The following is a 57,671-nucleotide window of genomic DNA, read 5'->3' as shown; positions in this document are numbered from 1 at the left end:
AACAGGCGATCTCCAGTGTACCCGGATATTCGGCGGAGCAGAATTCACTGATGATGATGATTGTGTTCCTGTTTGTCATAGCAGGCGTTGTACTGGCGGTATTCTTCTATGTGATCACGATCCAGAAGACTAGCCAGTTCGGTATCCTGAAGGCCATGGGCACCAAAATGTCTTATCTTGCCTGGAGTGTGGTAGGGCAGGTAATGATACTGTCCGTAGCCAGTCTGGCAATAAGCCTGCTGCTGACCTTTGGTATGAATAAGGGGCTGCCGGATTCGATGCCGTTTCAGTTGGAGAGCTCGACGATTATTTTAACCAGCGTGTTGTTTATAGGTATGTCTCTGCTGGGATCACTTATTTCTGTAGCAAGTGTTGCTAAGGTAGATGCATTGGAAGCGATAGGGAGGGCTGGAGCATGAGTGCCAAATTAATCATGAAGCAAGTGACCAAAACCTATGGAGACGGGGACAGCACGATGTCGGTCTTGAAGAACCTTGATCTGACGGTCAATGCCGGCGAATTTGTAGCTGTTCTGGGTCCTTCGGGCTCAGGAAAAAGCACCTTCCTCTCGGCGGCTGGAGCTCTACTGACACCAACAAGCGGGGAGATCCTTATTGACGGAGAGCCACTGGGCAATAAGGCAAAGAGCGAACTAACCGAACTGCGGCTGCAAAAAATCGGCTTTATGTTTCAAAGCGCACAGCTGTTGCCTTATTTAAAGGTTGAGGAACAGCTGCTCTATGTAGCCAAGTTGGCGAAGCTCAGCACCAAAGAAGCCAAAGTGCGGGCTGCGTATTTACTCAAACGGTTAGGCATTTGGGAGCGCCGTAACCACTATCCCGAGCAGCTGTCCGGCGGACAGAAGCAGCGGGTGGCGATTGCCAGAGCGTGGATGAACAAGCCGGCGATTTTGTTCGCAGATGAGCCTACTGCAAGCCTTGATTATGAGCGGGGCAAGGAAGTGGTGCGGATGATTGCCGACGAAGTGAAGAGTGAGGGGAAAGCGGCAGTCATGGTAACCCACGATGAACGGATGCTGGAATGGTGTGACCGCGTGCTGCATCTGGAGAATGGAGTACTGGTTGAGTCTTAAGTTTATGTATGCCTAAATGACCTGAACCCTCGAACAAGGGTTCAGGTTTTTTGCTTTCCTGAAAAAATGTTGTCTATGAGAATTAGACTGGCGGTTTACGGTCTGGATTAACCGGTGCAAGCAGCTTCTCGATAAAGACGGTTATGGCCATGGTAGCAGCGTTTTCCTTACGGCTGATGATTGAGAAATTTCTCTCCAGCAGCTGATGCCTGATCCGCAGCTCGCTGATTTCGCCCCGGGCGAGCTCTTTACGCACAATCCATCTCGAGAGCATGGCGATTCCTAATCCAGCCGAGACGGCTTCCTTAATCCCCTGACTGCTGTTGAATATATAAGACCGCTTATGGGAGATTTGGGCATGCTGCAGAAAATGATCGCTGAAGGCACGGGTGCCGGAGCCAGGCTCCCGCAGCACCCATACCTGATTCTGGAGCATGTCTTTATCAACGGCATTAGCTGCTGAGAGAGGATGACTACACGGAGCTACAATGATCATTTCATCCTTCATATAGGGAATCACGGACAGCTCATGGTCCGACGTTTCGCCTTCAATGAACCCGATATCAAGGATGTTCGATTTAATGGCGGCAATAATCTCCTCGGTATTGTGGATCGTGACCTGCAGATTCACCTGCGGGTATTGATTGGCGAACTCGGCAATTCTGCCAGGCAGGATGTACTCTCCAATCGTAAAGCTGGCCCCGATATGAATACTCCCGGTGACTTCATCGCGCAGCAGTTGGATTTCCCTGCCTGCTTCTTCATAATGCGAGAGGATCTGTTTCACATGTTTATAGAGGATAGCTCCCGCTTCTGTCAGCCGGACTTCCTTCGGGGAACGGTGAAGCAGCTTGGTTCCCAGTTCATTTTCCAGGTTGCGGATATGCAGACTCACGCCGGGCTGGGAGAGGTTTAACAGCTCTCCGGCACGGGAGAAATGGCGCTGTTCAGCAACTGTTGCAAATACACGTAATGCATCTACTAACATAATTATACCTCATTATTAGCCTTGGAATTCTTTGTACATGGCCGTTTATTATCAATTTTAACATAGTTATTACCATCAATCATAAGTATTTATAATGATAGAGATAGCAAAGACGTATTTCACTTCCCTGCTGGCTGCACTTATAGTGAGGTTACAAGTTAGCGACGTAATTGAACGTAAACAGGGAGTGGTTTGAGATGAATCATGCACATCAGCTTCAGCGCTTGAACGATAAATACAGCGGATTTATTCTAGGAATCCTGCTTACAGGACTACTGGCCATAGCAGCCAAATATTTGGCGCTGCTGCCTTACCTTGGCATCATGGGCCAGCTGGTAATTGCCATTCTGTTAGGAGTTCTGCTTCGTACAGCAGGAGGGGTACCGCAGCAGGCGGTGCCGGGCATCAGCTTTTCCAGCAAGAGATTGCTCAGAGCAGGGATCATCCTGCTCGGGATGAGATTGAACCTGTTTCAACTTGTGCAGGCCGGTCCCAAGGTGTTGGCGATTGCCGTGATTAATATTGTATTTACTTTGTTCACCGTTTATGGACTCTGCAAATGGATGAAAATTGATAGGACACTTGGACTGCTGACCGCTTGCGGAACTGCCATATGCGGAGCGGCAGCCGTCGCGGCAATCTCTCCCCAACTAAAGGCCTCGGACAATGAGACCGCAATAAGCGCGGCAACGGTAGCTGTGCTGGGGACGATATTTACGCTGGTTTATACGTTAATTTATCCGGTGTTGTCCCTTAGTCCAGAAGGGTATGGGATATTTGCCGGAGCCACTCTTCATGAAGTAGCGCATGTGATCGCCGCTGCCGCCCCCATCGGTGAAAAGGCTGCAGACCTCGCAGTGATCGTGAAGCTGACTCGGGTAGCGATGCTTGTTCCGGCAGCTCTTGCTATCGGAGTCTGGGAAGCCTATAGACAGCGTAAAGCAGAAAGGGAGTGTAGGGGGCAAGTGGCGGCTGTACAGCCTGCGCATTCCAAAATTCAGTGGAGGAAACTTCAGGTTCCCTGGTTTATCGGCGGTTTTTTGCTGATGAGCGGTGTAAATACACTGGGAATAATCCCTGAACAAGTAACGGCTGATCTGATTATCCTGGCGTATATGCTGCTGGCCATGGCGATGGCAGGACTCGGGCTTGGTGTGGATATCAAGACCTTTGCCTTAATGGGTAAAAAACCGCTGCTGGCTGGCTTAATCGGCTCGTTACTGCTCTCAGGACTTGGATTTCTGCTGGTTCATCTCCTTGGACTCGCATAGACCGGTTCTCCCATCTACCTAGTGCTGTTCCGGTAGGCAGAGGGAGATACGCCGGTAGATTTCTTGAAATATTTCGAGAAATGGGCCAGCTCCATGCCTACCTGCGCGGCGATATCGGAAATGCTGGAAGTGGAATAAGAAAGCTGCCGTTTGGCCAGCTCCATCCGCTTGAGCTGCACATAATGCATGGGCGGAACCCCCATGTATTTCTTGAAGTAGGGGATGAAATAGTTCGGATGCAGATGAACCAGCTCGGCCAGTTCTTCTACCTCCATAGGCTGCGTAAGGCGCTGTTCAATGTATTGCAGGACGTTCGCTAGCTGTTTTTGACCACTGGTATGAGCCAGCTCACCCATGAAATCGGAATATCCGCCGTCCTCCAGGCAGAGCGCTAGCATATGTAGTAGTGCGGCTTGATTCCGCATGGTGGAGAGCAGGTTCTCTTCCGGAAACCGTATTATCATCTCCGTGAAAATCTCCCGTATGGCATCAGGCTCCGCAACATCGCATATGTACAGCTTGTTGCCTGTATGAAACAAGGGCCATTCTCCGATATGGGCATCAAAATGACAAAAGTACCGCTTATAGGGATTGTCAGGGGAGGTTTCTGTAGTTTGCGTCGAGCCTGCCGGCATGATCATCAATTGGCCGGGGCGCGGATAATGGGCTTGCCCGTTCAGGATCACCTTACCCTCGCCGCCATCAATGAAATAAAGCCTGTTAAAGGATGGCGTCTCATTCAAGCGGTTCCATCCGGGGTATCTGCTGCTTAAGTGGGCATGGGTAACGGTGACAGTCAGGTTCTGCAGTAACGCTCCTGTAAGGTTGCCGGATTGATTCATCATATAACTCCTTTAATGTGTAATAAATCCAGTATACCGCTTTCATTTAACTAAAACATCTTAATTATGTACAAAAAAACCTTAATTCCGGTCATGTTCACTGTCTGGAAATAGGGTTATTCTCATATCATAACTCACATAGGAGTGATTCGTAGGATGAAGAAGGTTCGTTATGGAATTATTGGAGTTGGAAATATGGGCCGGGCCCATGCGCTCGATCTGATTCATGAAGTAAAAGGGGCTGAGCTGGCAGCTGTCTGTGATACAAGCCCCGAACGCCTGGAGTGGGCGGCAGAGCACTTGCCTGATACGGTGCTCAGGTTCAGCACACCTGCTCAATTATTTGCCTCCAAAAGTATTGATGCCGTATTAATCTCCACACCGCATTATGATCATCCGCCGCTTGCGATCGAGGCGCTGAAGCACGGCTATCATGTATTAATTGAAAAACCCGCCGGTGTATATACGAAAGCCGTGCAGGAGATGAACGAAGCCGCTGCGCAAAGTGGCCGAAAATTCGGCATTATGTACAACCAGCGGACCAACCCGCTCTATCAGAAGCTGAGAGAGCTGATTCAGTCCGGTGAGCTGGGTGAGATCCGCCGCACCAACTGGATCATTACTGACTGGTATCGTTCGCAGAGCTATTACAACTCCGGTGGCTGGCGGGCTACATGGGCTGGAGAAGGCGGCGGGGTGCTGCTGAACCAGGACCCGCATCAGCTGGATCTTTGGCAATGGACAACCGGAATGATGCCGAAACGTGTGCGTGCATTCTGCCAGTTTGGCAAGTACCGCAATATTGAGGTGGAAGATGATGTAACCGCTTATGTCGAATATGAGAACGGAGCAACAGGCCTGTTCATCACCACTACCGGGGAGGCGCCGGGAACCGACCGATTTGAAATCAATGGGGATAACGGAAAAATCGTCGTGGAGAACGGCAAGTTGACCTTCTGGCGTCTGCGCATCCCGGAGCCGAAGTTCAATGCCGAATTTGCCGAAGGCTTCGGAAGACCCGAATGCTGGAAATGTGAGATTCCGGTTCCAGAAGGCGGAGGAGAACAGCACAAGGGAATCTTGCGCAACTTCACCAATGCTATTCTGCATGACGAACCGCTGCTCGCTCCCGGGGAAGAGGGAATTCGCGGCCTGACACTTTCGAATGCAATGTACTTGTCCGCTTGGACTGACAATTGGGTTGAGCTTCCGATTGATAGTGATTTGTTTCATGAGAAGCTCATGGAACGGGTGGAGAGCTCTACCTTCCGGAAGGAAGCTGTAGAGCAGCGGGCTTTTGACGTAAAAGGTACTCATTAATGTAATTATAGGACAGACAAACTTTATAAGGAGTGAATTGCTCATATGCAACGTTCTACAATAGCTGCACAAATGTACACACTACGTGATTTTACCAAGACTGCAGAGGATTTAAGGGCTGCTTTCCAGAAGCTGAAAGTGATGGGTTATCAGGCTGTGCAAATTTCCGGAATTGGTCCGATTGATCCGCAGCTGGTCAAACAATACGCGGATGAAGCTGGGCTGACCATCTGCGCGACCCATGTGCCGTGGAACCGGCTGGTGAATGACCTGGACGCATTGGCTGCAGAACATAAGCTGTGGAATTGCAAATACATCGGTCTCGGCGGACTGCCGGGAGAATATCAGAGCAGCCAGGAGGGCTATCGGACATTTGCCAAACTTGCCTCCGGAATTGCGCGGACCCTGAAGGAGGAGCATGGCCTGCAATTCGTTTATCATAATCATGATTTTGAGTTCGAACGGATTGATGGGGTTACGGGTATGGAAGTGCTGCTGCAGGAATCCGATCCCGAGGTGTTCGGCTTTGAACTGGATATGTATTGGGTTCAAGCCGGGGGAGCCAATCCTGTGGACTGGGTTCACAAGGTAAAGGGCCGGATGCAGGTCATGCATCTGAAGGATATGGCTATCATCTCCAGGGGACAGGTTTTTGCTGAGATCGGTGAAGGAAACATGAATTATGAAGCTATTATTGAGGCCGGCCGTGAAACGGGTGTGGAATGGTTTGTTGTTGAGCAGGATGTCTGCCGCCGCGATCCTTTCGAGAGTCTGGAGATCAGCCTCAAATACCTGATTTCGAAGCTGTGACCGGGAGGGTTGAAGATGAGCAGAAAAGACGGAATGATGTATGCACCTACTCATGAAGCTAGACCGGTTGTAAAACCGGGTGAATTTATGATCGCTGCGATGGCGCTGGATCACGGTCATATCTATGGGATGTGCAATGGTCTGGTCGAAGCAGGAGCCCGGTTGAAATGGGTCTTTGATCCCGATCCAGAGAAGGTGAAAACCTTTGTCAGCACTTATCCTGGTGTTCAAGCCGCACGCTCCGCCGAAGAAATTCTTGAGGATCCCGAGGTCCGGCTCATTGCAGCGGCCGCGGTTCCTTCCGAGAGAGGGGCGCTCGGACTCAAGGTGATGGCACACGGGAAGGATTATTTCACTGACAAAACGCCGTTTACGGCAATGGAACAGCTGGAAGCAGCGCGGACTCAGACTGCATTGACGCGGCAAAAGTACATGACTTATTTCAGCGAAAGATTGCATGTGGAGAGTGCGGTGTATGCCGGACAGCTGATTCGGCAGGGAGTGATCGGCCGTGTGCTTCAGATCATCGGAATGGGCCCTCACCGCTTGAGCGCACCAAGCCGTCCGGAGTGGTTCTTCCAGCGGGACAAATATGGCGGAATCCTCTGCGACATCGGCAGTCACCAGATTGAACAATTCCTGTATTATGCGGATTGCCGCGATGCCAAGGTACTGCACAGCAAGGTTGCCAACTACAACAATTCTGCTTACCCTGAGCTGGAGGATTTCGGCGATGCAACACTTGTCGGCGACAACGGGGCGACGCAATATTTCCGTGTCGACTGGTTCACACCGGACGGACTGGGCACCTGGGGTGACGGCCGAACGATCATTATGGGAACGGAAGGGTATATCGAGCTGCGCAAATACAGCGATATTGCCCGCTCCAACACAACGGATCATGTCTATTGGGCAGACCGTCAAGGAGAGCATTATGAGCATGTTTCCGGCAAAATCGGCTTTCCGTTCTTTGGCGAGCTGATACTGGATTGCTTGCAACGGACAGAATTTGCTATGACCCAGCAGCATGTCTTCAAAGCGGCGGAGCTATGCCTGGAAGCTCAGGCCCAAGCGGTAAATCTTACGCCCGAGACACTCATAAAGGCCTGATAGGAACGGAAATAAGATTGGAAGGTGCACAAGATGACAATACTTGGAGCAGCCATAATCGGCTGCGGAGCAATAGCTCCCTTGCATGCCAAGGCGATCGCGGCACAATCAGGGGGACAACTGCTGGCAGCCGTAGATATTGATGTGGCCAAAGCGGCAGCATTTGGAGAAGAATATGGCTGCGGCGCGCTAACAGATTATAAGGAGCTTTTGAACAGATCTGATATTGATATCGTCCACCTGTGTACACCGCATGATCTGCATGCGCAGATGGCGGTCGATCTGCTGGAGGCGGGTAAACATGTCTTAACAGAAAAACCGATGGCGGTTGACCTGCCTTCTGCCCAGCGCATGCTGAAAGCTGCGGAGAACAGCAAAGGCCAGCTCGGCATCGTATTTCAGAACCGCTACAATGAACCCTCTATCAAGATTAAGGAGACCATTGAATCCGGCGTGCTGGGGCCGCTTGTATGTATGAAGGGGGTTGTCACCTGGTACAGGTCACCTGAGTACTACAAGGAGAGCAACTGGAGGGGGAAATGGACCTCAGAGGGCGGTGGGGTGTTGATCAACCAGACGATCCACACGCTGGATCTGCTGCAATGGTTCGGCGGTGAGATCTCATCAGTGCAGGGGAGCGTAAGCACAGATGTCTTGGACGGAGTTATTGAAGTGGAGGATACGGCACATGCCTGCATCAACTTCAGGAATAAGGTCAGAGGACTTTTTTACGGCAGCAATGCCTACCTTGTTAACTCACCCGTAGAGCTGGAAATAGCGTTCGAACAAGGAACGCTGCTGCTGCGGAGGGATTGCCTGTATCTGTGGAAGGACGGCCGGGAAACGCTGCTCAGTGAGCCGGGGGTGTCAGGTATTCAAGGCAAGTCGTATTGGGGAACGGGGCATCAAAGACTGATTCATGACTTTTATGACCATGTCCGCGAAGGAAGACCATTCTGGATTGACGGCTCAGAAGGACTCAAAACACTGGAACTGATCGCAGGTATATACAGCTCCTCCGGGATTGAAAAAAAGACTCATCCTTGGCAGACCGCTCCTTCAAATTGACTTTAGGCAGATTTAACCTTATCTTCTTAACATACGTTATAGTATGTAGAGATTTATAGATAGGGAGAGGGATTACAGGTATGGAACAGGCAATGTTTGCAGGAGGCTGCTTCTGGTGTATGGTTACACCCTTTGAAGAATTGCCGGGTATACACGGAATTGTATCAGGCTACGCCGGGGGGGCAGTCGAGAATCCAAGCTATGAACAGGTCAAGACAGGCACTACAGGACACTATGAGGTAGTGCAGATCAGCTTTGATCCGGCACTTTTCCCATACGATAAGCTGCTTGAATTGTTCTGGCCGCAGATTGACCCGACTGATGACGGAGGACAATTCCAGGACCGGGGAACGCAGTACCGGACTGCGGTGTTTTATTATAATGAAGAGCAAAGACTGGCAGCTTTGGCTTCCAAAGAACAGGTAGCGGCCAGCGGGCGTTTCGAGGGACCTGTCGTTACGGAAATCCTGCCCGCACCGGTCTTTTACCCGGCAGAAGACTATCATCAGGATTATCACAAGAAGAACCCGAAGCATTATAAGGAAGACCGGGAACAGTCCGGCCGTGATACTTTTATCGCGAAGCACTGGTAAGTATAGAAGAAGCTTGATCAGGATCAGCTGGACGGAGCACTTTCCGTTCAGCTTTTTTTTATTCACTTTTAGGCTGCACCAATTCCAACTTAATACTCATTCTTAAATTGTTGGAATTCCACATTCTTTCTACACATTTGATGGGTAAACTTCTAAGTATCCGTGATAGCTATGAAATGGAGGGATACACATGAAGAAAATCATACAATTAAGCGCTGTGACATTGCTGCTTGGTACGGTGCTGACCGCCTGTCAATCGGATAAGGAATCAGCAGCTCCGCAAAGTGAACAGAATCCTTCTGCCGCAATTTCTATGTCCTGGATTGCGACCAAAAACACGACCCGGATCAATACCTCGGACCCGGTTCAGGCAGCGGTACTGGTGTCCCGGTCTTTATGGACGGCAGAAACCAAAGCCAACCGGCCTGCAAGCGTAGTCCTAACCAATGCGGATAACTGGCAAATTGCTGCAGTGAGTACTGACTTAATCCACCATCCGAGTAACGGGCCGGTCTTGTTCTTGAGCAAAGACGGCGTTCCGGAGGTTACCTTGGAAGAGCTTAAACGGCTGAATCCGCTGGGTGCCGAGAGCAATGCGGGCATCCAGGTCGTACTGGTCGGACCCGTCGCGGACGGTGTGGAAGAGCAGCTTAAGGCACTGGATTTGGAGGTAGACAAGATAGAAGGCGAAGATCCTGCTGCTGTAGCTCAGGCGATTGACGCTTATTATGCCAAAGTATCCGGCGAGCTGCCGCAGAGTGTGATTATCGGCTCAATGGACAGCCCCGAATATACGCTGCCTGCAGTCAACTGGATTGCGCATATGCCTGAGCCTTTGTTATACGTAGCGCAGGATGATATCCCGGCCTCCACGGCAGAGGCGCTCAAAAAGCGCGGCGGCAATGCTGCCATTTACCTTCTAGGCCCAGCTTCTGTTGTCTCGGTAAAAGTCGAGGAGCAGCTGGGAGCATATGGTACAGTAACTCGCATCTCCGGTGATGATCCTTATGCGAATGCGATTGCTTTTGCCAAATTCAAGGATGAGGTAAGCGGCTTCGGCTGGGGTATCACGACTCCGGGCCATAACCTATCCTTATTGACGAAGGATTCCACCATGCTGGCTATCGCCGCTGCGCCATTCTCCCATTTGGGAAAACATGCACCGTTAATCTTTACGGAACAAGACGGACTACCGGATTCGGTCATGAATTATATGATGGAGCTTCAGCCCAAGTTCAAGGATTCACCGGCAGAAGGTCCCTATAACCATGCCTGGCTAACCGGCGATACCGGCACAATAACCAGCAATACACAGAGCGAAATAGATGACATGCTCGAAATCACCTCCGCCTCTGGAGACAATCCCCATTCGGGGCATTAAAGCAAGCTGGCTGGCTGCGGACATCCGTGGTCGGCTTGTTCTTTGTTTTTAGGTATAATTGAAAAAAGAATAAAGAAACTGTATAGATTGAACTTGAGAATTACAATTAGGGAAAAGTGGCGGAAGTCCAAACATTCTCTGTAGTCACGGTCGATCCCAAAATAGAAGAATTATAAGTTCAATATATATAGGCCACGAAAAGGGTGAACAGCTTGTCCAAAGCACAGGTTCTCATCGTTGACGATGAATGGAACATGCGGAATTTGCTGCGCATTTATTTGCTGCAGGAGGGTTTTGCTACTAAGGAAGCCTCCACCGGGCGCGAAGCCCTGTCCATGATAGAGAAACATAACTTCGACCTGATCCTGCTGGATGTAATGATGCCTGATATGGATGGCTGGCAGGTCTGCCGGGCGGTAAGGGAGAGCAGTCAGACGCCCATTCTGATGCTTACCGCACGGTCTGAAACGAAAGATAAAGTACATGGGCTGGGCATCGGTGCGGATGATTATTTAACCAAACCGTTTGAACCGGAAGAATTGCTTGCGCGAATCCATTCCCTCTTGCGGCGTTCGAATATGTTCCGGGTTTCCGCGTCACAGGAGCAGGTGCTGGAGTACCCGGAGTTAAGGATTTATCCGCAGGCACGAGAAGTACAGGTTCAAGGTGAGAGGATCCTTTTTACACAGAAGGAATTTGATCTGCTGCATTTGCTGGCGCGCAGCGGGCAGCGCGTGTTTACGCGGGAAGAATTGGTGGAACAGCTCTGGGGCAATGACTACGGCGGTGAGACGCGGGTTATTGATACGCATGTTAAGAATATCCGCGAGAAGCTGCTGAAGGCAGGTCTTTCCTATGTTCCGGTGCAAACCGTGTGGGGGCTCGGCTATAAATTCCAGATTCCCGGTAATGTCGAATGAAAAACAACATCATCGGCTTTAAGCTGGGTGTCGTGATTATGTCGGTGTTTCTGATTGTTCTGCTCTCACTCGGGATAGTGATAGACCGGATGTTTACAAGCTTTTATTACCAGGAAATGCAGACGGAAGCGGAGGAGCTGGCCTCCCATTTCACAGCGATGGCCGAATCCAAAGATACCACGAACGGTCAAATGATGATGTCCTTTGCGGAATTTTCCAATGTCAGCATCTTTAATATCTCCTTGGATGGCAAAGTGATGCTGCACTCCGGTGTTCATGATTCTACAGATCGCTCCTTTATCCGGGATCAGGATATGCAAGCTATTTTTACCGGACAAAGGGTGAGTTTCTTGTATAAAGACCCGTCCGGCTACCGTTATTTTGTTACGGGACAACCCATCTCAAGCGGTGACATTATTACTTCAGCACTTTATGTGATGTCTTCCACGGAGAATATGGAACATTCCCTGTCTACGGTGAGAGATATACTGCTGCTGTCTGGTCTGGGCGCCTTTTTGCTTGCTTTGGGCATCACTTGGTTCATCGCCCGCATATTATCGCGTCCGCTTGTCCAAATGCAGAAGGCTACGCGCAAGATTGCGGCTGGTGAACTGGAAACGCGGCTCACGATCAGCGGTAACGATGAGATTGGCTTTCTTGCTGGTGCCATCAACGATTTGGCTATGAATCTGCAGCACTACAGGGATACACGCCAGGAGTTTCTCGCTAATATTTCCCATGAGCTGCGAACACCGATCACCTATCTCCAGGGGTATGCCAAGGTGGTTAAGGGAGGGCTGTATGAGACGGAAGAAGAAAAAATACTCTACTTGGACATCATCGACCAAGAGGCGCACCGGATTCAACATCTGGTAGACGATTTGTTCGAATTGGCCAAAATGGAGGAGGGGAAAATACCGCTGAATCTGGAAGAGGTCGATTTGGCGCTGCTCGTCGATCAGGCGGTCCGCAAAGTCGAACTCACTGCTAAAGAAAAAGGATTGCAGCTAAATTCCAGCTGTACCGGTGAACCGTTCGGTTTGCAAGGGGATGGCAAACGGATGGAGCAAATTGTAATGAATCTGCTGGAAAACGCAATCCGTTATACCGATGCAGGAGAGGTGAGCGTCCAGCTGGATTTTCGCGTAGACTCAGCTGTATTTATCGTCGAGGACACGGGGATTGGCATTCCTGAGGAGGAGCTTCCGTATATCTTTGACCGGTTCTACAGAGTAGAGAAATCACGTTCACGGCAGTACGGAGGCACCGGTCTGGGGTTGTCCATTGTGAACAAATTGGTAGAATTGCTCGGAGGCGAGATTGAGATTACTAGCAGGGCCGGAGCCGGAACACGGTGTAGGGTTGTTTTTTATAAATAGCCGGATTTCATGGCCGTCTCAATATATGGTCACGGACCTGGACCCGGTCCGGGCCCGTGAGCATAATGTGAATTATTGAGGGGATGGTGACTGTAGATGTGTCAGCAAGCTGCGGATCGTCTGAATGACGAGATCAGGTTCGTCGTGAATAATCATATGTCCACTATGGGTTGCGACAGTCTGCTTGCTGTCTGTGGAAAGGTTCAACATTTTGCGCTGCCCCTTTTGCCAGATATCTTCCAGCTTTTTACCGGCAGCTTCGGAGAAGCCAAAGCCTGCATAATCCTGAGGAATTCCTCGTGACAGGACTCTTACCGGAAGAGAACCGAGGTCTTGACCCCGAATAGCGTCCTCTGTGGTATGTGCCAGATTTCCTTCTTGTTCTTTAGCTTTGAAGTAACTAGGCTTTGAAATGACATTTATGAACTGCCCTCTATCTTCTTTCGCAACCAGACCATCCAGCAGCACATCCTGGAATATACGCATAGCGCCTGATAGTTTCAACACTTGCAAGACTGATGCTGGGGGATTGCCCGCGAATTTTTCAGCAGTCAGGATAGGTTTGGTCTCACGCTCGTCATCTTCCGGTCTGGCATCAATCAGTACCATACCAGCAACCTCATCCCGGTAAGTATCAGCGAATAACCGGGCATACATCCCACCCAAAGAATGCCCAACTAGCAGGTAAGGCCCGTCGATTCCCTCCCGTTCTAATGCCGTGTGCAGCTCACGAACGATATTTTCTCCCGTGCGTGCTGTAGGCGCTTTTTCACTCCAAGCATATCCGGCTCGGTCGTAGCTCACAACAGTTGCGAATTCGGACAGCTTCTCAGGAATATCCCTCCAGGACAAACTGGTTTCACCGCTTCCGGATTCAAGAATAATGGTTGGGGAGCCCTGCCCCAATTTGTTAATGTGCAGCTTGTATCCGCCTGCATCAACCAGCTTGCCGGGAGGCTGGTATTTCTGTTCTGCATTTCTGGATGCCAACCATTCATAAGCAAATCCCGACCCGAGCAGTAAAATTATGCAGGTGAGCAGGGTAAGAGTTACCTTTTTCCAGATCTTTTTTTTGGATCGTTTCTTCGGTTGTTGTGGTTGAATAGTCATAAAATATTGCTCCTCTTTCGATGTTTTATTTAATACAAACGTATTATATAAAACATTATAGCACATTGTATTATAAAAAGATAAGCAGGTATAATAGAGATATGCCAAAAAAAGTTGATCATGAGAAACAAAGAAAACGGCTTGCCGACGCCGCTCTGAGAATTATACATAACTCGGGTCTTGAACAAGCCACTGTCCGTAATATCGCAAAGGAATCCGGTTTATCGGTAGGATCGATGCGTCATTATTTCTCTACGCAGGCAGAATTGTTCGCATTTTGCATGAATCTTTTTCTTGCGAGAATTGAACAGCGGGTGGAGGGATTCCAGCCGGAGGGCAACCTGCTGCAGGATATGAAACGTCTGCTGCTGCAACTGATTCCGCTGGATGAAGAGAGAATTATGGAAAGCGAGGTTTGGTTTTCTTTTAATGCCAAGGTGTTGATCTATCCAGAGTTATCGAAACTGAACGACCGTATGCAGGAAGAGGTGTACAAGGTTTCGATGTTTGTTATTACAACATTAGTGGAACAAAAGGCGGCGAAGCCGGAGCTCGATATTGATCTGGAAGCGGAGAAATTGTATGCGCTGATTGACGGGTTGGCCATGCATCAGCTCATGCAGCCCGGGAGGTTGTCCGATGAGCGCCTTGAGCAAATGCTTGAGCAGCATTTACTTATACTGTGTGATCTTAAATAGGGGCCAATCCAAAATCGGAGAGGCCCCTTCGAAGATTGATTAATGATTCATCCCGGCCATGCCGCCCATAATTTCCGGGTTAATCATGCCAAAGATCATGGCGATATGCGCCACCACCAGGAAGCCGCTGATCAGCAGGAAATGCAGCTTCAACTTGCTCTCTTCCGGATATTTGCGTCCAATCAGGCCGAGGTCAAGCAAGGCCAGCGGCAGCAGGAAGAACACGCCGCTCAGATAGAAGCCTACCGCTACTACGTCCACCCATGTATGCCACTCGCCATTTACGGTGAGCGGGACAAACGCGGTAGGGAACAAATAGAGAAAAACGCCGGTAAAGTAAAGTCCGGCAAGAATGCTGCAGATCCGGTTAAACGCTCTGAGCGGTCCGTTGAGCTTCTTCGTAAACAGGATGATAAATTCTGTAACGGTGATCGTCTCTGCAAAAATGACCGGAATCGCCATGAAAAGAATTAAGTTCCAAGGCTGGTTGTCCGCAAGCAGGGACATGTAATGCGTCATATTCATGTTAAGTCCTCCAGGAAATAAAATCACTTCACCTGTAATGTTAAAAGATAAGTATGTGGAAAGTATGGAGAAACGCAGGTATGATTGAAAAAGCTGCAGCTGATGAGGGAAAAGAAACTGCGGCAATTGAATTTGGAGGGAGCAAGGCGTACGTCATGGGAGAACTGAAGAGTATTTTATTTGATTTGGACGGTACCTTAACCGACCCCAAAGAGGGGATTACCAAAAGCGTGGAGTACGCGCTCAACAAGTTCGAAATAGAGGTAGAGCATCTCGATTTGCTTATTCCTTACATAGGGCCGCCGTTATATGAATCTTTTATCCAGATCCAGGGTTTTACCACGGATATTGCCTTGAAGGCTGTTGAATTGTACCGGGAGCGTTACCGTACATTGGGGATGTTTGAAAACAGTGTGATTTCCGGTATTCCGCAATTGCTGGAAGAGCTCCGGCTGAAAGGATACAAGCTTTATGTAGCCACCTCCAAACCGACAGTATTTGCTGAGGAAATCCTCCGGCATTACGGCTTGGATGGCTACTTTATGCACACTGTTGGCAGCAATTTGGACGGTACACGTTCCAAGAAGCAGGAGGTAATCCGGTATGTGCTGGAGCAGAACGAGATTGCCGCGGAGCAGGCACTGATGATTGGAGACCGGGAGCATGATATTATTGGGGCAAAAGGCTGCGGCGTGGCCTCGCTTGGGGTAACCTTTGGCTATGGGTCGGAGGAGGAGCTTGTGAACGCAGGGGCCGATTATATCGCACATCATGTAAAAGAGGTTGGTGAGATTATCTCACATCTCAAGCTCAATACAATGAGCAGCAGACGTTAATCTGTCGCTCAAAGCGCCATTTACCCGTTTGGTTATCTTACAAGGACAAAAAAACTATTTCTCAACTGTGTATTGACTTTTCCGTGTTTGATTGCGTATTATGTAACCAGCAACACCATAAACACCATAACCAAGGCAATGACCAAAGACATGAGTTCCTTCACGGACTGACCAGAGAGAGAAGTGCAAGGTGAGAGCTTCTTACAGAACCGGCCGGAATTTACCCCTTTGCAGCCGTGGCACTGAACCCCTCCTGCTGTTAGGAAGGCTGTAAATGTCACCGTCTTATCCCCGATATCGGATACCAATAAGGATCTTGCAGCTTTACTTCCGCCGAACAGCAGGGGGTTGCTATCGCGCAGATCAAATTAGGGTGGAACCACGAGCTAAACGCACTCGTCCCTTTCTGGGATGAGATGCGTTTTTTTGCGTTCAAACATACAAAAAAACTTGAAGAAATGGAGGCTGAATCATGGAGATCAAAGCAACACTGCCGGATGGAACAATTAGGAGGTATTCGCGTAACACCACGATTGCGCAAGTCGCAGAATCCATAAGTCCTACACTGAAGAAAAATGCAGTAGCCGGTAAACTTGACGGCAGACTCGTTGACTTTCATCAACCGATTACACAGGACAGTCTCGTTGAAATCGTAGTGCTGGACAGTGAAGATGGCCTGATGATCCACAGACATAGCACAGCGCATCTGTTGGCTCAAGCCATTAAACGTATATACGGTGATAAGAACGTCAAGCTGGGTATCGGCCCGGTCATCGAAGACGGATTCTATTACGATGTGGATATCGAGAAGCCTTTGTCTACAGAAGATCTGGCTGCGATAGAGGCGGAAATGGGCAACATTATCAAAGAGAACCTGCCCATATTCCGCCGGGAGATCAGCCGCAGCGAGGCGCTGAAGACTTTTGAGGCATTTGAAGAGCCGCTGAAGCTGGAACTGATCAGGGATCTGCCGGAGGAGGCAGTAATCAGCATTTATGATCAAGGCGAATTTTCGGATTTGTGCCGGGGGCCGCATCTGGCCTCAACAGGTGCGATCAAAGCCTTCAAGCTGCTGAGTGTAGCAGGTGCATATTGGCGTGGAGATTCCAGTAATAAGATGCTGCAGCGGATTTACGGGACTTCTTTTCCGAAGAAAGCTCAGCTGGAAGACCAGTTGTATATGCTGGAGGAAGCGAAGAAACGCGACCACCGCAAGCTGGGCAAGGAACTGGAGCTGTTTATGTTCTCCGAGGAAGCGCCGGGAATGCCATTCTATCTGCCAAAGGGAATGATCGTCCGTACAGCGTTGGAGGAATTCTCCCGGGGGATTCAGCGGGAAAGGGAGTACAGTGAAGTCCGTACACCGCTGATGATGAACAACCGGCTGTGGGAGCAATCCGGACATTATGATCATTACAAAGATGAAATGTACTTCACAGATGTCGATGAGAACAAGTTCGCACTTAAGCCGATGAATTGCCCGGGGCATATGCTGATTTATAAAAACAGCCTGCATTCCTACCGGGAGCTGCCGATCCGCATTGCGGAATACGGCCAGGTTCACCGCCATGAATTTTCCGGCGCGCTGAACGGAATGATGAGGGTCCGTACCTTTTGCCAGGATGATGCCCACTTGTTCGTTCTGCCAGAACAAATTGAGGAAGAGATCGGCCGGGTACTCGCCTTGATCGATCATATCTATAAAGTATTCGGCTTTGAGTACAAGGTAGAGCTGTCCACACGGCCGGCAGATTATATGGGGGCGGAGTCACTGTGGGATCAGGCCGAGTCGGCGCTGCAGAAGGTGCTGGAGAAACGCGGCATCCCTTATCGGGTGAATGCGGGAGACGGAGCTTTTTACGGGCCGAAGATCGACTTTCATATTCTGGATGCGCTCAAAAGAAGCTGGCAATGCGGAACAATCCAGCTGGATTTCCAGATGCCGGAGAAGTTCGACCTGTCTTATATCGGAGAAGATGGCCAGAAGCACCGGCCTGTCGTTATTCACCGTGCGGTTTATGGCTCGATCGACCGGTTCATGGGTATTCTCATTGAGCATTATAGCGGGGCATTTCCGGTATGGCTGGCCCCTGTACAGGCCAAACTGCTGCCCGTGTCCGAGCATTTTGCCGATTACGCTTATGAGGTGAAGCAAGCGCTGGAAGCGGCAGGAATCCGGGTCGAGCTTGATCACCGCAAGGAGAAGCTGGGCCTGAAGATCCGCGAAGCTCAGCTGGAAAAGGTGCCATACATGCTCGTCCTTGGAGAAAATGAGCAGAATTCCGCTACTGTCTCCGTAAGACAACGCGCAGTAGGCGATCTCGGCACTGTAAGTATTCAGGAGATCATTCAGCGTATCGTTAGCGAGATTGCCGCCCGGCAATAAGTGTTTCTATATAAGTTGAACTTTAGATTTACTGATCCGGCGTAGAACGCAACTGCGGTGAATGTTTGGACTTCCGGCCGCTGTTGTCTCCCGATTTCTTGATTTAACCCGCTATTTGCGGTTGAAATCCGGTGACTGGTTATGCTTCCGAAGAGAGCTTTCCTACGGAAAGCTTTCAGGCGGTCGCTATCGCTCCTACAGTTCCAAAATTCCCCTCCGCTGCTTTAGCCTCTAGGTAGTTCTTTAGTATATATAGATATCAATGTAACTCCAGTGACTGCTCCGTTTTCATAGACGGGGCAGTCATTTTACGTAAATAGGCAGACAAGGATGTTTCGGGTATTTTATAATGATCTCGGGCTTGATGAATAGACAATACTGGAGGCGTCCTTTGTGATTACAAACAACATCAAACAACTAAACGGCAAGTTTATCAAGCTTATTCCTATGGAAGCCGATCATAGGGCGGAGCTGCTCAAGCTCCTGCACAATCCGCAAATCTGGGAATACACCTGGCGGAAAATAACAACAATCCAACAAGTGGAACAACTAATAGAAACTGCGCTGCGCAATAAGGAGAATGGGGCGGACCTTCCTTATGTCATGATTGAACAAGCTTCTGGAAAAGTCGTCGGTACCTCGCGGATTATGCATCTGGACCGGATCCACCGCAATGCGGAGATTGGCTGTACGTGGATTTCACCGGAGTATTGGAGAACGCCAGTCAATACCGAATCCAAGTCGCTTTTGCTGCATTACTGCTTCGAAGAACTGGGGCTGATCCGGGTCAATTTTACGATAGTCGGATACAATCTGAGATCACAGAAAGCCATTGAACGTATTGGCGCTGTAAAAGAAGGCGTTTTGCGCAAGCACAGAATTACGTTGGAGGGCACCGTTCTTGATAATGTGCTCTACAGCATTATTGACGAGGAATGGCCTGCGGTCAAAGAGAATCTGCATTACCTGCTGAATGTTAAATATTCGTAGAACTATCCTCAATTCATTGGTATAATAGAAACATATATTCCCCAATAAACGTAAGTTATCAGTGGTACCCAGCCCATATTTCTCCCTTCATGGGGCAGATATGGGTTTATGTTATTTTGTGAGGGTGATCAATTGAGAGATTTAATTAAGAACGTTATAGAGAGTAAATATGGTGTGGTTCGGCAGACCAGACACAGGATTGCACTTAAAACTCTTGAGGAGTCCGTGATAAACAGCTACGAATATCGTTCTGGCTACGTTGAGGCAGGAAGCTTAACTACCTTTGCAGTTAGCATTGAGCAGCTTCAAGCTGAAGGCTATTTAGTACCTCGTTCTAAAAGTGAGAAATATAAGAACACTGCTGTTGATTCTGTTTATTGGCTGGCTGAAAGTGCTACATCTTATGAAGGCTGGAGTGAATCATCAATGCTTCGGATAAGTGATGTGAAGCAGCTGCGACTGGATTATTATAGAACTCATCCGCAAGAGCAGACGATGGAAACTTGGGGATACATAGAACGTGTGTATGATTTTTTACGTACAGCAGAGAACAGGGAAATTGTTACGAGGGAAGAACGTTCGTTAGAGCTTTTTAATCGTGAAAAGTGGCTTTCTGAGTCTGAGGGGATTCAACTACTTTCCAGGCTCGGTCTTACATTAGATTCTATTAAAGCAGTGGTTGTCCGTGAGCTATTCGAATACCATATTCAGAATCCATGGCCAGTTCGCTGCATTCTAATTTCGGAAAATCATTCTTTTTTTGATTCTGCTAAAAGATTGATGCAGAACGGAAAACAGATATGCAGTATCAAGCCGGATATGCTGATTTACGGAGAAGGCTGGAAGATCGTCAGCAGTCTACTTTTTCTGGGGGAATTGAATATAAATCCGCTTGAGGTTGAAATACACTATGTTGGGGATATGGACAAGGCAGGTTGGGATATCTACGGTAAATTGAAACTCAGCTATCCGGAATTAAATCTTAAGCTGGCACTCTCTATCTATAAACTCATGATGGAATTAACAAAGCAATCCTACAATTACGCAAAAGAGCAGAGAGCTTGTGATCCTACCCATTTGGAACTGGTTTTTCAGGAAATTTCTGCTGATCCCGAACTTAAGGTATTTATCGAAGGATTGCTGGAGTCGAACCAACGCGTTCCTCAGGAGGTCCTAAACTACGAAGTGATGGCGAGGTTGGCGCAAGGATGAACTGGTCTGATTTTGGTGAACGGAACAAACGCCTTAACCCACTGTGGACGCTGGGGGCTGGCATGAATCTTGGAGAACTGCAGCCTTATAAGGAAATGATTGCGCTGAGTGTGTTGCTGCAGGTCTATTATCTCGAGCTGGAATCCAATGAACGAAGAGCCAAAGAGGATATTATTGAGCTGGCCTGGAGTTCACTGGAGCGGTTTAATATTGCAAGGTTTGGAACCATCGAATCTGTGGAACGGCTGGTAGACGGGCTGCTGTGGAGCGGGGGCGGCGGGGATTTTGAAGCCTTTTATTATGATGATCAAACCCGGCAGATGACTCTGCAAAAGTACAAATACTTTACGGTAGACGAGGATGCGACCCGCACCAGTTGGGAAGAGAGCGGCAAGACAGTTTACCGCCTTTCCGAATATGCGATGGAGCTTATCTTCATGAGCCATGAGATTATAGAAGAGTTCCAGATTAGTATTAAACTGCTGGAGATCCAAATGCATATTAAGCATGGACGCGTCACCCGGGCGATGCAGGATGTGGGTGAACTGATCTCGCGGGTTCGGAAAATGACTCAGCAACAGCAGGAATACCGCAATGCGCTGCGGCGCAACCCGAAGCATATGTTCAGCGAATATGGGGTTATGCGGCATCAGCGGCTGGAGGAAATTCACCAGCAGTTTGATGAAGAACGCAAGCATTTTGATAATATCCACCGTTCCCTGGCCCGGTTGGCGAATGACGAGAAGGATGTTATCGACTTTAACGAGCTGCGCCTGTTATCCGAACGGGTGGAGCTGTCAAGGAAAGTGCATGACGAGCTCGCGGAGGTTGTACTTAGCATTTTTGAAGCCGAAACCAATTTAAGACTGAACTTTCCAGAGCTGTTCTGGGGAGCTGCCGGTTTTAATTTTCGCACGAATGTATGGGAGGAATGGGTGAAAGCTGAAGGCTTGCCGAGCGGGGACAGTCTGGAAACCTTGATTAGCGGACTGTTCACACCGAGCCAGGACTTTATCTACCCCCTCGCCTGGGCTTGGGAAGAACAGGATGTCGGTTTTCTGCCGGAAGAATATCTGGATGAGCCCGATGAAGAAGGGGAGGAGCAACTTGCAACTTATACGCCTAAGTCTATACCTTGGACTGAAGTTGCTGAGCTGTGGAAACCGATTTTTACCGAGCTTGCCGGCAAAGGACGTTTTACGTTCAAAGCGGATGCATTCTCTCCTGAGGAACAGTCCCGATGGGCGCGGCTCCCGGATGCCATTGACCTTTGGGTACAATTCTTTCATACCGAGGTTATCGTACAGGAGCGAAACGAAGACAACCCTGGCGGAAGTGACGAGTGCCAGAAGCTGATTCAGCGGCTGCTTACGGATTGTCCCGAGCTGGAGATGCTGCGGGGCAAAGTGCTGCGGACAACCATACTTGAACCGGATCAGGGGACAAGCGTGATTTGGCCCGGTCTGGAAATGAGCCCTTATACCATTACTATAGTAGAGAGGTGAGAGAATACAGCATGAGCTATTCATTGGAACAATTGCAGCAGGCTTCGCGGCTGTTTTTTGATCTGCTTCGGCGGAAAGTCATATCCCTGGATGATCCAGCCGCAGTGGAATGCCTGCAGGATACGGGGGCCTATGACGCCTTGCAGTATATGGCCAAAGAGGGAGGCTGCCGGATTATGAATTCCGGGCACCGCCTTCACCTGCTGGTCAATCCGCTGGGATCGGGGTTCGCGTCCAACTTCACACAGCTGCGGAATAAATACTCACGGATTGAACGTAAAACCCATTTACATATTATCAACGTCATTATCCTGGTTTTTCTGGCGGAAATGGATCAGGATGAGCAGCACTTTAAGCCCGGTCAGGACAGCATGTCCTATATCCAAATCTCTGATCAGGTGTCCTCGCTTCTACAAGCATGGATCGAGCTGGATGAGGAAGGCAGCTTCAGCAAGCAGTGGCGTCTGGATATTCAGGCAATGTATAAAGTATGGGCAAGCCTTTATATGCAGACCAAAAGCCAGGAGGAAGGCGATTCCCTGTCGAGAGGCTCCGGTTCACGGATCGGACTGATTCATGAAGGGATGAAGCTGCTGGAGGAGGAACATCTGGTGTTTATTTCTGAGAACGAGAAGCGGATTTTCCCCCGGGAAGAGTTATATGAAAGAATGCGGTATCTGTACCACGATGTAGACCGTTACAAGGAATTGAAAGCTCTGATCGGCCGGACCTTGACGGAGAAGGAGGGGGAAGGCTATGCCTCGCATTGAACGAATCCGTATTGCCGGACTGAAATACGAGAAGATGCTTAAGAAGTATGATGATATGATTCTTGATCTTTGCAATGAGGAAGGCCCGGCCAATACCCTGATTACCCTGATGAACGGCGGCGGGAAAGGGGTGCTGCTGCAGTCCATCTTCCAACTGCTCCTGCCTAAGGCGGCTTGGGGGAAAGACAACGAGAACCAGGTCGAGGCTTTTTTCCATAATCATAAAAAACAGCTCAAGCCCTATACCTTCCACGTAGCGATTGAGTGGCGGCTGGACAACAGTGAGCGTAATGAATACATGACGACCGGCATTGCCATGACTGCCCACAGCTCGATAGATCAGCTGGAGATTAAGGTTGACTATCTGCTCTACGCGCTGATGGATTATGAAGAGCAGGCTGAGCTGACCCTTTCAACGCTGCCGCTGTATGATCATGCGGAAGGCGGTCCTGTAAGTTTTGAGACGATTCAACAATTTGTACGGGAACGACGGAATGAAATTGTTGCCTTCGGCAGCCACAGCTCCGATCTGAAGAAGTACTACAGCTTCCTTGCTGAACGGGATATTCATATTGGTGAATGGCGTAACATGAAACGGATCAATGGTGAAGAGGGCGGGATCAAGGGCTATTTTCAAAAAAATGAGGCCTTTACCAACCACAATCTGTTCGAAAAGCTGATTATTCCGGAGATTGGCTCCAGTCTGAACGAGGGTGTCAAAGAAGAGGATGGCTCGCTTCAGCGGATGTTTATCGATACCGCAACCATTGCCCAGAGACTTCCGATGCTGGAGCAGAGGGAAAAGGCTTTTGCCGAATTCACTACGCTGGCTGCACCGCTGTATGAGCTGGTTGAACAGGGAACGGAAGCCGAGCGGAGCTTCAGAGAGACTGAACTGCTGGGTCGGCAGATGTCCACGGTCATTCACGAGGAGCTTAAGAACGCAGAGGCGGAACGCAGCAAAACTGCCGATGCATTGGTTCAGCATCACCAGGAGGCGCGCCAGCTGCGTTTTGAGGGCGATAATCTGAAATATCTGCGCAGCAAAGAGGAACAGGATCTTAAGCAGGATGAATTCACGAGGATTTCAGACAACCAGACACGGGCCAAGTTGCGGCTGGATGAGTCGAAGCTGAAAGAGAAGAAGCTTGAAGTAGCTTATTATCTGGCCAAACGCAGCGCGCAGCTCCGCCAGATCGAGCAATGGCAGAAAGAAATTGAAGCTATCGAAGGCTCGCTGGAAATGAAGGAACGCCAAGAGGTTATTCAGGGAGCGAAGGAAGAGCTGCGGCTGCAGTGGGACAAAGTCTTTCAGCTCTGGCAGGGACAGCTCTCGTCGTTCGTAACCCGCCAGCATTCTCTGACTGCTGAAGAAAATGGCTTACGCAAAGAAAGGGAAAGCTTGCTGCTGGAACTGGGCGGTCTGGATAACCGGATCAATGAACTTACAGGGGCCATCCGCCAATATACCGAGGAATTGGGTGTTTTTGCTTCACGCCATGGGCATGAAGCAGCCGGGGCGCCAGGAGCGGCGCTGCAGCGCACGTTAATAGCAGCTAAGAGTATCGCAGACCAAATCAGCGGCTTTAACGAGCAGCGCAAAACTGCTGAAGAGCGTAAGCTCAGTCTGCACCAAACGCAGACTGAGCTGAAGGTGAAGCTGAATGCCGGGCAAAGCCAAAGCGATGAGCTTCAGAATCTGCTGGAGTCACAGATGAACAGGGAGTCACAACTCTGGTCACAGCTGGTCGTGCTGCTGGAAATGTATGAAGAGCATCACCAACTGGGAGTTACGGCGCTATTTGAAGCGAAACCGGCCATTCAGGAGCGGTTTATCCGCAGGCTGGATGAAGCTGAGCAGCAGACGAAACGGCTGAGAAGGGATTATTACAACCAGCTGATCGATGTAGAGCTGCAGCAGGAGTCCTTCTGGCTGCCGAATGCGGATATCCTGAGAGTGAAGGACACACTGGATTCACTCAAAATCAGTTCCATGATCGGCAGCTCCTACCTGAATGACCTGCCTTACCTGAGCCGTGAAGAGGAAATGGAACGGCATCCGCTTCTTCCTTACGGAATTATTGTGACGCAGCGCGAAGCTGCCAAGCTCCAGCCGGATACGCTGAAAGAAGTCCTGCTCAAGTCAGCGGTGCCGGTTTTCATCCGGGAAGAGATGGCGGAAGCCGCATCCGCTCCTTTCCTGCTGCTAGCCAATCAAGGTCCGCAGATGGTTCTGCAGCCGGATCATTTCCAGGAATGGAAACGCGGAATATCCTCCAGTCTTAAGCAACAGGAGGAAGAGCTTAAGGATGCGGAAGCCTATCTGTCGAAGCTCAAATCGGCGCGGCAGGAATTCGAGCGCTTGTTCCAGAGTGAACATACCTTGGCTCTGAAAGCCAAACTGAATACACTTGAATTACTGCAGAATGAGCTGAATCTAAAGCTCGGGGATTTGAACACGGAGATCAGCAGGAATGAAGACAGCCTTGCGGTTATTCAGAGAGAGCTGGTACAATCTGAAGCCGATCGGACCGAGCATGAGGAAAGAGCACAGGCGCTGCGCCTGTGGGATGTACGGACAAAGAAGCAGGAACAGGATTATAAGGATAAGCAAAAAGCGGTAGAACGTAAAAAAGAATTGAGCAAAGAAATCGCCAGCAAGGATCAGGGGCTGGTTCAGGTAAAAGCCGAGCTGGGCAGTACCGCGCAGCAGCGTGAGAAGTGGATTGGAGATACCCGCTATTCGCTTTTTCCAAGGCTGCAGAACTGGTTTCCCGAAATTGCTTTCCCCGGCGAATATCCGGCTGCTCCTGCTCTGGAAGAAGAGCCCGTACTTGATCCTGCTGCTCAAGATACGCTAATGCAGCTGCTCAGCACGGTGGAAAGCCTCCAGCAGTCCTTAACCCAGAATGAACTGGAGATCCGTACGAGAGCGGGGAATATCAAACGGGCCGGTGAACAGCTGGCGGAGATCGAAGCTGCGGTGGTCCAGGTGGATCAGGATTGGCGGAATGCCCCTCTTCCAACGGATACAGCCGAGGTGATTTTGACGGCCAGAGCGAGACAGAAGAACGAGACGGTATACTTGGATGAGGACTACCAGCTTGTCCACGATTCGTTTATCCGCGCCCAGACCATCCTTGAGAATCTGCAGAAGGATCTACGGAAATCCGAAAAAGCGATCAAAGAAAAGCATGAACGTGCTGTAGAAATATGGCATGATCCGCTGGATCAGAAGGAAGAAGAGATCAGCAGGCGTTTCCGGGAGAATGAACAGCTGCTGAACAGTTGTAAACAAGCCTTGAGTGTTATGGATCAATGGATTCAAACATTGGTAAGCCAAAGCAAAATCATGGATACCCATGTTGAGGGACGGGGCCAACTGCGGGATGTTCCTGAAGAACTGCAGCAGCAGGTAAAAGGAAATTGTGAGCCGCTGGTAGCTGACTGGCTGCTGCGCAGCAAGGAAAGCCGCAGCGAGCGGTCGGAAATCTCCCGTAAGGTGAAGGAAGAGAAGACGTCTTTAAGCAGTAAATTGGCGAAAAGCGGCTGGAATGCCGAGCTGGAGACCAAAATCCAGGAACGGTTGAACACTGTACATTGGGATGACTTCTCGATAGCCCGGCAGGTGCTTGATTCCATGCTCCAAAGCTCGCGCGATCAGATTGAGAGCATCCGCAGTGACAAGGAAGGGATGGAGCTGTCCCGCAAGCTGTGGGTTGGCCGCGCCGCCAAACGTGTCGTGCAGATTGTCGATATCCTGAAGCGTATGGAACGCCGGATGATCATTCTTAATGAGAATGGACATGCCTTTCCATTGGTCCGCCTGAATTACAAGAATATTACGGTGCCGAAGACGAGCGATGATATCGAGCCGCTGGTCAGTGATTATTTCAACCTCTGCATTAGCGGGCTGTTGGAGAAATATGCCAAGATTGAGCAGGTGCCGGCAGCCGCTGTCAAAGAGATGATCAATGATGGAAAGATCGTATACGCCGCGATGCAGAACCGTTTTCCGGTGCTTCAGGTCTACAAGCCGGTGACCGAGAACTATTTCCTGTATGCGGCGCCCGAAGAGTACCATTATTCCGACTGGGAAGTTATTAACCGCGGAGCACTGGATGAGGCTGTCGGCAGCGGCGGGCAACGCCAGTCTGTGCAGCTGCTGGTTGCTATGATGATCATGACCCATAAGCGGGTCAACCGCGAGAACAAGGGCTGGACGGTTTTCCTGTACGATAATCCATTTGGTGAGATGGTTTCGAACAACGTACTTGATCCGGTATTTGAAATATCCAAAGCACTCAAATTCCAATGGCTGATCGTTACGCCGCCCGAGCTGGTTAAGAATGATGTCAGCATCCGTTTCGGCGTGTACTGGCAGCTGTATTTTGGGGGGGATAAAGGAGAAATGCTGGAATCCACGCTCATAAAAGGTGGTCGAAAGCTGATCCCTGCCTCCTTGTTCTGACCATATCATAAGTCAGTCGCGCTATCTAACGGAAGCTATAGAAATAAAGTAAGGGACCCGGCATCACGCTGAGTCTCTTTTTGTTCTACCACGCTATGTTTTGAATATACTATTTTCGTATGGAAGGAGAGATGAAGATCATGGAAATTCGGATGAGACAAAAGACGTTTATCATAGCTTTAATTGTACTGCTGCTAAGTACGCTGCTGCCCGCTTTTAGCTTGGCCCAAACTGCCGTGCCTGAGCACACGGACTCTTTTTACGTAAATGATTTCGCCAATGTGATTGATGAGAAAACCGAAAATTACATCGTCAACTATGGTATTCGTCTGCATCAGCAGAGCGGTTCACAGGTTGTGCTGGTGACAGTGGACTCTACAAATGGAGCTGCGATAGAGGAGTATGCAACCTCGCTGTTCAACGCCTGGGAAGCAGGCTCAGCTGACAACAATAAGGGTGTGCTGCTGCTCTTTTCGATCAAAGATAACGAGTACTGGGCGGTTAGGGGCAAAGGCCTGGAGGACGAGCTTAATGACGCAGTTTTATCGCAAATTCTTTCCCAGTCGCTTGAGCCGGACTTTGCCAGGAAGGAGTACAGCTTCGGGGCACGCAAAACTTACGGGTCACTGATCCAAAAGCTGGGCGGAGTCTGGAAGGAGCAGGTCGGTTCCAAAACCTACGTGTCCGATAATGCCGGAGTTCTCAAAAAGGTCAGCAAGCTTTATCTCAACCAATCCAGCAACCGTTTCAAGACAACGACCGGAAGCGGCATTTATGTGGTTACGGTTAAAAATTCCGCAGACAAAAACCTGCAGGAATATACGTATTCGAAATTCGCCTCCATTGGGGCGGGTTCCAAGGATGTAATGCTTGTGCTGGACATCGGCGGGGACAATTACCATATACTGCAAGGCAAGGATATCGACGGAATGCTGACCAATGAGGCGATGCAAGAAATTCTGGATACGGTGCTTGAACCGGAATTTGCCCGAAAAAATTACGCAAGTGGTGCGGTAGCAACAGTCAATGCTTTGCACAAATTCTTGTTGGCCAGAGCAGATATTCCCCAGAGTTCCACACTGGCAAGTTCAGAGACTATTGCCGTTTCCAGTACGGCTGCATTACAGGCTGACAAAGCAATGGTGGTGGAAAACCAGCCTGTTTCTATATCCAAAGGTATAATAGTCAGCGGTCTGTTTCTTGTGTTTATCCTGTTGTTTAGCCTTGCGATAGTATGGCGGAACAGAAAAATCGCACTATACGGTTATGGCAGCCGCAAGCAAAGACACGGATGAAATGATGGCGGAAAAGCGATATCCAATGCCCGATTGACCCTACAAGGTCAACGGGCATTATTTTTTATGTGAAGTTTAACATTACTTTGTTAGTCTAACTCTTTGATCATCTTGAAATTATGCAGGATAACGTCTTTCCGCTCCACCGCCTGCATCTGAACGGACCTATAGCCGTGATGTTCAAAAAAAGACTTTGCCGTGATGCTTGCATCGGCAGTTACTTGGACCAGTCCCAAGCTTCTGGCCTCGGCTTCAAGTACATTTATCAATTCTCAAAATCTTTAAAATTCATTGGCAATCCCCCTCCAAGCGACATTTAACCTCATTATAGTGCACGGGTCTCCTAACCTTCAGCAGCAGAATTGAAAAAAATGAAACTTTTAATCTTTCATTATCGTCTATGATGAAAGTATATGTTCTCATGCTTATTACCATTAATAGAAGTATTAGGGAGGCTTTACGAAGTGAGCTCATCATCATTACCTCAGCGCAATGCTGTAAGCAAGAAGAAAAAACCGGTCCGCAAGCGCAAGAAAAAAAGCTTTTTACGCACACTCTCCAGACTTTTTTTAATCTTGATCCTATTACTAATCGCCGGCGGGAGCTGGCTGTATTTTGCGCCTTCCGCGCATAATCTTCGCTACTTGATCGCAGATACGCTGATTACCACTCAACACCGCTATATGGCGAAATATATCATTGGTGAAGATGAACTGAAAGACCGGGTTAAGGAGTACAATGAACGCTTTGTGCATATGGGAGATGAGAAGGACACCCATACCATTGTACAGCCGCCAGTGGAGGTAGAGAAACCTCTGGTCGAGATTGAGGAAGTGTCCGGCACGGGTTATTCCGGTTATGTCATGACCGTTAATGATCCGACCAAGGTACGGCTGGGTGTTCCCGGCAAAATTGGATCGGGCGAGAAAGTGTCCAGCATGGTGTCACGAACCGGCGCGATTGCCGGTGTGAACGGTGGCGGCTTCGCCGACCCGAACTGGAAAGGCAACGGATTTAAGCCGATAGGACTCGTGATTTCGCAAGGGAAATTGTTTTACAATGGCTTGGGCGGAAAAAAATCAACACAAATCGTCGGCCTCGATAAGCAAGGCAAAATGATCGCCGGCAATTATTCGCTGAATGAGCTCAGTGATCTTGGTGTACAGGAGGCAGTGTCCTTTCAACCGAGATTGATCGTCAACGGCAAGGGCCTTATTAAGAATGCGGCCGAAGGCTGGGGGATTGCCCCAAGAACGGCGATGGGTCAACGTGATGACGGTGCCCTTCTATTTGTGGTGATCGACGGACGGCAGCCCGGATACAGCATCGGGGCCAATCTATATGATGTGCAGCAAATCATGCTGAAGCACGGAGCGGTGATCGCTGCCAATCTGGACGGAGGTTCATCCACCGTACTTGTTAAGGACAACGAGATCGTTAACAAACCTTCTTCGCAATACGGAGAACGTTATTTGCCTACGGCTTTTCTGGTGTTTGAGCACCCGGAGCAGGCGGATATTGCGAACATCTGGGAAGGCCTGGACCCTGCGAAAATTGATGCTGGAAAGAAGCGGACACATTAACTGCCGGTAGGCTAGACAGAACAGACGTGGAACCTCAGAAGGTTCTATGCTACGATATCTTCTGTGATGCTGAATTATCGCTTAAGGACCGGAGGGGGAACAGGGTTGACATTGCAGCAGCTCCGCTACGCAATTGAAATTGCCAACAGCGGCTCAATGAATGAAGCGGCCAAAAGGCTTTTTGTGTCGCAGCCCAGTCTCTCCAACGCCATTAAGGAACTGGAGAGCGAACTGGGAATTACTATATTTGAACGAAACAACAGAGGGATCAGCATCTCTGCTGAAGGGATGGAATTTCTGGGCTATGCCCGGCAGATCATTGAACAAACCGAGTTTATGGAGAACCGGTATACCGGCAAGAAACGTAGCCCGATTTATTTTTCCGTATCGACCCAGCATTATGCTTTTGTCGTTGATGCGTTTGTCAGGTTGATGAACGAGCGCAATGTGGCGGAATATAATTTCAGCCTGAGAGAAACGCAGACTTATGAAATTATTGAAGATGTCCGCACATTGCGCAGCGATCTCGGTATTCTGTATATCAACGAGAGCAACTATAAAGTGATGAACAAGCTGTTCAGCGACGGGAACCTGAAATTCACCCCGCTGTTCAATACGAACCCGCATGTTTATGTCAGAACGGGCCACGCACTGGGCGCCAAGGAACGGGTTACACAGGACGAGATTCTTCCGTATCCCTATATTACCTTTGAGCAAGGGGATAACAATTCGCTGCATTTTTCTGAAGAGATGCTGAGCTTCACGCAGATTCAGAAAAATGTTAAAGTGACAGACCGGGCCACGCTGACCCATTTGTTGCTAGGGAGTGATTCCTATACGATAGGCACGGGCATTATGGCCTCTGAGCTGAACGGCGAAGGGCTCGTAACGGTTCCTTTTGACAGCAATGAAGTGTTCACGGTTGGCTGGATTGCCCACAAGGACCGCAAGCCAAGCGAAATCATGTCCGGGTTCATTGAAATTCTGAATGATCTGGTGTCTGAACAATATTTCGACTTCAATCAATCCTTACTATAACAGCAGGAGGGACGTATGATCAGTCCAGTTATCGGCTCCAAAAGAAATGCTCCTCCCTTTCGTTACGACATCGTCGGCAGCTTCCTGCGTACAGATGAGATTAAGACCGGCCGCAATTTGTTTGAACAGGGTGAAATCACGGCAGAGCAGCTTTATGAGATAGAGAATCAAGAGATTTCCAAGCTGCTGGAGCAGGAAAAGGCGCTGGGACTTAAGGCGGTCACAGATGGTGAGTTCCGGCGTTCCTGGTGGCATCTGGATTTCTTCTTCGGGATTCAAGGCACACAGAAAATCAGCCTGAACCAAGGCGGCGGCTCGAAAGAAACTGCCCAGCGGGCGGAGAGCTTCAAGATTGTCGGTAAAATCGCCTTTACGGACCATCCCATGATCGGACAATTTATCAAGACGCAGCAGTTAGCCGGAGATACGCCGGTAAAAATGACGATTCCTTCTCCTGCCTTGTTTCATTTCGTGCAGGATTATAACGGGAATGAAATTTATCCGGAGCGTGAAATGTTGTACGCAGATATTATAGCAGTGTACCGGGCAGCGATTCAGGCTTTCTATGATGCAGGCTGCCGCTATCTGCAGCTGGACGATACGACTTGGGGAACTCTATGTAGCGGCAAACACCGTGCGCATCTGCGCAGCCGGGGAATTGATCCGGACCAGCTGGCGCAGGACTATGTGCGGCTGATTAACGAGAGCATCTCTCTACGTCCGGCGGATATGACGATTGCCCTGCATGTATGCCGGGGCAACTTCCGCTCCACCTGGTTCGCCGCTGGGGGATATGAGCCGATTGCCGAAGTGCTGTTTGCTCAGGCAGAGGTCGATGCTTTTTTCCTTGAATACGATAATGAACGGTCCGGTGATTTCGCGCCGCTGCGGTTTATCCGTGATCAATTTGTAGTACTGGGGCTGGTGACTACCAAACATGGAGGCCTTGAGAGTAAAGAGCAGCTTAAGCTCCGAATTGAAGAAGCCGCCCAATATGTGAATATTGAGCAGCTGTGTCTGAGTCCGCAATGCGGATTTGCTTCCACGGAGGAAGGCAATATGCTGACTGAGGAAGAGCAGTGGGATAAGCTGCGCCTGGTTATTGAAACCGCTAATGAAGTCTGGATCTGAACAGAATACGAGTTACCCACTAAGAGACCGCTCCTGAAATTAGGAGCGGTCTCTTAGTGCAGATTTGCGAGTCAGCAAGGAGACGGGAATCTGGCAGCTTCGAAAGAAGTCGTGACAACAAATGAAAATTGATCTATAAAGCCTGGAGTTGTGGTGGTGGCAAAGATTTCAACCCGATCGCCGCCGTTCAGTTTCAAGATCGTAGAAACACTTGTAGCGTTGCTTCTGTTTACATTGGTGCCGAAAAAATCGTTGTCTACCGGTGTATTAGGAGATTGAATACCATTCACCAGGATCACAAGTGCAATGACATAATTGACAGTAGGGTTTACCGGATTGACGGCAATCAATGAACTGATGGAATAAACGCCTGAAGTTTTTGGAATAAACACGGAGTGGAGAGGATCATATTCACCGCATAAATCGAATTGAACCACAGGAAAAGGAATTTTGGTAAGCTGATCTGCTTTAGTTATGCTGACAACGCTGTTAGGGGCACCGATTGCCCTAAAAGCCGATGGACGGATCGTGCTCCAGATATCCAGAGGTCTTATTCTTTTCGGTTCAACTCTTTTATGTTTTTGGATTTTTATGACCAAAGGTCTTCTTCTGAAATTTTTTTTGCGTATCGGTTTATACATGATATCCCTCCTAAGTGTAGGTGTTTACCTCATTCAACTTATATATATGGCACTTGCAGTTGATTGAAATGGGTAAATAACAGGGGATATCAGCACATTTATGGTGATATACCTATTCATCAAACGGATGTTATTGACAGATGTACACGAACCGGGTTACTATGGCTTACAATAACTTACATCAACAACAGCAATGAAGAGAAGAGTAATTGGAACGTATTGTTCACAGAGAGCTCCAGCCTGGTGAAATGGAGCAGCGATGATTCCAACGAATAAAGTCTCCGAGCTTCATACAGAATTGAGCCGGTTGCTCAAGGATGGTATGACGGGATCTCCCGTTACAGAGATAGGGTATAAGCGTAATGGCCGTACCCGAAGAGGTGAGCAGGGTAACCTGTTCGCAAACAGAGGTGGTACCACGACGCTAATTATAGCTCTCGTCCTCAAGATGACAATCTTGCGGACGAGAGCTTTTTTGCTTTTTCCAACTAAAAAATTAGAGGTGATTGGTTATGCATTGGGCAGAAAAAATAGCGAGTCAGTTAATTGAAATGCATCCTGAGCAGCAAGCCTTTGTGTGTGCTTCGGGGATCAGCCCGTCGGGTTCGGTACATATCGGGAATTTCCGGGAGATCGCGACGACTTATTTTGTAAGCAAAGCGCTCGAAAAAGCGGGCAAAGAAGTGAGGTTTATTTTTTCATGGGATGACTTCGACCGTTTCCGGAAGGTTCCTAATCATGTAGATCCAGGCTTTGAACGATATATTGGATTGCCTTATTCCAAGGTTCCGTGTCCTTTTGGCTGCCATTCCTCCTATGCGGAGCATTTCGAGCAAGAATTTGAACAAGCGCTGATGGCATTTGGGATTACACCCGAGTTCATCTATCAGAGCAGGGAGTATCAGTCGCGCCGCTACAATCCGGCCATCCTTCAAGCGCTGTGCCGCAGAGGGGAGATTTACGATATTCTCATGTCATTTAAAACAGGGGAAGCCAGTGCAGAAGACAGAGCCGCTTTTTATCCAGTTCATGTATATTGTGAGCAATGCGGAAAGGATAGCACTACGGTTGTGGATTTTGACGATCAGGCAGAAACACTAACCTATACATGTACATGTGGTCAGCATAACACTGTCTCTGTCCCGGAGGCTGCTATAATCAAATTGCATTGGAAAATAGACTGGCCGATGCGCTGGGGAATGGAAGGGGTAGCTTGCGAGCCCGGTGGACGCGATCATTCCTCTGAAACAGGCAGCTTCAACGTAGCCAGTGTGATTTCCGCACAAATCTTTGAGAATAAACCGCCATATTACGTGCCTTACGAATTCATCAGCATCAAAGGCAGCCACGCCAAAATGTCCAGCTCGTCGGGAAATCATTACACGCCTGCGGATCTTCTGAAAGTGTATACCCCGGAGAATTTATTGTTTCTGTTCGCAAAATATCAGCCGAATGCCGCTTTTCATATTGGGATGGATGAAGATGTGCTCCGAAATTATGCGGAATTTGAGCGTTTTCGTGAAGCCTACCCGTCTCCAGCGCTCCCTGAAGAGAAAAAAGCTGCTTTGGAGCTGTCCATGCACCATGTTACAGAGGCCAAGGCCCCAAGCTTCAGTCAGGTCTCCGGTATTTTGCCGCTTGTGGACTTCGATTTCGAACTGCTAAAGGAGATAATGGCACGTAACGGTGGAGGGCATAACGAGGAGCTGCTCCAACAAACCGCAAACCGTGCGGAGTTTTGGATCAGACAATGGGTTCCGCAGCGTATGATTACAGTGAATACTGAACCTGACATCGCCTATTATCAGACTTTAGAGCCCGGCGAACAGGAATGGATTAAAGATTTTTGCAGCTTACTGCGAAGAGAAGGAATGGATGAACAAGAGCTGATGACGGAAATTTACGCAATTTGTCACGATAAGGACAAAAAAATAATGAAAAACAATCAAAAACGTTTGTTTAAAATCATCTATCAATTCACTCTCAATCAACAGGAGGGACCGCGGATTCCCGTGTTAATTCAGGTGCTGGGAGCGGGACAATTACTGGATTTGTTAGACTTTTCCTAGCAAATGGGCTGCCCTTTACGTGATCGTTCGATCAGAGGTATAATAGAAGTCGACTGTTTATAATTAATGTTGGAAAGTGAGCGGAAACTATATGGGTCGTAAATGGAATAATATTAAAGAAAAGAAAGCATCGAAAGATGCCAATACAAGTAAGGTCTACGCCAAGTTTGGGGTAGAGATTTATGTAGCCGCGAAGAAGGGCGAACCTGATCCGGAATCAAACCGGGCGTTGAAGGTTGTTCTGGAACGCGCCAAAACGTACAATGTGCCGAAAGCCATTATCGACCGTGCTTTGGAAAAAGCCAAAGGCAGCGGTGATGAGAATTATGTTGAACTTCGTTATGAAGGCTTCGGACCAAGCGGCTCAATGATCATTATTGATGCGCTCACGAATAATGTTAACCGTACAGCCCCTCTGGTGCGTTCCGCGTTCAGTAAGAATAACGGCAACATGGGTGTCAGTGGTTCGGTAACGTATATGTTCGATCAAACAGCCGTTATCGGTCTGGAAGGCAAATCTGCCGATGAAGTGATGGAAATGCTGATCGAAGCTGACCTGGATGTTCGCGATGTTCTGGAAGAGGACGAGGCTGTCATTGTATATGCCGCACCGGACCAGTTCCATGCGGTACAGGAAGTGTTCCGCAATGCAGGCATAACCGATTTCACCGTGGCAGAACTAACCATGCTTCCACAGAATTATGTCGCGCTTGACGAAGATGCCGAGGCTCAATTTGAGAAGCTGATTGATGCTCTGGAAGAACTGGATGATGTACAGCAGGTATATCATAATGTAGATTCCGAAGAATAGCAGCACTGATTTCATCCGAAAACGGCCAGCAGATGTTTTGTCTGCTCTGGCCGTTTTTTATATGAGACAGCAATCTTTATGTGGGGTTATTTTGTTAGGGGGCGCTGGAAAGAATAATCTGGCTGTGGAAATGCCAAAATAAGCTGGAACACTAATAAGTATCCAACTTAAAGGAGGCAACACAGTGCCGCATGAAACAACGCCGGATAAAAACCTGATCAATACGGTGGAAGAACTGGAGAATGCACCCGTCAACAGCCAGGAAGCCCAGCAAAGGGAGCAGAAAAAACTCGACAACCGCAAAGAGTCGCTCCGGGATGATAGGACGACTTATAAGAAAAATGAACAAAACACGTATAAGTGATCCTTCCACTTGAGTAGCACCAAGAAAAGTGGCAGAAGATATTCTGCCGCTTTTTTTGTCATTTATACACCATTTGATCTAGCGCCTCTTAATAATCCAGAAGGCGTCCATTATCATGCCATTGACCGTACATTTTATTTTCTTTAGTGTTTAATATGAATTTGTCTAATCTACTCTTAAATAATTCAGGCTGCTTAATATTACATTGTATCGTGTCGATCCGAACTCGTTGATAAAGAGCTGGAAGTGCCAAAAAATTCTCATGCACTTGCCTTTCCTCTTTAAGCCTTTGCTCAATAACCCTATCTATTATAAAAGAATCGTGGTCCATATCAGGAAGTACCTTTCTTCCTTCATCAGTCATTAACCCCAATTTTTCGAGGCGGCGGACACGTTCTTTATTCAATTCAGTCCAAGAACTTCTTTTGCTTCTAGGAGACAGTCTCTGCACCAGATCAGTTTCAGAAATTTTCTTTTTGACTCCATCAATCCATCCAAAACATAAAGATTCTTCGACCGCGTCCAAGTATAGCAGCCTATCTGGGGTTGGCGACATACTCACTACGACCCAACAATGTTTTTCAGTCTTACCATTTTCCTGTAGCCAAACCCTTAACGCTTCTCTCGATATTGCTGTAATTAGATTTTTAATTTCCATAGATGAAAAATATTCTCCTTTCCTAGTATTCATACCTCTCCATCATAGCAAAGGCGGCTTATTTTTCGTATTAGTTTGCGGTCATGCTACAAAAAAATTTACAAGCAGTAGAAAGGTGGATTTTTCTGTTCTCAGAAATAGCGACCTTACAGTGATCATCTAAACAATCTTACAGTCTTCCGGGCTTCGGTTAAAGACGTACATCATTCCATGTATTTACATTTTATTAGTAACATTTGTAACTGACTTGATGGGCGAAAATTGATAAATATAGATTGTAAGCGTTTTTATAACATGACTGGGGGAATGGTTGTGAAAAAGGTAACAAAGTTATTGCTGGTAGCCGGTATTTCATTGGCAGTTGTAGGAGTAGGCAACAGCAACGTGCTGAATGATGTGTCTTCAGCCGCCAGTGCACCGCTCAAGGTAGGCCGGGTAGAAGCGGCAGCACATGGCACGAAATGCTTCACCGTAGCTGTTGCCGTTGTTCAAAACGGTGTAATCGTGGCTGCCTCGCTGGATGATTATCAATTCCTGAGCACAGATGTGGCCAAGGGAGTTCCTAACTCCGATGCCGATTTCGGACAAAATTATAAAGACCCTGCAATGGTTCTGGCCTCCAAGAAGGCCAATAACAAATATTACAGTGATCATATGAAAGAAGAAGCCAAATCCACAGTTGCTTATGACAAAAACTTAGCTGCTGTTGAGAAATTTGCGACAGGCAAGACGATTAAATCGCTTGAAGCCACGCTCGCCAAGAAGAGCAAAGAAGAAATGGTGGATGCCGTCAGCGGGGCTACGCTGGTGGATACCAAGGGTTACTTAACGGCTATTTTGAACGCAGCCAAAGCTGCCAAATAACACATTCGCTTCGATAGATGAATACTAGACTCCTTCACGGCTGCTGCTGTGAAGGAGTTTTTAATTCTAGGTAAAGAACACAGCCCTTATCAACTGCCAAGCCGTATCTAAGTTATAGATGAAGTAGATAAGTGGGATTATTTATGCTATATTTTTCACATGGCTTTTAACAAACGTATGTTCCTATAATATAACTAAAGAGAGAAGGTGCACCTTAGAATGTCTGAATTCCGCCTCTTAAGTGTTGTCCATGTTTTTATGATTAGAAACCAGCAGCTGCTGCTCCTCAGGCGCTTCAATACGGGACATGATGATGGATATTACGCGCTCCCGGCGGGACGTCTGGAACGTGGTGAAGGGGTAATGACCGCCGCAATTCGTGAGGTTCAGGAAGAATGCGGCGCTGTAATTGCTCACGGGGATTTAGAAATGACCGGAGTAATGCATATTAAAACTTCCAATGACGAACGGGTTGATTTTTTCTTTATCGCCAAGCAGTGGTCAGGTGAAATTAGCAACGCTGAACCCCACAAATGTGATGATCTTCGCTGGTTTCCATTAGACCGGCTGCCAGCTAATCTTCTGCCTGTTGCCGGTCAGGCGCTGGACCAATACAGGCAGGGAGTATGGTTTTCGGAACATGGGTGGAAGTAGAGATGAGAGAGGAGTGAATTAATGCTGACTATGATAAAGGGGCCTTATTTGCAGTGGCCGACCGAAGAGTCTATGACCTTCATGTGGGAAACCTCTAAGCCTGCAACATCCAGAGTGGAAGTGATGAGGGCGGAACGTATACATAGCGGTTATCAAGGAAACTACAAGCAGCCGGAACAGATCCTTGCCAGTGCTGAGAATTCAGGATATTCCCTAATCCATCAGCTTACTGTTAGCGGACTGGAGCCAGGAACGATTTATTTCTACAAGGTGTATTCTCAGAATGAGCAGGAGGCGGCAGAAGCAGGGCCATTTCCCTTTAAGACAGCTATGTTGCCAGGAGAGCCGTTTTCATTTACAGTAACCAGTGAAACCGGCGGCTACAGCGGTTTTGATATCACAGGCGGTGAGATCAACAACAGCATCTTTGCACAGATGAAAAAGTACCGTCCAGACTTCAGCCTGTTTATCGGTGACATTGTTAACGATAGAACAAATTATGCCGATTGGGATCAGTATTTTTTCAGTCCCGGAAAAGAGCTGCTGCAAGACACCCCCAGCTTTAGCTGCTTGGGCAATCATGAGAACGGAGGCTCATGGTATTATGATTTTTTTGCTTTTACCGCTCCGAAGAATTATTACTCCTTTGATTATGGAGATGCTCATTTTATTGCTCTGGACAGCACGGATTTCATAAACAATGATACTTATCCTGCTAGCTCGGGAAAATTTCAGGCAGGAAATGCGCAATATGATTTTCTGGTTCAGGATCTGCAAAACACTTCGGCCAAATGGAAAATTGTCTACTTTCACTATTCTCCTTATGTGTCCGGCGGGTATCAGGTTGAAGCACTGCGGGCGCTTTGTCCATTGCTGGAGCAGCATAGTGTGGATCTTGTACTCAGTTCCCATACGATTGTGTATGAACGTAGTTATCCGCTGCGCTCCGGCAGGCTGGATTTCAAGGACGGGATCGTATATGTCGTAGCTGGGGGAGCCGGTGCAATGCCAGAGTGGCTGCTGCCCAAGCGGGAATGGTTCACTTCACAATCGCTGGCAGTGCCGCATTTTCTGCAAGTAGCAGTAACTCCACAACAATTGGAAATTCGCGCGATCGATCATCAAGGAGCGCTATTCGATAAATTTAGTATTTTCAAGGATATGGATGGAGCGAAGAAGTATATCTGAGGCTGACAAAAGTATGCGGAGCTAAGGAAATAAGCGGTTGACTCATTAGATAGCTGAAATACATAGCAGGAGGATTTGCGCAGTATGGAGCATGCAAGCATAAGTATGATAGCTATTCTGGTCATTTGCGGATTTCTGGCCGGACTGATTGATTCTGTAGTTGGAGGCGGCGGGCTGATTGCAATTCCGGCGCTGCTGTCTGCAGGGATTCCATTACCCTTACTGCTCGGGAGCAACAAATTAGCCGGGACGTTGTGCTCCTTCACAAGTACCGCCTCCTTTATGCGTTCGGGGAAGATCAACTTTCAACTGGTCAAAGTACTCATTCCTTTTTCCATCATCGGTGCAGTGGCAGGTTCACTTACAGTCAGGCAGGTGCCCTCGGAGTTTCTGAAGCCGCTGGTTATTGTCATGCTGGTCGTGATCACAATTTATACGTTGTTCAAAAAAGCTTGGGGAGATGTATCCACATTCGCCGGCAGCAGCAAAAAATCACGTCTAATCGGTATTGCAGTCGCTCTGCTTATCGGTTTCTATGACGGATTTTTTGGTCCGGGAACCGGTTCTTTTCTGATCTTTGCCTTCTTGATGATGGGATTCGAGTTCGTGACAGCCGCAGGAAATGCTAAAGTGCTCAATTTCGCCAGCAATATTTCAAGCTTATTGACCTTTGTAGCGTTAGGCTCGGTCAGTTATTCCTACGGACTGATTATGGGAATCCCGATGGTGATCGGGGCTATTGTCGGGTCCAGAATTGCCATCCGCAAAGGTGCCGCATATATCCGTCCGTTATTTATTGCGGTGACGGTCATCTTGATCAGCAAGCAAATCTGGGATACGATGCATTAACAAGAAGAAATGGCGGAGACAGTTCTTCGATACAATCGGAGACGGAAATGGAGTGGGACACAGTTATGACTAATAAGCTTTACTACGAATCTGCCTATTTGAAGGAATGGCAAACCAAAATCAGCCGTGCGGTTGAAAAAGAAGATGGCTTGTATTTAATTTTGGAAGAAACGGCCTTTTATCCTCACGGTGGAGGGCAGCCCTGTGATACGGGGTTTATCAATGAACTTCCAGTCCTTGATGTTATTCTGGAGGATGATGAAGTACTGCACAAGGTAGAACGTTTGCCCGCAGACAACCAGCTCAGCTGCCGGATTGATTGGGACAAGCGGTTCGACCATATGCAGCAGCACAGTGGCCAACACCTGCTCTCAGCCGTATTCCTCGATCTCTGCAAGGCCCTGACATTAAGCTTTTACCTTGGCAGTGAATATGCCACGATCGACATTGAACTGCCGGAGCTGACTCCCGCTCAGCTGGCGCTTGTGGAACGGGAGGTCAACCGGCACATATACCTGAATCACAGCATTACAAGCTATTTCGTAAATGAAGCGGAATTGGCGCATCTGCCTCTTGTGAAGCAGCCCAAAGTGACGGAGAACATCCGGGTTGTCGAAATTGATAGTGTAGAATATAACGCCTGTGGAGGGACACATGTCTCTTCTACAGGAGCTATCGGCATGATCAAGCTGCTGAAAGCAGAGAAGCAGAAGGGCAATATCCGAATTACTTTCAAATGCGGAACCCGCGCACTGGAGGAATTTAATGAGAGTCTGCAAATTCTCAGCGTACTGTCCGCAAAATACAATACGGGCAAGGATGAAATCATTGACCGTATTGAGAAGTGGGAGCAGGAGCATAAGGATCTGCAGCTGGAGCTCAGGGCATTGAAGGACCAGAATGACAGCTTCACCGCCCGGGAGCTGTTATCAGCTCTGGAACCGGAATGTCATCTGGTTTCGCAAGTGTTTGAGCACAGATCACTCAAGGATTTGCAGAGTCTGGCACTTAAGCTGACTGCACAGACGGAGCTTCCGGTCTTGCTGCTCTCAGCAGAAGAGAATAAAGTGGTACTCGCCCACAGCGGCAGCTCCGAAATTTCCTGTGGAGCCTTCTTCAAAACCAGCCTGGCAGAATTCCAGGGTAAAGGCGGGGGCAGTGATAAAATGGCTCAGGCCGGTTTTCCGGCATGGGAGAATGCACTTGCTTTTTATGAATTTGCCAAAAAAGAATTTATCTAGACGAGATCCCCTGATGCCATAGATTCACGAAGCCGTACTTCGGATCACTGAAACAGAAGTATTTCTCAAAAATAAAGCATCTTTATAAAAAATGGCCGTATCGCTAAAAAGCGAAAACGGCCATTTGGCGTTGAGGGTTGCTTAAGGGTTGTATAATAACTGCCCCTTTATAATCGCAATAGAGCTTGTATAATCTAAAATGTATATCTGATTATATTTCCATGTCGGACTTCAGGAGAACTGGGATGAAAGAGCTGAACTATGAAGAGTATGAAATACTCGAATCTTTGTTTAACCAGAAAAAGCAGCATATTCCGGCGCTATCTGTGCTGCGGGGAAGTTATCCGGGGCGGGTATTTACAGATGTGACGGAGAGGCCGACTCTTGCAATAGTGTGGGCGACCGGCAGATGGATGTATGCCGCAGGCGACATCAACCCGGAGCAGAATAAAGAGGCAGTGAAGCTGTTTTTGCAGGATGTGGTACTTCCCGATTGCAAAGCTCAGAACCGCAGCTGGTTTGAAATTTATACGGACGATTCCAGGGAGTGGGAGACGTTGTTTCTGGGCGGAATGGACAAATTGAACAAATGGAACGTGGATAAACATCTCGAGTCAGTGTATGTGTTCCATCCTGAGCAATTTAATCGGAGACAACAATACGCGAAACCGGATATAACTAGTAACCTGCGGATCGAACTCTCTGAGTATCCTATTTTGCCTGATGCTTATCATCACCTGCCTTATGTACATACAAAGTTTGCGGAGCAGAGAACCTGCGGTGCGGCGGTAAAGCTTGGAGAACGTACCCTTTCGATCTGCAAAAATAACGGGTTCACAGCCGGGCGTGAATATTTTATTGACGTGGATACTTTCGAAGCAGCCGAGCGGAACAAGGGCTATGCAGAACAAGCTGCAACTGCTTTAATCGACTATTATCTGATAAGAGGGATGATTCCACTTTGGGAAACCACGCATGACAACCACCCTTCTCACAGACTAGCTTCTAAACTGGGATTTGCCCCTGTTGAGCAATACCCGGTATTTTCTTTTGTGAGACGGTAAGGTGCTACTTGTGTCTTGCACAGCGGACCGTTCATAATAGAAATGGATGGTTTGCTGTGCAAGTGTCGTTAACAATCTAATATTCCGGGAGGATATCATATGAATTACCGTAAGCTTGGAAATACAGGACTGTCAATCAGCGAAGTCAGCTTTGGCACTTGGGCCATTGGCGGCGACTGGGGAACTAGCCGGGATGAGGACGGACTGAAGGGTCTGGCGCTGGCTATTGAGCAAGGCGTGAATTTCTTCGACACCGCTGATGTATACGGTTCCGGTCATGCCGAAGAGCTGCTTGCCAAAGCCACCAAAGGCAAAGAAGATCAAATACATATTGCCACGAAATTTTGCCGTGCCGGTGACATTCATGATCCTGAGAATTATTCAGTACGGAGAGTAAGCGAATACGCGGAACAAAGCCTGCGCCGCCTACAGCGTGAAGCCATTGACCTGTATCAGATTCATTGTCCGCCAATTGAGATTTTGCGTGACGGTAGTGTATTTGCTGTTTTGGATCAATTAAAAGCAGAGGGTAAAATCCGCCATTACGGAGTCAGCGTGGAAACGATTGAAGAGGGACTTCTATGTCTCGAGTATCCTGGCGTGCAAGCGCTTCAGGTTATCTTCAATCTGTTCCGCCAGCAGCCAGAACTGGAACTGCTGCCGCGTGCCGAAGCGCAAGGTGCGGGAATACTGGTGCGGCTGCCGCTTGCCAGCGGTCTGCTCACAGGGAAGTTCAAGGAGGACAGCACCTTCCAGCCTGACGATCACCGCAGCTTCAATGCCAACGGCGAGCAGTTTAATGTGGGGGAGACCTTTGCCGGTCTGCCTTTTGTCAAAGGTGTAGAGCTGGCCCGTAAGCTGGATTGGATCAGCGAAGGCCGGGGGAACATGGCAAGAGCAGCGATGCGCTGGATTCTGGATCATCCTGCCGTCAGCTGCATCATTCCAGGATTTAAAAATGAAGCGCAGGTAGCCGATAACCTCGCGTCACGCGAAGTTCCTTCCTTTACGGCAGAAGAGATGCAGCGGTTAAGCCAGTTTTACAGCAACGATGTCGCTCCTCACATCCGTGGGGGTGTATAAGCCGACTCTATGACAAGGAACACAACCATCGGTCTGCTTGCCCATGTTGATGCCGGGAAAACGACCTTCGCCGAGCAGCTGCTCTATCATACGGAGGCCATCCGCAGCCGGGGCAGAGTGGATCATAAAGATACGTTTTTAGATACGCATGAGATTGAAAAAGCGCGTGGAATCACGGTGTTTGCCGACCAGGCGGAATTCAGTATTGGAGATTCGCGCTACTTTCTGCTGGACACGCCCGGGCATGTCGATTTCTCGCCGGAGATGGAGCGCGCGCTGCAGATTCTCGACTACGCGGTAGTCATTGTAAGTGCTGTTGAAGGTGTGGAAGGCCACACAGAGACCGTATGGCAGCTGCTGCGCCGGCATGGAATTCCGACCTTTTTCTTCATCAATAAAACCGACCGGGCCGGCGCTGACCCGCAGCGTGTATTGAAAGAAATCCGCCTACAGCTCAGCAGGGATGCCTTCATGCTGCCGGACCTTCAGGAAACCGGAGTAGACGAAGAACTCAAGTCATTTATGGCCGAACGCGATGATCAGCTGTTTGAGGCTTATCTGGACGGAAGTCTAAACGATTCTGCCTGGCTCGAAGCGCTCATCGCTTTAGTCCTTCACGGCAAAATCTTTCCGTGTATGTCTGGTTCCGCCTTGCTGGATGAGGGCATCGACAGCTTTCTCCGCAACCTGGATGCTTTGGTACATACTGAATATGATTACCAGCAGCCTTTTTCAGGAAGAGTATATAAGATACGCCATGATGATAAGGGAACACGGATCACTTACATTAAAGCACTGCAAGGCGTGCTTAAATCAAGAGAGGAGCTGGCTTACGGTCCTGCTCAGGAACGGATAGCGGAACGGATTACCGGTATCCGCAAAATTTACGGGGCTAAGACAACAGCAGCAGAATGGGGCGCTGCGGGAGAGCTGTTTGCGGTCACGGGATTAACAGCCGCTAAGCCTGGAGAAGGCGTCGGGTTGCTGCAGGCTCACCTCAGCAGCGGGCTTGTCCCGACATTGAAATCAAAGGTGCGGTTTGAACCGCCTGTGCATCTTAAGGAAGTGCATACTGCCTTCCAGCAGCTGGGTGCGGAAGACCCGTCGCTGAATGTGAGCTGGGATGAGGAATTGCAGGAACTGCATATTCAGGTAATGGGGCAAATTCAGTTGGAGATTCTGGAGCAGATTATGCGCGAACGCTTCAGTATCCCGGTGACATTTGGCGATCCGGAGATTCTGTATATGGAGACGATCCAGAACACAGTGTACGGTTGCGGCCATTTTGAACCGCTCGGCCATTACGCCGAGGTGCATCTGAAGCTTGAGCCCGGCGCGCGCGGCAGCGGTATCTCTGTTCAGAATGAGTGCCACCCCGACGATTTAGCTGCCGGCTACCAGCACCAGATTGAGCAATATTTGCTGGAAAGCCGGCATCGTGGCCTGCTTACCGGCTCACCGCTGACGGATCTGCGTATCACCTTGCTAAGTGGAAGAGCGCATAATAAGCACACCCACGGCGGGGATTTCCGGGAAGCCGCATTCCGGGCTTTGCGTCAAGGACTGGAGCAGGCGGAGAATATTTTGCTGGAGCCGGTGTATGCGCTCAAGATCAGGATAAATATCGATCATGTGGGCAAAGTAATGGCGGATATCCAGCAGGCTAGCGGGAGCTTTGCCGCACCCGAGATGACGGATCAAGTGGCAGTCGTCACGGGTACGGTGCCTGTCGCCACCTTTATGAACTATTCCGTCAGACTGGCCTCAATGACGCAGGGCAAAGGCTCATTGTCGCTAAGGGTTGCCGGTTATCAGGATTGCCATGAACCGGAAACCGTTATCCTAAATAAACAATACAATAAAAATGCCGATCCGGCTTACACCTCCATTTCGATTTTTTGCGCGAAAGGGCAAGCTTTCTCCGTACCTTGGGATGAAGCGGAGGAACATATGCATGTGAAGAGGCAATGGTAAGAACCCTCTGGCAGATTGCAATGAGGACATATGTCCTTTCCGTAGCAAGAAATTTCGCTTTTAATTAAAAGAGCAAAGGCCAAGATTTTGAGGGGGATTTACATGACAGTAACGATAGACAAGATCGCTTGGATTTACATCGTGGAAGGTAAAGTATTGGCTGCCCGTTCCCACGGAAAGGATACCTATTATTTTCCCGGCGGGAAACGGGAACCGGGTGAAACCGACAATGAGACGTTAATCCGGGAGATCGAAGAGGAATTAACGGTCCGGCTTGTGCCGGACAGTATCCGGCCTTTTGGCACTTATGAAGCAGCGGCCCATGGCAAAGAGGAAGGCGTGCTTGTCCAGATGACCTGTCTCACCGCAGATTACACAGGGCAGCTTGCTCCGGCAGCGGAAATTGCAGAATTGGCATGGCTTAGCTATAAAGACAGGGAACATGTTTCCGCTGTCAGCCAGATCATTTTTGATCAATTAAATGAAATGAAGCTACTCTCCTAATATTTTCTTTTCCAGGCCCGTTTCAGCCAATGCCATGGCTTGAAACGGGCTTTCGATTTACTGTCCTGTCACCTCCAATTCAACTCTTTCCTCCACTTAGGACATATGTCCTTCACGGATAACGCCAGATGTCATTTAATTAAAGCAGAGATCACATAGAGGAGAGAGAAGCAATGAGAGGAATTATTTTTGCATTCTTGGCCGGGGCCTGCATTACGCTGCAAGGGGTAGCCAACGCCCGCATCAGCCAGGATATAGGCACGTGGCAGGCAGCAACGATCACCCAATTAACGGGCTTTATTATGGCTTTTATCATCCTGCTGTTCGTTAGAGACGGGAAGAAACAAGGCTTCAAGCTGGTCAAACCCTTGTATTTAACAGGAGGTGCATTCGCCGCTTTTGTTATTTTTAGCGAAGTGACCGCAATTCAGAATATCGGTGTTACCTTTACCATATCGGCACTACTGATCGCGCAGCTGCTCCTTACATTTCTGATAGATAGTAACGGATGGTTCGGTGTTGCGAAGCAGAAGATGCGGCTGCCGCAATTTATCGGAATCGGCATGATGATCTTGGGTGTGGTCATTCTTAAGTTCTAGCCTTGGAGGGAAAGCCGGCCATGAAGGAAATTCAAGACCAAGGTCTGCTGCAGACCTATTTGCAGAAACATCAGCTGGAGCAGATTCTCATTGAACCGCTGAGGGCGCAGCTGTCGCTGTACAGCTTTGCGCAGGGGGAAACGATTTGCTTCAAAGGAGATCCTTCCGAGTCGCTGTACGTGCTGGTTAAAGGTAAACTCAAGATTTATACGACGACGGCCGAGGGCAAGACGCTGATTATTTCCTTCAAGACACCGCTTGAGCTAATCGGGGATGTTGAATACATTCAGGGAACAGAATTGCTGAACACGGTTGAAGCCGTATCGCCGGTTCATATGATTTGCATACCGTACAGATGGCTGAAAAAATACGGGCAGAACCATCCGCCCTTGCTGCAATTTTTGCTGGAGATTATTACTCAGAAATTCTACAGAAAATCCGATTTCCTTAGCTTGAACCTGATGCACCCCGTTGAGGTACGGCTGGCGAGTTATCTTTTATCCATTACCTATGATGAATCCGATCCTCAATTTACGGGGCAGTTAAGCACGATTAATCTGGTGGATACGGCGAATTTTATTAGCACCAGCTACAGGCATTTGAACAGGGTAATCCAGAAGTTCTGCCAGCAGGGGCTGACCGAGCGCAGCAAAGGCTACATTCTGGTGAAGGACCGGGAAGGGCTTAGCAGGCTGGCACACCGTAATATTTACGAGTAAACCACACCATACTGATGAACATAAAGAAGACAAAAAAGGAGTAATAGATAATGATACTGGGACTACTACTGGCCATGTTTGCCGGGGCGCTTGTGAGCCTGCAGAACATATTCAACAGCAAAGTAAATGAACATACTGGATCATGGTCCACAACAACATTGGTACTGGGGATGGGCTTTATTGCTTCACTGGTAATGGGGCTGATCGTGGAAGGCAAAAATATGTTTACTCTTCAGCATATGCAGCCCTGGTACTGGATCAGCGGAATGATCGGTGTCGGTGTGGTCATCTGTCTGGTGCAGGCCACCAGGCTGCTTGGAGCGACATATGCGATTTCGATTGTACTGACGTCTCAGCTCGGCTTCGCCCTGTTGTGGGATTCACTGGGCTGGCTCGGTCTGGCCAAGGTTCCGTTCACATTGAATCAGCTCATAGGTGTTCTGGTGATTGTAGGCGGGATTCTGGTCTTCAAATTAGGAGGGGACCGCGAGCGGCAAAAGTCTGCCGAACCCCGCAAGCAGCGGCAAGCACTGCATACCGATTAATAGCGGTTATTCTTAGGCTTAGGTCTTTTTTGCAGCAAAAAGCGCGCACCGTATGGTTACGGTTACGCGCTTTTTTTTGTAACAGCTCTAGTAGAGTGCTTTACTGCCGAGCAGTGCGTTTTTCCACTTGCTGTAGACCATCCAGGCGTCTCCATTGTCCAGTAAATGCTTGCAAGTATACACGCCTTCTTCTATAGAATTGACCTTTCCGGCCACATGAAGCCGGGCAGCACCGTTCAACAGCGTCTGATTGTAGAAGGCCATATGCCCGCCTCCCTGAAGCACTGCTTCAGCCGTCAGCAGCTGCCGCTGGGGAGTCCAGTCCATTTCAGGCACTACGGTTTCAAGTCCCAGGGCATCAGGATCAATGATATCCAGCTGCGCTGTGCCGTTCGCTATGGAGTATACACGGTTCGGGCGGTCGATATAGAGATCCTCGGAGCCTTCCACTCCTTGAACAACCAGCCCTTTTTGATAGCCGAGCTTCACAACCAGCCTGGAAATCCGGTCGAACACAGTATTATGATAGATCCCGAATACGATGTAAGGAGAACAAGAATAGTCGATCAATTTCTCGGCAGTATTCAGGATCGTTCTCATGCCAATGTCTTCCCGGAGGCCGCGAATAGCTCCAAGCGGAGGGCACCACTGCTCAGCCTTGGCGAAGAGGACGCCGCTTTCTTCTGCAGCTTCGATCGCGTCTGTCCGGGACAGCCTGGCAATCTCAATACCGGAGGCTTGAATAATGTCCTGCAGCGTAACCCCCCACTTGGGCGGCAAGGAAGGGGAACCATGCAGTGTCACCGGCACTCCCGCAGCAGACAGCAAGAAGGCGGTAGGGAAGGTGGCGACAAAAGAATTCGTTCTGCCGTCATAAGGCCCGGCACAATCGAGGCCCTGCTGAACCGGCTCCCGGTGGGCAGCCTTGCGGCAGACCGTTACGAAGGCTTCCAGCTCCTCGATGCTTTCCAGCTTGATGCGCTCCGCAATTAGAAAGGCGCCAATCTGCACGGGAGAGGCCGTCTGGCCCAGAATGGATTCCGCAGCATAATAAGCTTCATCATAGCTTAAATCCCGGGCACCCCGTTTGCCTCTGGCAACTTCTTTTAGAATATTGATCATATGGGATTCTCCTTAAGTTTGATCCTGCAGCAGCTGATATACTTTAACAATCGACGTGGCGACATCAACCATACGCTTGCGTTCATTCATCGCCTGCTTGCGAAGAAGGTCATAGGCTTCGGATTCACTGATGTTCTTCGCTTTGGAGAGAATGCCTTTAGCCATATCAATCCATTTGCGCTCTTCGATCCGGGACAGCAACTGCTCCCGCTCCTTCAGCCATTGATGGCGTTCGAAGCACTGCTTGGCGCTGAAATGAAGAATCCAGTGAATCTCCTGCGGGTGCATAAAGGGGGATAATATCCCGTCGACCCTAATATTGTCTTCACAAGCCGAGACAGATAATGTCGCGGTCAGGGAGGTGCACCACCAGACCATTGGCGCAATTTTGTGCTGGATCAGCGGGGTGCTCCACTCATTGATTTCGGTGATAGGCAGATGAAGAATGGAGGCATCGGCATCGCTGATCAGGGCCAAGGCCTGTTCCGGAGTATCAGCTACCTCGACCACATAACCGCAGGAGCGAAGAATGACGTCCGGGCTCCGGGACGAGAGCGTTTCTGTATCGTTCTCTGTTGTACCATTATGAATGACGAGCAGGGAATGCATAGTTTGACGCTCCTTTTACATCGTAATGATCGACGTCATAGATCTACTCTTGAACGTACTTATATAAGTTATAATGTTATATTATATAACACATATTTAGCGATGTTGTCGATAAATTAAATATATAAAAATTTATATGTCATAATTGTTGACGTATTACGAATTCATGTAGTATAGTCATTTTAACAAATTCATCAAATCTACGAATACAACGTTGTATTCGGTCGAAGCGGCAATGGCGCCTGCTCTCACATCTGTTACCTGGAAACGTAAGTTTCCGGCCGGAGTGAAGCGGGCTATTTCTGTTGTCTACATGGAGAGGAGAGAGACATATGTCAGCAATACGCAAAAAACTGATACTGGTCGGAAACGGGATGGCGGGGGTAAGGGCGATCGAACATTTGCTCAAATTGGCTCCTGAGGCTTACGAGATTACGATTTTTGGTTCCGAGCCGCATCCGAACTATAACCGGATTATGTTATCTTCTGTCCTCGCAGGCGGAGCCAGTATGGATGAGATTATTATCAATGACCTTGAATGGTACCGCAGTTTCAATATTACGCTGTATACGGGCCACACTGTCACTTCCATAGATACTGTGGAGCGTAAAGTATATACGGATAAAGGGATCGAAGCCCGCTATGATGAGCTGATTCTGGCCACCGGCTCTAACCCGTTCATGTTGCCGCTGCCCGGAGCAGAGAAGGAAGGGGTCATCGCATTCCGCGATATTAAGGACACCCGGATTATGCAGGAAACTTCGCAAAAGTATAAAAAAGCGCTGGTCATCGGCGGCGGACTGCTTGGTCTGGAGGCGGCAAGAGGACTGCTGCACCTGGGGATGGAGGTTTCGGTTGTACACATCCATGATTATATTATGGAACGCCAACTGGATGAAGCGGCTTCGGTGATGCTCCGCAAAGAGCTGGAAGAACAGGGCATGAAGTTCCTGCTGAAGAAGCAGTCAGAGGCGATTCTCGGTAAAAAAAGAGTTAAAGGTCTGCTGTTCACTGATGGTGAAGTGGCCGAAACCGATCTGATCGTGATGGCAGTCGGCATCAAGCCGAATATTGAGCTGGCACGCAAGAGCTCTATTAAGATTAACCGCGGCATCATTGTGAATGATTATCTGGAAACCAACATTCCCGGAATCTATGCGGTCGGAGAATGTGCAGAGCACCGGGGTATTGCTTACGGACTCGTAGCTCCGTTATATGAGCAGGGGGCTGTGCTCGCCAAGAGACTGGCGGGTGTTCCGACTGAAGGCTACACAGGCTCTATTACCTCGACCAAGCTGAAAGTATCCGGGGTCGATGTATTCTCCGCAGGCCAGTTCACGGAGCAGCCGGGGTCAAGAGCTTTACGCTATCAGGATGAGATCGACGGAGTCTATAAAAAGCTGGTCATTCAGGACGACAAGCTGATCGGTGCCGTCTTGTTCGGCGATACGAATGACGGGGCACAGCTATTCTCCATGATTAAGAAAAGCGAGAATATTAAGGGGAAGGAAAAAGAACTGCTGCTTGGGATTTCCGGCGATGCCCTTGCCTCGCCCAAAGGGAACCGGCTGGAGGGCATGGCTGATGACGAGATCATCTGCGGCTGCAACGGTGTGTCCAAAGGGGCGATAGCCGAGGCTATTCAATCCGGGGGCTGCACCAGCGTAGGCCAGATCAAAGCCTGCACGAAAGCTTCCGCCTCTTGCGGCGGCTGCAAACCGCTGGTAGAGGGGCTGCTGCAGCTCTATGCCGGTGATCATGTGGTCACAGTCAAGGAAGGCATCTGCGGCTGCACTACGCTTGGACGCGACGAAATTGTCGCCGAGATCAAGCGGATGGAACTGAAGACAGTCAAGGAAGTCATCAATGTACTGGATTGGAGTAATGAAGAGGGCTGTGCCAAATGCCGTCCTTCATTGAATTACTATTTGGGGATGCTCTGGCCTGAAGAATATGTGGATGAGAAGGAATCCCGGTACACGAATGAACGCTACCACGCCAATATCCAGAAAGATGGCACTTACTCGGTGGTACCGCGAATTTACGGAGGTGTGACCTCACCGGCTGAGCTGATCAAGATTGCAGAGGTTGCCGCGAAGTTCGAGGTTCCACTGGTGAAGTTCACCGGCGGGCAAAGACTTGATTTGCTCGGCGTCAAGAAGGAGGATCTGCCGAAGATGTGGGAAGAGCTGGATATGGCTTCCGGGCATGCCTACGGCAAGACACTCCGGACGGTCAAAACCTGTGTCGGCTCCACCTATTGCCGGTTCGGTACGCAAGATGCTCTTGGTATGGGCATTCGCTTAGAGAAAGCTTTCGAACGGCTGAATACGCCGGGTAAGGTGAAGCTTGCGGTCTCCGGCTGTCCGCGAAACTGTGCGGAAGCGACGATTAAGGATTTCGGCGTTGTCGCCATTGATGGCGGCTGGGAGCTGCATATCGGGGGCAACGGCGGTGTACATGTACGGGCAACAGATCTCCTCTGCGTAGTGAAGACCGATGATGAAGTGCTGGAGTGGGCCAGTGCATTTCTGCAATATTACCGGGAGAATGCCGGCTGGAACGAACGGACAGCCCAGTGGGTCGAACGTGTGGGTCTAGACAGCATTAAGCAGGCCTTAGAGCTTAAGGAAGAACGGCTGGCGCTGCAGGAAAGAATTCAGAAGACGCTCAGTCTCACCACCGATCCGTGGAAACAAATTGTTAATGAGCCGGAGCTGCGCAAAAATTTCGAAGAACTCTCACAACCCGAGACGGTATAAGGAGGCCACTGCTATGACTATGACCAAAATGCTTGTTGGTAATTTGACGGATATCGACATCAGAGGCTCGCGCAAGTTCAAGGTGGGAGACAAGGAGATAGCCTTGTTCCGTCTCTCCGGTGGTGAGGTGCTGGCTGTTGAGAATAAATGTCCGCACAAAGGCGGCGTCTTATCGGAAGGTATGGTTTGCGGTTCAAAGGTGCATTGTCCGCTCCACGACTGGCGGATTGACCTTCATAGCGGTGCGGTACAGGCACCCGATTCTGGTCATGTGACAACCTATGAGGTCGAGATAGATCCCGGCAGCGGGCATATCTATCTGACCATCTAGTACAGATAAAAATTACAGGGGGGATAATCATGGATTATGTGAAGCCTAGCGAAGTGTTGTCCTCAATGATCGAAGCCGGCAAGGCCAAAGCGGAGCTGAGCATCACGCAGCTTATTGTACGCGGCAGCCTCGGCGGAGCGATACTGGCGTGTGCGACTACCTTAGCTTTTACAGCAACAGCCCAAACTAAGATACCTATGATCGGAGCACTTTTATTCCCTGTAGGCTTTGTAATGATTATTCTGCTTGGACTGGAGCTCGTTACCGGCAGCTTTGCTTTGATTCCGCTGGCGGTGCTGGAGAAAAAGACGTCAACAGGCCGGATGCTGAACAATTTCTTCTGGGTAATTATCGGGCACTTAATCGGCTGTGCAGTATATGCAGCATTATATGGCCTCACCATTACAAAAATGGGGACCGATATGTCAAATCCGCTAATTCAGACGTTGATAACAACGAGTGAAGGCAAAACAACGGCCTATAAGAGTATGGGGGCAGAGGGGATGACGCTTGCCTTTATCAAGGCGATGCTCTGCAACTGGATGGTTACGCTCGGGGCAGTGATGGCAATGACCTCCAACTCCACAGCCGGAAAAATACTGGCGATGTGGTTGCCGATCCTAACGTTCTTCGGTCAAGGCTTTGAGCACACGGTGGTCAATATGTTCGTGATTCCTGCCGGAATGCTGCTAGGGGCAAAAGTCAGCTTTGGAGACTGGTGGATCTGGAACGGCATCCCCGTTCTGCTCGGAAATTTTCTCGGCGGGGTGCTGTTTACGGGCCTGTTGTTCTATCTTTCGCAAAAAAGCTTTAAGCCCGGAGCTTCTTCCACAGCGGAGCAGCAGTCCGGACGGAGAAATGTCGTTATCTCAAGCACAGCGGTATTGGAGAAAAGCCTATGAAACAGGGGAGTATAAGTATTGTTGGAGCAGGACCGGGGGATCCGGAGCTGATTACAGTTAAAGCGCTGCGGCGCATTCAGACTGCGGATGTTATTCTCTATGACCGGCTGGTGAATGAAGAATTGCTCGCTTATGGCAGGAAGGAGGCACTGCGCATCTATTGCGGCAAAGCGCCGGGCCAGCATTCCATGCCGCAGGAAGGTATCGAAAGGCTGATGATAAAACATGCTTCCGCCGGCAGCCATGTTGTCCGCTTAAAGGGCGGTGATCCCTTCGTCTTCGGACGGGGCGGGGAAGAAGCGCTTGCCTCTGCTGCTGCGGGAATTCCCTACGAGGTCATTCCCGGCATTACTTCGGCCATCGGCGCAGCGGCTTCCGCTGGAATTCCATTGACTCATCGCGGTCTGGCCGCTTCATTTGCCATCGTAACCGGCAGCCGCTGTCACGATCATGCTGCTCCTGTCCGCTGGGATGCACTTGCTCACAGCGTGGACACCCTTGTCATTTACATGGGGGTAAGCCATTTGGGCGGGATCCGCGAACAGCTGCTGAAGCATGGGAAGGATGCTGCAACTCCTGTAGCGCTGATCGAGAATGGGACTACAGCCCGTGAGCGGACAGTGACCGGTACGCTTGGCAACATCGACAAGCTGGCCACAGCTATGAAGATCAGCAATCCGGCACTTATTATCATCGGTGAAGCGGTGAAAGTAAGGGAACAGCTGCTGGCTCTGGAGAATGCCGCACGTTCGCAAATTGGATAATCACACGAAATATAATTTTTAGGAACTGTCAATATGTAAGTGAGTGCAGTCACAGGCCCCGGTTGAATATAAAATCTATACTTATTCCATAATCTATTTAGGAGCAACCTGCTCTAAAGGAGAGTGGAGGATATGCAAATTCAACTGGATCCCTTAACTTCCGGACGACTTGAAGAAAGTCTTAATGATAAACCCGGATCCTTCAAATTGTTCTATGACACGGAAGATTGCGGCTGCAACGGTGTTTTGGTTTTGTTGATCGTAAATGAACCTAATACAACGGATATCGTCTTCCAGCAGCAACCGTTCGTCTTTCTCTGCGACCGCCAGCAGGAATCATTATTTGATGAAGTGATGACTCTGAAAGCCGACGAACATTATCCATCCTACAAGCTGACAAGTGATTCCACTTTATTCGGAAGCAATATCAGAGTGAGAGATGCCCGGCAATAAATTTGTCAGAAGACAAGAACATAGTCCTTTAAGAATCCGCGCTCTGCGCGGTTTTTCTATTTTTGAGACTCTCTCAGAGTCCAGCTGTTTCCACTTTCTTCATATAATTTTGACTGTGTACAATAAACTCTGCGGCCACTGGAGAAACGTACTGAAAGTCACGTACGGCAAGTACGACCTCGCGAGTTATGGCTGGTCGAAGGGGAACAGCCGTCACTTTTGGCAATACCTCCGGCATGAACAGTTCGGGCAGGATGGTGACTCCGACCCTTTCCTGAACCATGGAGAGGATTGTGGCCGGATCCCTCACCTCGAAGGTGACATTCGGTACATTACCATGCTCCTGTAACAGTTTTTGGATGCCGTAGTCTTTAACCATAATAAAGCATTTGCCCCTCAGTTGGTCGAAAGTGAGAAACGGTTCATCTTTCAGCGGACTATCGTTTGAAACAAACACCTTCATTTGATCCTGAAGCAAAGGAAACGTATGAAGCTCTTTGTCAGGTGTGGTGGTAAAGCCGACATCTATTACGGAGCCGGAGATCCAGCTGTGAATCTCTTCGTAGCTCCCCTCAAACAAGACAATATCAATCTGAGGAAACTGCTCCCGGAACGAACCGATTAAGCCGGGAAGCACCTTAGCGGATACACTGGGAATGACGCCGATGCGAAGTGTTCCCGCTTCCAATCCCAAGGAAGCAGAGGATTCCTCTCTCATGCATGATGTAATACGCAAAATTTCCCGGGCATGCTGAATCATCCGTTCACCGATGTAACTCGTGGAGATGCCGCGCCGGTTGCGGTGAAACAACAAGATTCCCAATTCCTTCTCCAGGCTGTTGATCATTTGCGATACCGCCGACTGCGTAAACCCCAATGCATCTGCCGCTCTGGTGAAATTTTTGTGCTCCGATACTGCAATTAGAACTTGTAGCTGCGTAAGTGTCATGTTTCCTCCTTTGACATTAGTAAATACTTATTAACTATATAATAAAGCATAATTTCACTAATGGTATACTGCGTCGTATACTCTACCTTGTGAGCAGTGAATCAACTGTAAAAAGGGAGGAATATTTCATGCATCCTGAGTGGAAGAGCATCTGTAATGATTTTATCCAGGCAACCTCTTACGCTGTCGGCGATTTGGAAAAAGGATGGGCGGCAAAGTACGACTTTTCGAAAGCTCCGCCTACGTATTTGCGGTATGAAGAGGCTATTGTGCATATCCCATTGGGAAATCCGGACTTTCCGGAAGCTCCAGCCCTGTGGGAACTGCTGAACAACCGCCGTACCAAGCGTAATTTCACCAATGTGCCACTTTCATTGAACGAATTAAACCTATTGCTCTGGGGAACACAGGGAATCACTGCAAATATGGAGGGGTATCAACTTCGGACAACGCCTTCCGCAGGAGCACTTTATCCGATTGAAACTTATCTGCTGGTGAATAACGTGGTAGGATTGGAAAAAGGACTGTATCACCTGGATGTGGAGCGATGGACCTTGGAAGGGTTAAAACTGGAGGACGTAGCACAGGTTGCCTATCTGTTTACAGAGGAGCAGGAGATGACCCGCCGGGCAGCCGTTAACTTTGTTTGGACTGCTATGGTTGGACGCACGGAAGACAAGTACAACGAACGGGCATATCGGTACATATGGTGGGATGCAGGCCATGTCTCACAGAATCTTCATATTGTCGGGAACGGGTTGGGGTTGGGGGTAGCCACCATAGGTCACTGGTTCGACAAAAACATGAACGAGTATCTGGGCATCGACGGGAGCAGTCATCTCTCTGTTCTGATGGCATCCGTCGGCAAAACAACGGGAAAAGGCTGGAAGCATGATAGACGGCCTACTTAAGTTGCGTAAGAGAAGGAGAAGAAGAGCGGAAAGTGTCCGGGATTCGCTTGTTTCGGGGTAACGATCTCTTACTGGGAATCCTTGGAGGCCATTAAAAATTGGAAAGCAAACGAAGCACATGGATTGGCACAGGAAAAAGGGAAAACGGATTGGTACGAAAATTACATCACAAGAATTTGTAAAGTAGAAAGAGAATATTCCTTAAATGAATTGTGAAAAGATCTTTTCCTAAATCTAAATCCTCGAGCGAATGCTGAGTGAGATGGAGTGAAACATCATCTGCATGCCAAAAAACCACCTGTCTCAGCATTTCAGCATAGGTGGGTTTTTGGCATGTTCATTCGCGATGTTTAATAAGCCGTCCAGCCGCCATCTGCTACGATGACGGTTCCGTTCACGAAACTAGATTCTTCGGAAGCAAGGAACAGCGCTACTTGAGCAATTTCTTCCGGTTTGCCGACCCGGGGGTTCAGGGCCAGTCCTGGCTGGGTACGCCCCATACCAAATTGACTAATGTTTGTCATTGTAGAACCAATATTAGTCTCAACTGCGCCTGGTGCAATAGCATTGCAGCGGATTCCCTGCTGGGCATACATGAAGCCGGTATTCTTGGTGAAACCCACAACGGCATGTTTAGAAGCGGTATAGGTAGCACCGGCCCGGGCACCGTTTAATCCACCGGCTGAGGCGACGTTGATGATTACCCCTTTTTGTTT

At 49.0% G+C, this 57,671-nt stretch carries 55 protein-coding genes and 1 other annotated feature (1 of these 56 running past the window's edge); of the genes, 44 read left to right on the top strand and 11 right to left on the bottom strand.

Annotated features, from left to right (window positions below; all coding sequences use genetic code 11):
• On the top strand, positions 1-419 hold the end of the coding sequence (locus tag MHI45_RS34965; RefSeq protein WP_076109312.1) for an ABC transporter permease. The gene continues 700 nt to the left of window position 1, outside the view; only the last 419 of its 1,119 coding nucleotides appear in the window; its start codon lies beyond the left edge, outside the window; it ends in the stop codon at positions 417-419.
• Positions 416-1,093, top strand: a complete 678-nt coding sequence (locus MHI45_RS34960) for an ABC transporter ATP-binding protein (RefSeq protein WP_076109313.1) — start codon at positions 416-418, stop codon at positions 1,091-1,093. Before MHI45_RS34965 ends, MHI45_RS34960 begins: the two co-directional genes overlap by 4 nt.
• A gap of 82 nt (positions 1,094-1,175) precedes the next feature.
• On the opposite strand, the gene MHI45_RS34955 is transcribed toward MHI45_RS34960, so the two are convergent.
• On the bottom strand, positions 1,176-2,081 hold the full coding sequence (locus MHI45_RS34955; RefSeq protein WP_341118739.1) for a LysR family transcriptional regulator: 906 nt from the start codon (positions 2,079-2,081) through the stop codon (positions 1,176-1,178).
• Between the two features lie 197 nt (positions 2,082-2,278).
• Between MHI45_RS34955 and MHI45_RS34950 the strand changes: the two genes are divergently transcribed.
• On the top strand, positions 2,279-3,352 hold the full coding sequence (locus tag MHI45_RS34950) for a YeiH family protein (RefSeq protein WP_341118740.1): 1,074 nt from the start codon (positions 2,279-2,281) through the stop codon (positions 3,350-3,352).
• Positions 3,353-3,366: 14 nt separating this feature from the next.
• Here the strand turns inward: MHI45_RS34950 and MHI45_RS34945 are convergent, their stop codons facing one another.
• Complete coding sequence (locus tag MHI45_RS34945; RefSeq protein WP_076109316.1) at positions 3,367-4,194, bottom strand: helix-turn-helix domain-containing protein; 828 nt, start codon at positions 4,192-4,194, stop codon at positions 3,367-3,369.
• Between the two features lie 156 nt (positions 4,195-4,350).
• On the opposite strand from MHI45_RS34945, the gene MHI45_RS34940 reads away from it, so the two are divergent.
• The 8 genes from MHI45_RS34940 (at position 4,351) to MHI45_RS34905 (ending at position 12,775) form a co-directional block, all read left to right on the top strand.
• Positions 4,351-5,514, top strand: coding sequence for a Gfo/Idh/MocA family protein (locus MHI45_RS34940; RefSeq protein ID WP_341118741.1), 1,164 nt, complete (start codon positions 4,351-4,353; stop codon positions 5,512-5,514).
• Positions 5,515-5,559: 45 nt separating this feature from the next.
• On the top strand, positions 5,560-6,324 hold the full coding sequence (locus MHI45_RS34935) for a sugar phosphate isomerase/epimerase family protein (RefSeq protein ID WP_341118742.1): 765 nt from the start codon (positions 5,560-5,562) through the stop codon (positions 6,322-6,324).
• Between the two features lie 15 nt (positions 6,325-6,339).
• Positions 6,340-7,434, top strand: a complete 1,095-nt coding sequence (locus tag MHI45_RS34930) for a Gfo/Idh/MocA family protein (protein WP_340898465.1) — start codon at positions 6,340-6,342, stop codon at positions 7,432-7,434.
• A 33-nt stretch (positions 7,435-7,467) separates the two neighbouring features.
• Positions 7,468-8,502, top strand: coding sequence for a Gfo/Idh/MocA family protein (locus MHI45_RS34925; RefSeq protein WP_341118744.1), 1,035 nt, complete (start codon positions 7,468-7,470; stop codon positions 8,500-8,502).
• Positions 8,503-8,582: 80 nt separating this feature from the next.
• The gene (gene msrA, locus MHI45_RS34920) at positions 8,583-9,095 is read left to right on the top strand and encodes a peptide-methionine (S)-S-oxide reductase MsrA (protein WP_076109321.1); all 513 of its coding nucleotides are present in this window, start codon (positions 8,583-8,585) and stop codon (positions 9,093-9,095) included.
• A 190-nt stretch (positions 9,096-9,285) separates the two neighbouring features.
• Positions 9,286-10,476 carry a cell wall-binding repeat-containing protein gene (locus tag MHI45_RS34915; protein ID WP_341118746.1) on the top strand — a complete coding sequence of 397 codons (1,191 nt, stop codon included), beginning with the start codon at positions 9,286-9,288 and terminating at the stop codon, positions 10,474-10,476.
• A 212-nt stretch (positions 10,477-10,688) separates the two neighbouring features.
• Positions 10,689-11,396 (top strand): response regulator transcription factor, encoded by a 708-nt coding sequence (locus MHI45_RS34910; RefSeq protein ID WP_341118747.1) that lies wholly within the window; start codon positions 10,689-10,691, stop codon positions 11,394-11,396.
• Complete coding sequence (locus tag MHI45_RS34905) at positions 11,393-12,775, top strand: sensor histidine kinase (protein WP_341118748.1); 1,383 nt, start codon at positions 11,393-11,395, stop codon at positions 12,773-12,775. The genes MHI45_RS34910 and MHI45_RS34905 overlap by 4 nt, the downstream gene beginning before the upstream one ends.
• Before the next feature lie 72 nt (positions 12,776-12,847).
• Here MHI45_RS34905 and MHI45_RS34900 read toward each other — a convergent pair whose 3' ends face one another.
• Positions 12,848-13,885, bottom strand: a complete 1,038-nt coding sequence (locus MHI45_RS34900) for an alpha/beta fold hydrolase (protein ID WP_076109324.1) — start codon at positions 13,883-13,885, stop codon at positions 12,848-12,850.
• 101 nt (positions 13,886-13,986) lie between these two features.
• Here MHI45_RS34900 and MHI45_RS34895 point away from each other — a divergent pair, with 101 nt between their 5' ends.
• A complete protein-coding gene (locus MHI45_RS34895) occupies positions 13,987-14,583 on the top strand; it encodes a TetR/AcrR family transcriptional regulator (RefSeq protein WP_076109325.1) in 597 nt (198 codons plus the stop codon).
• 39 nt (positions 14,584-14,622) lie between these two features.
• Here MHI45_RS34895 and MHI45_RS34890 read toward each other — a convergent pair whose 3' ends face one another.
• Positions 14,623-15,108, bottom strand: a complete 486-nt coding sequence (locus tag MHI45_RS34890; RefSeq protein ID WP_076109326.1) for a DUF6803 family protein — start codon at positions 15,106-15,108, stop codon at positions 14,623-14,625.
• An 80-nt stretch (positions 15,109-15,188) separates the two neighbouring features.
• On the opposite strand from MHI45_RS34890, the gene MHI45_RS34885 reads away from it, so the two are divergent.
• The 8 genes from MHI45_RS34885 (at position 15,189) to MHI45_RS34850 (ending at position 28,573) form a co-directional block, all read left to right on the top strand.
• On the top strand, positions 15,189-15,944 hold the full coding sequence (locus MHI45_RS34885; protein WP_083675473.1) for an HAD family hydrolase: 756 nt from the start codon (positions 15,189-15,191) through the stop codon (positions 15,942-15,944).
• A gap of 472 nt (positions 15,945-16,416) precedes the next feature.
• Positions 16,417-18,330 (top strand): threonine--tRNA ligase, encoded by a 1,914-nt coding sequence (gene thrS / locus MHI45_RS34880; protein WP_076109327.1) that lies wholly within the window; start codon positions 16,417-16,419, stop codon positions 18,328-18,330.
• A gap of 393 nt (positions 18,331-18,723) precedes the next feature.
• Complete coding sequence (locus MHI45_RS34875) at positions 18,724-19,320, top strand: GNAT family N-acetyltransferase (RefSeq protein ID WP_256718032.1); 597 nt, start codon at positions 18,724-18,726, stop codon at positions 19,318-19,320.
• Between the two features lie 132 nt (positions 19,321-19,452).
• Positions 19,453-20,532: a hypothetical protein gene (locus tag MHI45_RS34870; RefSeq protein ID WP_144024239.1), complete on the top strand. Its 1,080-nt coding sequence runs from the start codon at positions 19,453-19,455 to the stop codon at positions 20,530-20,532.
• Positions 20,529-22,037, top strand: coding sequence for a hypothetical protein (locus tag MHI45_RS34865; protein WP_076109329.1), 1,509 nt, complete (start codon positions 20,529-20,531; stop codon positions 22,035-22,037). The genes MHI45_RS34870 and MHI45_RS34865 overlap by 4 nt, the downstream gene beginning before the upstream one ends.
• Before the next feature lie 11 nt (positions 22,038-22,048).
• Complete coding sequence (locus MHI45_RS34860) at positions 22,049-22,807, top strand: DUF6063 family protein (RefSeq protein ID WP_076109330.1); 759 nt, start codon at positions 22,049-22,051, stop codon at positions 22,805-22,807.
• A complete protein-coding gene (locus MHI45_RS34855) occupies positions 22,794-27,278 on the top strand; it encodes a hypothetical protein (RefSeq protein ID WP_076109331.1) in 4,485 nt (1,494 codons plus the stop codon). Before MHI45_RS34860 ends, MHI45_RS34855 begins: the two co-directional genes overlap by 14 nt.
• A 140-nt stretch (positions 27,279-27,418) precedes the next feature.
• The gene (locus MHI45_RS34850) at positions 27,419-28,573 is read left to right on the top strand and encodes a TPM domain-containing protein (protein WP_076109332.1); all 1,155 of its coding nucleotides are present in this window, start codon (positions 27,419-27,421) and stop codon (positions 28,571-28,573) included.
• An 89-nt stretch (positions 28,574-28,662) separates the two neighbouring features.
• On the opposite strand, the gene MHI45_RS34845 is transcribed toward MHI45_RS34850, so the two are convergent.
• Positions 28,663-28,842 (bottom strand): hypothetical protein, encoded by a 180-nt coding sequence (locus tag MHI45_RS34845; protein WP_076109333.1) that lies wholly within the window; start codon positions 28,840-28,842, stop codon positions 28,663-28,665.
• Between the two features lie 195 nt (positions 28,843-29,037).
• Between MHI45_RS34845 and MHI45_RS34840 the strand changes: the two genes are divergently transcribed.
• The 3 genes from MHI45_RS34840 (at position 29,038) to MHI45_RS34830 (ending at position 32,325) form a co-directional block, all read left to right on the top strand.
• Positions 29,038-30,156 carry a phosphodiester glycosidase family protein gene (locus tag MHI45_RS34840; protein ID WP_076109334.1) on the top strand — a complete coding sequence of 373 codons (1,119 nt, stop codon included), beginning with the start codon at positions 29,038-29,040 and terminating at the stop codon, positions 30,154-30,156.
• Between the two features lie 105 nt (positions 30,157-30,261).
• On the top strand, positions 30,262-31,194 hold the full coding sequence (locus tag MHI45_RS34835; protein ID WP_076109335.1) for a LysR family transcriptional regulator: 933 nt from the start codon (positions 30,262-30,264) through the stop codon (positions 31,192-31,194).
• A gap of 15 nt (positions 31,195-31,209) precedes the next feature.
• A complete protein-coding gene (locus tag MHI45_RS34830) occupies positions 31,210-32,325 on the top strand; it encodes a 5-methyltetrahydropteroyltriglutamate--homocysteine S-methyltransferase (RefSeq protein WP_076109336.1) in 1,116 nt (371 codons plus the stop codon).
• 71 nt (positions 32,326-32,396) lie between these two features.
• On the opposite strand, the gene MHI45_RS34825 is transcribed toward MHI45_RS34830, so the two are convergent.
• On the bottom strand, positions 32,397-32,966 hold the full coding sequence (locus MHI45_RS34825; protein ID WP_144024240.1) for an ABC transporter permease: 570 nt from the start codon (positions 32,964-32,966) through the stop codon (positions 32,397-32,399).
• 184 nt (positions 32,967-33,150) lie between these two features.
• Positions 33,151-33,414: a binding site (T-box leader), on the top strand.
• 64 nt (positions 33,415-33,478) lie between these two features.
• Here MHI45_RS34825 and lysS point away from each other — a divergent pair.
• The 3 genes from lysS (at position 33,479) to MHI45_RS34810 (ending at position 36,210) form a co-directional block, all read left to right on the top strand.
• The gene (gene lysS, locus MHI45_RS34820; protein ID WP_076109338.1) at positions 33,479-35,035 is read left to right on the top strand and encodes a lysine--tRNA ligase; all 1,557 of its coding nucleotides are present in this window, start codon (positions 33,479-33,481) and stop codon (positions 35,033-35,035) included.
• Between the two features lie 91 nt (positions 35,036-35,126).
• Positions 35,127-35,846, top strand: coding sequence for a YebC/PmpR family DNA-binding transcriptional regulator (locus MHI45_RS34815; RefSeq protein WP_076109339.1), 720 nt, complete (start codon positions 35,127-35,129; stop codon positions 35,844-35,846).
• Between the two features lie 184 nt (positions 35,847-36,030).
• A complete protein-coding gene (locus MHI45_RS34810) occupies positions 36,031-36,210 on the top strand; it encodes a hypothetical protein (RefSeq protein ID WP_038591548.1) in 180 nt (59 codons plus the stop codon).
• Positions 36,211-36,298: 88 nt separating this feature from the next.
• Here MHI45_RS34810 and MHI45_RS34805 read toward each other — a convergent pair whose 3' ends face one another.
• Entirely contained in the window at positions 36,299-36,868 is a 570-nt protein-coding gene (locus MHI45_RS34805; protein WP_076109340.1) for a YdeI/OmpD-associated family protein, read from the bottom strand.
• A gap of 312 nt (positions 36,869-37,180) precedes the next feature.
• Here MHI45_RS34805 and MHI45_RS34800 point away from each other — a divergent pair, with 312 nt between their 5' ends.
• The 12 genes from MHI45_RS34800 (at position 37,181) to MHI45_RS34745 (ending at position 48,152) form a co-directional block, all read left to right on the top strand.
• A complete protein-coding gene (locus MHI45_RS34800; RefSeq protein ID WP_076109341.1) occupies positions 37,181-37,732 on the top strand; it encodes an FMN-binding protein in 552 nt (183 codons plus the stop codon).
• Positions 37,733-37,951: 219 nt separating this feature from the next.
• Complete coding sequence (locus tag MHI45_RS34795; protein ID WP_076109342.1) at positions 37,952-38,386, top strand: NUDIX hydrolase; 435 nt, start codon at positions 37,952-37,954, stop codon at positions 38,384-38,386.
• Between the two features lie 21 nt (positions 38,387-38,407).
• Positions 38,408-39,574, top strand: a complete 1,167-nt coding sequence (locus MHI45_RS34790) for a purple acid phosphatase family protein (protein ID WP_076109343.1) — start codon at positions 38,408-38,410, stop codon at positions 39,572-39,574.
• 84 nt (positions 39,575-39,658) lie between these two features.
• Positions 39,659-40,423 (top strand): TSUP family transporter, encoded by a 765-nt coding sequence (locus MHI45_RS34785; protein ID WP_076109344.1) that lies wholly within the window; start codon positions 39,659-39,661, stop codon positions 40,421-40,423.
• Positions 40,424-40,488: 65 nt separating this feature from the next.
• Complete coding sequence (locus MHI45_RS34780) at positions 40,489-41,664, top strand: alanyl-tRNA editing protein (protein ID WP_076109345.1); 1,176 nt, start codon at positions 40,489-40,491, stop codon at positions 41,662-41,664.
• A 245-nt stretch (positions 41,665-41,909) separates the two neighbouring features.
• Positions 41,910-42,728: a GNAT family N-acetyltransferase gene (locus tag MHI45_RS34775; protein WP_076109346.1), complete on the top strand. Its 819-nt coding sequence runs from the start codon at positions 41,910-41,912 to the stop codon at positions 42,726-42,728.
• Positions 42,729-42,827: 99 nt separating this feature from the next.
• Positions 42,828-43,811 (top strand): aldo/keto reductase, encoded by a 984-nt coding sequence (locus tag MHI45_RS34770; protein WP_076109347.1) that lies wholly within the window; start codon positions 42,828-42,830, stop codon positions 43,809-43,811.
• Between the two features lie 9 nt (positions 43,812-43,820).
• Positions 43,821-45,785, top strand: coding sequence for a GTP-binding protein (locus MHI45_RS34765; RefSeq protein WP_076109348.1), 1,965 nt, complete (start codon positions 43,821-43,823; stop codon positions 45,783-45,785).
• 102 nt (positions 45,786-45,887) lie between these two features.
• Complete coding sequence (locus tag MHI45_RS34760) at positions 45,888-46,289, top strand: NUDIX hydrolase (RefSeq protein ID WP_076109349.1); 402 nt, start codon at positions 45,888-45,890, stop codon at positions 46,287-46,289.
• A gap of 173 nt (positions 46,290-46,462) precedes the next feature.
• Positions 46,463-46,888: a DMT family transporter gene (locus tag MHI45_RS34755; protein WP_038591582.1), complete on the top strand. Its 426-nt coding sequence runs from the start codon at positions 46,463-46,465 to the stop codon at positions 46,886-46,888.
• A 20-nt stretch (positions 46,889-46,908) separates the two neighbouring features.
• Positions 46,909-47,607, top strand: a complete 699-nt coding sequence (locus MHI45_RS34750; RefSeq protein ID WP_076109350.1) for a Crp/Fnr family transcriptional regulator — start codon at positions 46,909-46,911, stop codon at positions 47,605-47,607.
• A 50-nt stretch (positions 47,608-47,657) separates the two neighbouring features.
• Positions 47,658-48,152: a DMT family transporter gene (locus MHI45_RS34745; RefSeq protein ID WP_076109351.1), complete on the top strand. Its 495-nt coding sequence runs from the start codon at positions 47,658-47,660 to the stop codon at positions 48,150-48,152.
• An 87-nt stretch (positions 48,153-48,239) separates the two neighbouring features.
• On the opposite strand, the gene MHI45_RS34740 is transcribed toward MHI45_RS34745, so the two are convergent.
• Together MHI45_RS34740 and MHI45_RS34735 are read right to left on the bottom strand one after the other, a co-directional pair.
• The gene (locus tag MHI45_RS34740; RefSeq protein ID WP_076109352.1) at positions 48,240-49,274 is read right to left on the bottom strand and encodes an anthranilate phosphoribosyltransferase; all 1,035 of its coding nucleotides are present in this window, start codon (positions 49,272-49,274) and stop codon (positions 48,240-48,242) included.
• Between the two features lie 12 nt (positions 49,275-49,286).
• A complete protein-coding gene (locus MHI45_RS34735) occupies positions 49,287-49,883 on the bottom strand; it encodes an ANTAR domain-containing response regulator (RefSeq protein ID WP_076109353.1) in 597 nt (198 codons plus the stop codon).
• Between the two features lie 332 nt (positions 49,884-50,215).
• On the opposite strand from MHI45_RS34735, the gene nirB reads away from it, so the two are divergent.
• The 5 genes from nirB to MHI45_RS34710 all read left to right on the top strand — a co-directional run bounded on the left by nirB (position 50,216) and on the right by MHI45_RS34710 (position 55,095).
• On the top strand, positions 50,216-52,645 hold the full coding sequence (gene nirB, locus MHI45_RS34730; RefSeq protein ID WP_076109354.1) for a nitrite reductase large subunit NirB: 2,430 nt from the start codon (positions 50,216-50,218) through the stop codon (positions 52,643-52,645).
• A 19-nt stretch (positions 52,646-52,664) separates the two neighbouring features.
• Positions 52,665-52,976, top strand: coding sequence for a nitrite reductase small subunit NirD (nirD, locus tag MHI45_RS34725; protein WP_076109413.1), 312 nt, complete (start codon positions 52,665-52,667; stop codon positions 52,974-52,976).
• A 29-nt stretch (positions 52,977-53,005) separates the two neighbouring features.
• The gene (locus MHI45_RS34720; protein ID WP_076109355.1) at positions 53,006-53,878 is read left to right on the top strand and encodes a formate/nitrite transporter family protein; all 873 of its coding nucleotides are present in this window, start codon (positions 53,006-53,008) and stop codon (positions 53,876-53,878) included.
• Complete coding sequence (gene cobA, locus MHI45_RS34715; RefSeq protein WP_076109356.1) at positions 53,875-54,642, top strand: uroporphyrinogen-III C-methyltransferase; 768 nt, start codon at positions 53,875-53,877, stop codon at positions 54,640-54,642. Before MHI45_RS34720 ends, cobA begins: the two co-directional genes overlap by 4 nt.
• A 132-nt stretch (positions 54,643-54,774) precedes the next feature.
• Positions 54,775-55,095: an iron-sulfur cluster biosynthesis family protein gene (locus MHI45_RS34710; RefSeq protein ID WP_076109357.1), complete on the top strand. Its 321-nt coding sequence runs from the start codon at positions 54,775-54,777 to the stop codon at positions 55,093-55,095.
• 73 nt (positions 55,096-55,168) lie between these two features.
• On the opposite strand, the gene MHI45_RS34705 is transcribed toward MHI45_RS34710, so the two are convergent.
• Entirely contained in the window at positions 55,169-56,044 is an 876-nt protein-coding gene (locus MHI45_RS34705) for a LysR family transcriptional regulator (protein ID WP_076109358.1), read from the bottom strand.
• A 128-nt stretch (positions 56,045-56,172) separates the two neighbouring features.
• Between MHI45_RS34705 and MHI45_RS34700 the strand changes: the two genes are divergently transcribed.
• Positions 56,173-56,955 (top strand): SagB/ThcOx family dehydrogenase, encoded by a 783-nt coding sequence (locus MHI45_RS34700; protein ID WP_076109359.1) that lies wholly within the window; start codon positions 56,173-56,175, stop codon positions 56,953-56,955.
• 350 nt (positions 56,956-57,305) lie between these two features.
• Here the strand turns inward: MHI45_RS34700 and MHI45_RS34695 are convergent.
• Positions 57,306-57,671, bottom strand: a 366-nt coding sequence (locus MHI45_RS34695; protein ID WP_341159877.1) for an SDR family oxidoreductase, incomplete at its 5' end; no start/stop codon positions are given.

The organism is Paenibacillus sp. FSL H3-0321 (genome assembly GCF_038002865.1).
Taxonomy (GTDB): domain Bacteria; phylum Bacillota; class Bacilli; order Paenibacillales; family Paenibacillaceae; genus Paenibacillus_AQ.
This window is presented reverse-complemented; position numbering and strand designations above follow the sequence as displayed.

Coding starts and splice junctions, on each gene's coding strand:
- MHI45_RS34960 (WP_076109313.1), top strand. CDS start 416: ATGAGTGCCAAATTAATCATGAAGCAAGTGACCAAAACCTATGGAGAC.
- MHI45_RS34955 (WP_341118739.1), bottom strand. CDS start 2,081: ATGTTAGTAGATGCATTACGTGTATTTGCAACAGTTGCTGAACAGCGC.
- MHI45_RS34950 (WP_341118740.1), top strand. CDS start 2,279: ATGAATCATGCACATCAGCTTCAGCGCTTGAACGATAAATACAGCGGA.
- MHI45_RS34945 (WP_076109316.1), bottom strand. CDS start 4,194: ATGAATCAATCCGGCAACCTTACAGGAGCGTTACTGCAGAACCTGACT.
- MHI45_RS34940 (WP_341118741.1), top strand. CDS start 4,351: ATGAAGAAGGTTCGTTATGGAATTATTGGAGTTGGAAATATGGGCCGG.
- MHI45_RS34935 (WP_341118742.1), top strand. CDS start 5,560: ATGCAACGTTCTACAATAGCTGCACAAATGTACACACTACGTGATTTT.
- MHI45_RS34930 (WP_340898465.1), top strand. CDS start 6,340: ATGAGCAGAAAAGACGGAATGATGTATGCACCTACTCATGAAGCTAGA.
- MHI45_RS34925 (WP_341118744.1), top strand. CDS start 7,468: ATGACAATACTTGGAGCAGCCATAATCGGCTGCGGAGCAATAGCTCCC.
- msrA (WP_076109321.1), top strand. CDS start 8,583: ATGGAACAGGCAATGTTTGCAGGAGGCTGCTTCTGGTGTATGGTTACA.
- MHI45_RS34915 (WP_341118746.1), top strand. CDS start 9,286: ATGAAGAAAATCATACAATTAAGCGCTGTGACATTGCTGCTTGGTACG.
- MHI45_RS34905 (WP_341118748.1), top strand. CDS start 11,393: ATGAAAAACAACATCATCGGCTTTAAGCTGGGTGTCGTGATTATGTCG.
- MHI45_RS34900 (WP_076109324.1), bottom strand. CDS start 13,885: ATGACTATTCAACCACAACAACCGAAGAAACGATCCAAAAAAAAGATC.
- MHI45_RS34895 (WP_076109325.1), top strand. CDS start 13,987: ATGCCAAAAAAAGTTGATCATGAGAAACAAAGAAAACGGCTTGCCGAC.
- MHI45_RS34890 (WP_076109326.1), bottom strand. CDS start 15,108: ATGAATATGACGCATTACATGTCCCTGCTTGCGGACAACCAGCCTTGG.
- MHI45_RS34885 (WP_083675473.1), top strand. CDS start 15,189: ATGATTGAAAAAGCTGCAGCTGATGAGGGAAAAGAAACTGCGGCAATT.
- thrS (WP_076109327.1), top strand. CDS start 16,417: ATGGAGATCAAAGCAACACTGCCGGATGGAACAATTAGGAGGTATTCG.
- MHI45_RS34865 (WP_076109329.1), top strand. CDS start 20,529: ATGAACTGGTCTGATTTTGGTGAACGGAACAAACGCCTTAACCCACTG.
- MHI45_RS34860 (WP_076109330.1), top strand. CDS start 22,049: ATGAGCTATTCATTGGAACAATTGCAGCAGGCTTCGCGGCTGTTTTTT.
- MHI45_RS34855 (WP_076109331.1), top strand. CDS start 22,794: ATGCCTCGCATTGAACGAATCCGTATTGCCGGACTGAAATACGAGAAG.
- MHI45_RS34850 (WP_076109332.1), top strand. CDS start 27,419: ATGGAAATTCGGATGAGACAAAAGACGTTTATCATAGCTTTAATTGTA.
- MHI45_RS34830 (WP_076109336.1), top strand. CDS start 31,210: ATGATCAGTCCAGTTATCGGCTCCAAAAGAAATGCTCCTCCCTTTCGT.
- MHI45_RS34825 (WP_144024240.1), bottom strand. CDS start 32,966: ATGTATAAACCGATACGCAAAAAAAATTTCAGAAGAAGACCTTTGGTC.
- lysS (WP_076109338.1), top strand. CDS start 33,479: ATGCATTGGGCAGAAAAAATAGCGAGTCAGTTAATTGAAATGCATCCT.
- MHI45_RS34815 (WP_076109339.1), top strand. CDS start 35,127: ATGGGTCGTAAATGGAATAATATTAAAGAAAAGAAAGCATCGAAAGAT.
- MHI45_RS34805 (WP_076109340.1), bottom strand. CDS start 36,868: ATGGAAATTAAAAATCTAATTACAGCAATATCGAGAGAAGCGTTAAGG.
- MHI45_RS34795 (WP_076109342.1), top strand. CDS start 37,952: ATGTCTGAATTCCGCCTCTTAAGTGTTGTCCATGTTTTTATGATTAGA.
- MHI45_RS34790 (WP_076109343.1), top strand. CDS start 38,408: ATGCTGACTATGATAAAGGGGCCTTATTTGCAGTGGCCGACCGAAGAG.
- MHI45_RS34785 (WP_076109344.1), top strand. CDS start 39,659: ATGGAGCATGCAAGCATAAGTATGATAGCTATTCTGGTCATTTGCGGA.
- MHI45_RS34780 (WP_076109345.1), top strand. CDS start 40,489: ATGACTAATAAGCTTTACTACGAATCTGCCTATTTGAAGGAATGGCAA.
- MHI45_RS34775 (WP_076109346.1), top strand. CDS start 41,910: ATGAAAGAGCTGAACTATGAAGAGTATGAAATACTCGAATCTTTGTTT.
- MHI45_RS34770 (WP_076109347.1), top strand. CDS start 42,828: ATGAATTACCGTAAGCTTGGAAATACAGGACTGTCAATCAGCGAAGTC.
- MHI45_RS34765 (WP_076109348.1), top strand. CDS start 43,821: ATGACAAGGAACACAACCATCGGTCTGCTTGCCCATGTTGATGCCGGG.
- MHI45_RS34760 (WP_076109349.1), top strand. CDS start 45,888: ATGACAGTAACGATAGACAAGATCGCTTGGATTTACATCGTGGAAGGT.
- MHI45_RS34755 (WP_038591582.1), top strand. CDS start 46,463: ATGAGAGGAATTATTTTTGCATTCTTGGCCGGGGCCTGCATTACGCTG.
- MHI45_RS34750 (WP_076109350.1), top strand. CDS start 46,909: ATGAAGGAAATTCAAGACCAAGGTCTGCTGCAGACCTATTTGCAGAAA.
- MHI45_RS34745 (WP_076109351.1), top strand. CDS start 47,658: ATGATACTGGGACTACTACTGGCCATGTTTGCCGGGGCGCTTGTGAGC.
- MHI45_RS34740 (WP_076109352.1), bottom strand. CDS start 49,274: ATGATCAATATTCTAAAAGAAGTTGCCAGAGGCAAACGGGGTGCCCGG.
- MHI45_RS34735 (WP_076109353.1), bottom strand. CDS start 49,883: ATGCATTCCCTGCTCGTCATTCATAATGGTACAACAGAGAACGATACA.
- nirB (WP_076109354.1), top strand. CDS start 50,216: ATGTCAGCAATACGCAAAAAACTGATACTGGTCGGAAACGGGATGGCG.
- nirD (WP_076109413.1), top strand. CDS start 52,665: ATGACCAAAATGCTTGTTGGTAATTTGACGGATATCGACATCAGAGGC.
- MHI45_RS34720 (WP_076109355.1), top strand. CDS start 53,006: ATGGATTATGTGAAGCCTAGCGAAGTGTTGTCCTCAATGATCGAAGCC.
- cobA (WP_076109356.1), top strand. CDS start 53,875: ATGAAACAGGGGAGTATAAGTATTGTTGGAGCAGGACCGGGGGATCCG.
- MHI45_RS34710 (WP_076109357.1), top strand. CDS start 54,775: ATGCAAATTCAACTGGATCCCTTAACTTCCGGACGACTTGAAGAAAGT.
- MHI45_RS34705 (WP_076109358.1), bottom strand. CDS start 56,044: ATGACACTTACGCAGCTACAAGTTCTAATTGCAGTATCGGAGCACAAA.
- MHI45_RS34700 (WP_076109359.1), top strand. CDS start 56,173: ATGCATCCTGAGTGGAAGAGCATCTGTAATGATTTTATCCAGGCAACC.